This is a genomic window from Amycolatopsis sp. NPDC049252, from assembly GCF_043197175.1.
In the GTDB taxonomy this organism is placed as follows: Bacteria; Actinomycetota; Actinomycetes; order Mycobacteriales; family Pseudonocardiaceae; genus Amycolatopsis.
Genome location: NZ_JBICSQ010000067.1, coordinates 1 through 47,965 on the forward strand (window position 1 = coordinate 1; position 47,965 = coordinate 47,965).

Below are 47,965 nucleotides of genomic sequence, written 5' to 3' on the forward strand. Positions count from 1 at the left end.
GAGGTGCTTGACCAGGCCGAGCAGGCTGGTGCCCGAGGCGACGCCGGGTGTGCGGGCCTGTGGTTCGGGCACGCCCTCGGCCTTGGTGGTGACGGCGTCGCGGAGGTAGCGCAGAAAGCCGGTCAGCACGTCCTTCTCGGCGGCTCCGGTGGCGGGCGGTTTCGCGTCGCGTCGCGCGGTCATCGGTTCGGGTCCCGCCGGACGAGCAGCACGTGGTCGGTGACCGTCGCCGTCCGGCCGCCGGGACCGGTCGCCCGGCGCTGGGGCGAGTCGGCGCGCTCGACCGAGAACCGTGCCGGGTCGAGGTCGAGGGTGGGGCGCTGGAGATCCGCGTCGCGGTTCCACGACCACGGGGCGACCGACCCGTGGTCGACCACCAGCAGGAGCCCGCCGGGCCGCAGTGCGTCCGCGGCCCGGCGCAGCACCCGCTCGCGCGCCAACGGGAACGGCGTGTGCAGGTACTGCGCGGAAACGAGGTCGAACGTGCCGTCCGGGAACGCCTCGGCCAGGTCGATCCGGAGGGGTGTGACCGGCAGACCACGCGCCCTCTCGCGCAGCGACTCGATCGCCGTTGCGGCCAGGTCGGCGGCGGTGACCTGCCAGCCCCGCCGGGCCAGCCAGAGCGCGTCACCGCCGGTGCCGCAGCCCAGGTCGAGCGCGGCGCCGGCGGGCAGCGGGCCGGCGACCTCGGCCAGCAGCGGGTTCACCCGCTCGGCGGGCGGGTTGCGGTAGTGCTCGTCCCAGAACCGGTTGTTCATGCCTTCACCGTGACCCGGCCGGGCCACGCGGAGCACGAAAACTTGCCATTCCGGCAAGATGGCGGTCATGGCCGACATCGACGACGAGGTGCTGGACGCGGTCGGGCCCCGGCTGCGGGCCCTGCGCAAGCAGCGGGGATTCACCCTCGCCGAACTGGCGACGACGACGAGGATCTCGGAGAGCACGTTGTCACGGCTGGAAAGCGGCGGGCGTCGTCCCACGCTGGAGCTGCTCCTGCCGTTGAGCCGCACCTACGACGTGCCGCTGGACGACCTCGTCGGCGCGCCCCGCACCGGCGACCCGCGGATCCACCTGCGGCCGATCCACCGGTACGGCATGACGTTCCTGCCGCTCACCCGCCGGGCCGGTGGCCTGCAGGCGTTCAAGATGCTCATCCCGGGCCGCGCCGAACCGGCCGAGCCGACCCCGCAGACCCACGGCGGCTACGAATGGGTCTACGTCCTCACCGGACGACTGCGCCTGCTGATCGGCGACCGCGACCTGGTCCTCCCCGCGGGTGAAGCGGCCGAGTTCGACACGGCGTTGCCGCACTGGCTCGGCCCGGCCGACGGCCGAGCCGTGGAGACTTTGGTCCTTTTCGGACCGCAGGGCGAACGGGCGCACGTCCGGCGGTAGTCATTTCTCCCAGAGCGAGCGCAACGGATGGACCACCGCGGGGTGAACGTTGACCGCACGGCCCGGCCTTCGTCGAGGACGTCGGTGAGCCGCGCTCGCAGCCGGGTCAGCGTCTCGTCGACGGGCGCGCGCAGCTGCGGGTCGGCGACGATGCCGGGGTCATGGGTGAGCCGGCCGATGGGGCAGCCCTTGAGCACCTCGCGCTCGCGGCGCAGGTAGGCGGTGATCCGCTCGAGGGCGGTGCCAGGGGTGCTCAGCTGGGCGTCGGCCGCGGCCAGCAGCTCGTCGGCACTGCGCTCGATGGCGGCCAGCGCCAGCGCCCGCTTCCCCGCGAAGTGGTGGTACCTGCTGCCCTGCCCGGCACCCGCGCGCTGCTGGATGGCCTTGGGGCGGGACTGTGCATACCAGTAGGTACAGCGAGCAAGACGCCTCAGCGCGGGGTGGCCACGCGGAGGTCGAGGACCTTCAACGCCTGCCGGCACCAGCGGACGTTCTCCCGCTCGAACGACAGGCCGCGCATCAGCGTCAGGTACGGCCCGACCCGCTCGGCTTCGGCCAGGTAGTCGTCTTCGAAGCGGCCGTCCAGCAGGCGCGCGCGGAGCTTCTCGTAGCGGGCGACCTTCGCCTCCGCGGCGGTCGCCCGCTCCTCGAGCGCGGTCCGGACGGCGGCCTGGTCACCGGCGTCCACGGCCTGGACCTGCACGAGGAGTTCGTCGCGGATCGTGCCCGGGCGGGGCGGTTCGACCGTGAACGCGTGCAGCGCTTGGCGGCCGGCTTCGGTGAGTGAGAAGAGCCGCTTGTCCGGGCGCCGTTCCTGGTGGACGAGCCGGGCGTGCACCAGGCCGTCGGCCGCCATCCGGTCCAGCTCCCGGTAGAGCTGCTGCGGGGTGGCCATCCAGAAGTTCGCGACGGACGCGTCGAACACCTTCGCGAGGTCGTAACCCGACGCTTCACCCTCGAGCAGCGCCGCCATCAGCGCGTTGCGCAGCGCCACCGTTCGTTCCTCTCTTTACTCAACGAGTTGAGTACTTCAGGCCTCCATGGCCTCACGCTGGATCCGCTCGAACTGGGCGGCCATCGCGGCGGACAGCGCCTGGGCGGCCGACAGCGGGCGGACCATCACCGTGAACTCGTCGATCAGGCCGTTGTCGTCCAGGTGCAGGAAGTCGCAGCCCTCGACGCGGGTGTCGCCGATCCGCGCCTCGAAGACGAGCGCGTGGTCCCGCCCGTCACCGCCGGCGAGCTCCCGCACGTACCGGAAGTCCTCGAAGACCCGCAGCACCCCGCGCAGGATCGCGGACGTGATCGCCTTGCCGGGGTAGGGCCGGAACGCCACCGGGCTCCGGAACACCACGTTCTCCGCCAGCGCGGCCGCCATGGCCTCGGGGTCCCGCGCCTCGACGGCTTTCCGGAAGCTGGTCATGGCCCACCTTGCATAGTCAACTAGTTGAGTATTCAAAGCGTACCGGACGACCTCGCTAGGGTGGGACGATGCCCGCCTTCGAGATCGACGCCCTGGTGTTCGACGTGCTCGGCACCCTCGTCGACGAACCCGCCGGAATCCGGGCCGCCGTCGGTGACCTCGCCCCGTCGCTCGCCGACGACCTGGTCCGGCGCTGGCTGGACCACGTCGAGCAGGAGCAACGCCGCATCGCCGACGGCGACCGGCCCTACGCCGACAGCGAGGTTCTCGACCGCGAAGCCGCTCAGCTCGTCGCCGACGCCGCCGGAACCGGCGACGCCGCCGCGCTCGTGGCGGCGGCCCGCCGTCCGCCCGCGTGGCCGGACACCGTCGCCGGGCTGGCCCGGCTCGCCGGACGGTTCCCGCTGATCGGCCTCTCCAACGCGAGCCGGACCGGGTTGCTGCGGCTCAACGCCCACGCCGGATTGCGCTGGCACCAGGCGCTTTCCGCGGCGGACGCGCAGGCCTACAAACCGGACCCGTCGGTGTACGGCCTCGCGGTCGCCGCGTCCGGCGGGCCGCCGGAGCGGCTGCTGATGGTCGCGGCCCACGCGTGGGACCTCCGCGGCGCGCGAGACGTCGGCCTGCGCACCGCCTACGTCGCCCGGCCGGTGGGGGACCCGCCGCTGCCCTCGGACGGGTTCGACCTGTACGCCGAAGGGCTTGACGACCTGGCCGACCAGCTGGGCGTGCCGAGTCGGCTTGCCGACGGCTAGGTCCGGGCCACCCGTTCGATCACCGAGACGAGGTCGGCGAGGTCGGCGTCGAACTCGGCGTCCCAGTCGACCTGGGGGTCGAGCAGCGGGCCGAGGCGGTGGTGGGCGGGGAGCTCGTCCGGCCCGAGCAGCGCGCGGCGTGAGCGCATGTCCCGGTTGCCGTCGGAGAACCGGCCCTGGGTCTCGGAGATGACGAACCCCAGCACGAAGGTGGACAGCAGCCGCTCGAGGCGGGCGACCTGGGCGTCGGGAACGCCCGCGTCCAGCAGGGCCTGGTAGATCCGGTCGACGGCGACGACGGCGTCCTCGGTGACGGACGGCCGGGTGAACAGCAGCGTCACCACCGCGGGGTGTTCCTTGGCGAGGACCCGCACGCCGCCGGCGAGCACCCCGAGCCGTTCGAGCGGGGGCGCGGCCGGATCGGGGTCCGGGAGGAGACCGAGCAGGCGGCCGACGATGGCGTCGAGCAGGTCGTCCTTGCCGCGGAAGTACCCGTAGAGCGCCATCGGCGTGAGGTCGAGCCGGGCGGCGAGCGCGCGCATGGACACCGCGTCGAGCCCCTTCTCCCGGGCCAGGGCCATCGCCGCGTCCACGATCTCGTCTCGCCGGGCGGTTTTCATCTTGCGCACCGGGGCAGTCTACGGTGTAGATTCACGGTCTACACCGTAGACTGGAGGCTGGGGATGCTGGAAGCGACCGATCTGGTGAAGCGCTACGGCGAGACCCGCGCGCTGTCGGGGTTCACGCTGCGCGCCGAACCCGGCGAGGTGGTCGGCCTGGTCGGCCACAACGGCGCCGGCAAGTCGACGTTCGCCCGGCTGGTGGCCGGCCTCGCCGCGCCGGACGCCGGCGAGGTGCGGATCGCCGGGCGCACCCCGAAGGCGGCCCGCGCCCTGCTCGGCTTCGCGCCGCAGGAACCGGCGCTGTACCCGAGCGTCACCGTCGCCGAGACGCTCCGGCTGTTCGGCGGCCTGGCCGGACTGCGCCGCCGCGCGCTGACCGAAGCGATCGACCGGATCGCCGAGGCGTTGCTGCTGACGGCGTTCCTCCACCGGCGCGTCGGCGTGCTGTCCGGCGGCCAGCAACGGCGGACGCAGGCCGCGACGGCGATGCTGCACCGGCCGCGCCTGCTGCTGCTCGACGAGCCCACCGCGGGCGTCGACCCGCAGACCCGCGCGGCGCTGCTCGCCGCCGTGCGGGCCGCGGCCGGCGACGGCGCGGCGGTCGTCTACACCACCCACTACCTGCCCGAGCTCGCCGAGCTGGGCGCGACCCTCGCCGTCGCGAAGGGCGGCCGGGTGATCGCCCGCGGCACGGCGGCGGACCTGCTCGGCGGCCTGCCCGGCGAGATCCTGCTCAGCACCGACGACGGCGAGATCCGGGTCCCCGCCGCCGATCCCGGGGCGGAGCTGGCGGGCGTGCTGGCGACGACGTCCGCGCACGTCCGCGACGTCGAGCTGCGCCGGCCGACCCTGGACGACCTCTACCGGGCGGTGGCGCATGAGTAGGTTTTCGGTGCTGGTGCGCCACAACGCGGTGCTGCGGCTGCGCGATCCCGGCCACCTGATCAGCTACGCGGTGATGCCGATGGTGCTGATGCTGGTGTTCAAGCCGCTGTTCGCCGCGTCGGTCGCCGACGGTCCGACCCAGGCCGTGCTCGGCCTGCTCGTGATGTTCACCGTGCTCGCACTGTCCATTGTGGGCACGTCGATGCTGTCGGAGCGGACCTGGAACACGTGGGACCGGCTGCGCGCCACCCCGGCGACGGCCGGGGATCTGCTGGCGGGCAAGGCGGTCCCGGTGTTCGCCGTGCTGGTGCTGCAGCAGGCCGTGCTGCTGGTGTTCGGCCACTACGTCGTGGGCATGCCCGCGCCGGTGTCCCCGGTGCTGCTCGGGTTCGCGGTGCTCGTCTGGAGCCTGACGCTGCTGGCCGTCGGCACCGCGGTGTCGACGCTCGTGCGCAGTCACGGCGAGCTGTCGGCGGTCTGCGACGTCGGCTCGCTGGTGGTTTCCTCGCTCGGCGGCGCGCTGATCCCCGCCGAAATGCTGCCGGCCTGGGCGCACGCGATCGCCCCGGTTTCGCCCGGCTACTGGGCGATGACGATGCTGCGCGGCGCCGTCGAAGGCCAGTCCGGCGACGTCTTCCGCGGGGCCGCGGTCCTCGGCGCGCTCGCCGTGGTGGCGGGGATCGTCGCCGTGGTGCGGCTGGACCGCGGCCTGAGCCGGCTGCGCGGGTGAGTGGTCTGCCGCGGCTTGTCGTGAGTGTTTAGGAGGGTTCTAACCCTTCTAAACACTCACGACCACTGCGCGCGGCGACGGCCGCCAAGGTCGTGTACTGCAAGGTGAACTCGCCGCCGATCCGGTCGATGGCCGCGCCGACGTCGGCCAGCAGCTCCGCCAGCTTGTCCGTGGGGAGCCGGGTGAGGCCGCCGGTGGTGGGCAGCAGGTCGAGCCAGGCGTCGCGGGTGTACGTGTGCTCCCAGTCGAACCGCCACTGTTCCGGCTCGCCGAGCCCGTCCGTCTGGCGCATCCCGTCGGCGGCCGCGGCGAACATCGTCCGGTAGATGTCCAGCGCCGTCCGGTCCGCGGTCGGCACGCTCATCGGCGAATCGGGCGCCACCCGCCGGAAGGCCGCCGCGTACGCCTCCGCGACGCCGGGTGGCATGGCGTAGACGTGCCCGAACACCGCCAGGAGGCCGCCCGGCCGCAGGACTTCCGCGGCCTTCGCGGGGCCGCGCACGGGGTCGACCCAGTGCCACGCCTGGCCGGCGACGACCGCGTCGAACGTCCGGCCGGCCGGGTCCCACTCTTCGAAGGTCGAGACCTCGACGTCGACGCCGCTCTCGCGGGCGAAGCCGGCCATCCGCGCGTCGGGGTCGACGCCGAGCACGTGGCAGCCCGCCGCCTGGAACTGCCGCGCCTCGATGCCGGTGCCGCAGCCGACGTCCAGCAGGTCGCGGCCGGGGCTCGCGGCGAGGATCCGCTCCACCAGCGCGGCGGGGTACGGCGGCCGGGCGCGGTCGTAGCGTTCGGGATCGACCCCGAACGACTCCGCGATCCGCCGGGCCTGATGCGGCGCGGTTCCGGCAGAATGGTGCTGTTCCGACGAGGAAGTGGGCATGCGCCCACCATAGTGGGCAAGCGCCCACACGGGCAAGGAGGAAAGCCGCGTGCCGACCGGGGTGCACATCCGCGACGCGCGGCGGCAGCTGTTCGAGGCCGCCGAGCGCGTCCTGCTCCGGGACGGGCCGAGCGCGCTGACCAGCCGTTCGGTCACCACCGAGGCCGACTGCGCGAAAGGCGTGCTGCACCGGCACTTCGCCGACTTCGACGAGTTCCTCGCCGAACTGGTGCGGGAACGCATCACTCGGGTCGGCGACCTGGCCGCCACGCTGCGCGCCGCGGCCGGGACGGGCTCGGTCCAGGGCAACCTCGCCGCCGCTTTGACCGACGTGCTCGACCCGACCGCGCTGGCGATGGTCAGCCTGGTCTTCTTCCGCGACGAGGTCCGCGCCCGGCTGCGGGGCCACGGCGTGCCGGTGCTCGCCGAGGCCCGGGAGATGTTCGCCGCCTACCTCGCGGAGGAACGCGCGCTCGGCCGGATCGCCGCCGACGCCGACGTCGACAACGTCGCCCTTTCGCTGATCGGGGCCGGGCACCTGCTGTTCGCGGGCCGGCGTGGCGGCCCGCCGCCCGCCGAGGAGGTCGACCGGCTGGTGGCCACGGTCATCGCCGACGTCGTCCAGCGGCGCCTGCTGTAGGCAGCGGACTGGACATCCGGAGGAACTGCTGCCGCAGCGGGCCGGTGACGTACGGCCGGATCGCCCCGACGAACTGCTGGGTGTGCGGCTGCGTGAGGTGCTTCTCCAGGTCGGCCTTCGACCGGAACATCTCGTAGATCACGAAGGTGTCCTGGTCGGCCCGGTCCCGGTGGACGTGGAATTCGAGCGCGCCCTCCTCCGCGCGCAGGGGCTCGACCAGTGCGAGGATCAGCGCTTCGACCTGGTCCGCGCACCCCGGTTTGGCGGTGGCGAAGCCGAGGTGGGTGTAGGGGCCGGTCTCGTCGGCGTCCGGCTCGGGCAGCACGGTCATCGGCCTTCTCCGTTCACCGGGAACCACTGGCCGAACCAGGAAACGAGGGACGCCGGATCGGTACCGGCGGCGGCGAGGTAACCGTCCGGCCGGATCACCAGGACGCCGGGCTTCGCGGCGAGGTCCGCCGCGATCCGCGTGTCACCGCCGAGCAGCCCGGGTTGCGCCGTGGCGATCCGGCCGTGGTGCCGGGTGAAAACCCGGTGCCAGGGAAGGAGAACGTCGACGCCCGACCGGGTGCTGAGCACGGTCAGCTTGGTCAGGTCGAGCAGGTCGTGGAGCCGCCGGGTTTCGCCGTCGATGACGACGTCGACATCCGGCACCCGGTCGCCGGCGCGCAGCGTGCCCAGCCGTCCGGCCCGGGCGGCGATCGGGCTCTTGCGGTAGTTCGCCGTGGTCTCCCCGAGGACGGCGGTCGCCTTGTCCTGCACGAAATCCCGGCCGAGTGCGAGCGGGGCCATCGTCGTGACCAGCCGGTGCACCACGGGGTTGGTGGAGTTCCACACCTTCGTGGCGGTCTCGGTCGCGCGAACCAGCTTGGTGATCACCGGGACCCGGTCGGCCTGGTAGGTGTCGAGCAGCGCCGGCGTGGCCAGGCCCCGCTGCACCATGGCGAGCTTCCACGCCAGGTTGATCATGTCCTGGATGCCGGTGTTCATCCCCTGCCCGCCCGCGGGGCTGTGGACGTGCGCGGCGTCGCCGCCGAGGAACACCCGGCCCGCCCGCAGCGCCGGGACGTGCCGGCTGTTGATCCGGAACCGGGACCGCCAAAGCGGGTCGCGCAGGCGCGCGGGCAGGGGAGTGACGTGGTCCCAGATGTCCTGCAGCGCGGCCAGGTCCGGGACGTCGTCGTCGGCGCCGGGACCGGGATCGGTGGCGATGAACCGGAACCGGCCCCCGGCCATCGGGAAGACGGCCACGAACCCGTCGCGGGCGAGGAAGATCGAGAGCTCGTCCGCCGGGACGTCGCCGTCGATGTGCAGGTCGGCCAGCAGGTACCGCTGCGCCAGCGCGCGACCCTTGAACGGCAGGCCGAGGCCGTGCCGGACGCCGCTGTGCGCGCCGTCGGCGCCGATCAGGTACGCGGCGTGCACCGTCTCGTGGCCGCCGTCGCGGTCCTTCAGCACCGCGCGGACGCCGTGGGCGTCGTGGTCGAAGGAGAGCAGCTCGACGCCGCGTTCGACGTCCACGCCGTACGCCTGGACCTGCCGCGCCAGCAGTTCTTCGGTCTCGGACTGGGGGAGCAGCAGGATGTGGTTGAACCGGCCGGGGACGCGGTCCAGCTCGACGGTGGCCAGCTTCCGGCCGCGCCCGTAGATCGCGGTGCCCGACGCGCGCTGCCCCCGGCGGAGCATCTCGTCGCCGACGCCGCGAGGGCGCAGCAGTTCGAGGGTCCGCGCCTGGATGGCCAGCGCCTTCGAGGTCGTCGACGGCGCCGGTGCCTGGTCGACGATCCGGACGCGCACGCCGAGGCGCGCGAGTTCCATCGCCGCCGTCAGCCCGGTCGGGCCGGCGCCGACGACGAGCACGGGACGTTCCTGGTCCATGGTGATCCCTCTCCTCAAGTCACCGAGCGTTGACTTATCGAGGGTAAGACCGTCCGGGCAGACAAGTCAACGGCGGGTGACTTATGCTCGGGTCATGGCACCAGGACGAAGCCGCAACGCCGACGCCACGCGGGCCGGGATCCTGTCCGCGGCGCGGGACCGGTTCGCGGCGGACGGGTACGAGCGCACCACGCTGCGCACGGTCGCGGCGGACGTCGGCGTCGACCCGGCCATGGTGATCCGCTACTTCGGCAGCAAGCAGGGCCTGTTCACCGCCGCCGCCGACTTCTCGCTGGACCTGCCCGACCTCGACGGCGTCGCGCCGGAGGACCTCGGCGCCGAGATCCTGCCGCGGTTCCTGGCGGTCTGGGACCACGACAGCACGTTCCTCGCGCTGCTGCGCGTGGCCATGACGAGTCCCGAGGCCGCGGACAAGCTGCGCGAGCTGTTCGCCGCCCAGGTCGCGCCGGCGTTCGCCAAGGCCACCCCGGACCACGCGCACGAGCGCGCGGCCCTGCTGGGCTCGTTCCTCCTGGGTCTCGCCACGACGCGCTACGTGCTGGCGACGCCGGGCATCGCCTCGATGTCACCCGAACGGCTCGCCGGCTGGGCGGCGCCGGTGATCCGCGAGGTCCTCACCGGCCCGGCTCCCGGCTGACCGGCCCGGGTTCCACGCAACGGCCGACACGCCGTCCGCAACGGCCGACACGCCGCGGCCGCGGCATCCTGCCGCGCTGGGAGGCGTGTTGGCCGGTTCCGCTGGCGTGCCGGGGTGTCGGCCCGGCTTGCCGGGGGTCAGGGGAGTCGTTCACGCCGCTCGCGCCGATCGGCGGCGCCCGGGACCGTGTGCGGCCTCGTGCGAGCGGCTGCCCGCTGAAGTGGGCGAGGTCGTTGCGGTCGGGGAGGGAACGCTATACGGTTGCCCGAGAACTAGAACAGGTTACAGTTTCTGGGTGGCGGGCCGGACCGAGGAGCGGACATGGCGAACAGAGCGCCGCGCGGCGACGAAGCCGACTACGTGGTCGTCGGGTCGGGCAGTTCGGGGGCCGCGATCGCGGGCCGGCTGGCGGAATCGGGCGCCAGCGTGATCGTGCTCGAAGCGGGCAAGACCGACGAGAAGCTCATGATCAAGAAGCCGGGGCTCGTCGGGCCCATGCACGCGGTGCCCCAGCTCAAGAAACCGTTCGACTGGGGCCTGTACTCGGTGCCGCAGAAACACGTTCTCGATCGCCGGATGCCGGTGCCGCGCGGCAAGGTCGTCGGCGGCTCCAGCTCGATCAACGGCATGGTCTACGTCCGCGGCAACCGCGCCAACTTCGACTCCTGGGCCGCCGAGGGCAACACCGGCTGGGACGCCGACAGCGTGAACGCCGCGTACAAGCGGATGGAGGACTTCGAGGACGGCGAGAACGCGTTCCGGGGCGCGGGCGGGCCGATCCGGGTCACCCGCAACAAGATCCCGCAGGAAGGCGCCCTGCAGTTCCTCCAGGCCACCGCCGACACCATCGGCTGCAAGATCCTCGACGACTACAACGCCGAGTCGCAGGAGGGGGTCAGCCGGATGCAGCAGAACGCCGCCGACGGCCTCCGCTACAGCGCCTCGCGCGGCTACCTCCACCACCTCGCGCCCCCGACGCTCCAGCTGCAGACCGGGGTTCTGGCCAAGAAGGTCGTCATCGAGAACGGCCGCGCGGCCGGCGTCGAGGTCGTCGACGCCGACGGCACGCAGCGCACCGTCCGCGCCGGCAAGGAGGTCATCCTCTCCGCCGGGTTCGTCGGGTCCGCGCAGCTGCTCATGCTCTCCGGGGTGGGCCACGCCGAGCACCTGCGGGAGCACGGCATCGACGTGGTCGCGGACCTGCCGGTCGGCGACAACCTGCACGACCACATGTTCCACGCGCTGACCTTCCACGTGACGTCAAGCAAGAACACCGGCCGGCCGTCGTACTTCGCGCGCGGGCTCGTCAAGGAGCTGCTCCGGCCCGGCACCACCTTCCTGGCGAACTCGGTCTTCGAGGCGGTCGCGTTCCTCAAGACGTCCCAGGCCGGCAAGATCCCCGACCTCCAGCTGCACCTCCTGCCGTGGGCGTACGTCTCGCCCAACCAGGACGCGCCGATCCGGCACGACGTCGACACGCGCACCGCGCTCACCGTGCTCACGACGTTGATCTACCCGAAGAGCCGCGGCACGCTGCGGCTCGCCTCGGGGGACCCGAAGGCCGCTCCGCTCATCGACTTCCAGTACCTGGCCGACCCTGCCGACCTCGAGGTGCTCGGCGAGGGTTCGGAGATGGCCCGCGAGATCTTCGCCTCGGGCGCGTTCAACGGCGCGGTCAAGGAGGAGATCCACCCGGGCAAGGACCTGAAGGGCCAGGCGCTGCGCGACGCGATCCTCAACCGCGCGACGTCGGTCTACCACGGGGTCGGCACCTGCCGGATGGGCGTCGACGAGCTCGCGGTCGTGCGCCCCGACCTCAAGGTCCGCGGCGTCGACGGCCTGCGGGTCTGCGACGCCTCGATCATGCCGTCGATCACCGGCGGCAACACCAACGCGCCCGCCATCATGATCGGCGAGATGGGCGCGCGACTCGTCCTTTCAGGCCACTGACCGGGAGCGGACCATGACCCTCACCCCGCTCGAGCTCACCCGCCCGGCGTCGGTCACCGACGCGTTCCTGCGGCGGCTCGTCGCCCGGGTGCCGGGCTCGTCCGGCGCGACCTGGAAGCTCACCGAGGTCTACACCGGAGACACCCTCGCCGAGCTGCCGCAGTCCACGCCGGCCGACATCGAGCAGGCGTTCGCCGTCGCCCGCGAGGCGCAGCGGCAGTGGGCCGCCACCCCGCTCAAGCAGCGGCTGGCCGTGTTCAAGCGCGCGCACACGCTCTTCGTCGACCGCGCGCGGTCCGTCGCCGACCTCATCCAGGCCGAGAGCGGCAAGAACCGGCGGATGGCCATCGAGGAGACCTGCGACCCGGCGATGGTGATGAGCCACTACCTGCGGCGGGCCGCGAAGCTGCTGGCGCCCACCCGGCGCGGCGGGCCGGTGCCGCTGCTGACGACCTCGACCGAGATCCGGCAGCCCAAGGGCGTCGTCGGCATCATCGCGCCGTGGAACTTCCCGTTCGCCACCGGCATCTCCGACGCGATCCCGGCGCTGATGGCCGGCAACGCGGTCGTGCTGAAGCCCGACAACAAGACGGCGCTCTCGCCGCTCTACGGCATCGAGCTGCTGGAGGAGGCAGGGCTGCCGAAGGGTCTGTTCCAGGTGGTGTGCGGTGAGGGCCCGGACGTCGGCCCCACGCTCATCGACCACGCCGACTACGTGATGTTCACCGGCTCCACGGCCACCGGCCGGGTGATCGGCGAACGGGCCGGCCGCAACCTCATCGGCTGCTGCCTCGAACTCGGCGGCAAGAACCCGATGATCGTGCTCGAGGACGCCGACCTCGCGGAAGCCGCGCAGGGCGCGGTCTTCGGCGCGTTCGGCAACACCGGCCAGATCTGCATGCACATCGAGCGGATCTACCTGCCCGAGTCCCGCTACGACGAGTTCGCCAAGGCGTTCGTGGCCAAAGCGACGGCCCTCGACGTCCGCGCCGCCTACGACTTCGGCCCCGACATGGGTTCGCTCGTCTCCGTCGACCACATGCACCGCGTGAAGGCCCACGTCGACGACGCCGTCGCGAAAGGCGCCACCGTGCTCTGCGGCGGCAAGCCGCGACCCGACCTCGGCCCGGCGTTCTTCGAGCCGACGATCCTCGAAGGCGTCACGAAGGACATGCTCTGCGGCGTCACCGAAACCTTCGGACCCGTTGTCGCGCTGCACAAGTACGGCACCGTCGACGAGGCGGTGGCGCTGGCCAACGACACCGACTACGGCCTCAACGCCTCGGTCTGGGGCCGCGATCTCGACGCCGCGCGCGCCGTGGCCGCCCGCCTCGAATCCGGCAACGTCAACATCAACGACATCCTCGCGACCGCGTACGCGGCGAAGGGCACGCCCTCGGGCGGGGTCAAGAGCTCCGGGGTCGGCGCCCGCCACGGTGACCAGGGGCTGCTCAAGTACACCGACGTGCAGAACATGGCCCTGCTCAAGAAGCAGGTCATGGGCCCGCGGCCCGGCCAGAGCTACGAAAAGTACGTCGAGGGCATGCTTTCCGGGCTCAAGATGATGCGGAAGTTCCGCATCCGCTAGGCCAGGCGGCAGAGCAGCGCGTCCGGGGTCCGGCTGGAGCCGATGCGGCCGGTGTAGGCGACACCGGCGACGTACTCGCCCGGCGCGCACTGGCCCTTGTAGTTGCCCGACGCGAAGTCACCACCGAGGTCGCCGGACGGCCGGTTGTCACCCCGGTCGAACCAGACCGTGCGGCCGGTGCGGCCGAGCGGGGTCGCGGACTTGCCGCACAGCACGGCGGACACCGCGGCGCCGCGCACGCTGTAGCCGACCACGGCGGAATCGGGTGGGCACTGCGCCTTCGTGTACCCCGACGCCCAGTCCGTGTCCACATAGGACTCGTCGCGGACCACGGTGTACCCGGCGGGAGCCGGGAGCGTGCCGGTGCACAGGCCGCGGCCGCCGGTGTGCGCGAGCCCGGTGAGGCGCTGGCCGTCGGGACAGGCGCCCTTGCGCGCGCCCGGGTCCCAGTCCGGCTGCGCGCGGACCGCGCGGGACTCCTGGAAGTCGCCGTAGTCGAGGTTGAGCATCGACCAGTGCTCGGCCGCCGGGATCGGCCCGGTCCGGGACGGCGCGGCCATCAGCCGCTGCCACGCGGGACCGCGCCAGTCCGTGCCGTCGAGGACGTCGATGCGGCGGCCCGCGCTGTCGTACGCCAGCAGGGACCAGCCGTCACCCACACCGTTGGTCTGGAAGCCGACCGCGGGCCAGTAGGCGAAGTCGGTGTCGGTCTCGGCGAGGTAGTTCACGAAGTTCTCGAACCACGCGCGGGACGCCGGGTCGGTCGTGGTGCGGCCCTCACCGAACTCGCTGATCCACAGCGGCGCGGTGTAGTGCTTGCCGGTGTCCTGCTCGACGAAGAACGCCTGCCGGTACAGGGTGTCGCGCAGGTCCTGCGGCGAGAGGTCGCGGTAACGCGGGTCGTGGGTCTCGCCGACGCCGGTCGCGCCGGAGTGGTTCGGGCCGGTGTAGCCGTAGAAGTGCGCGGCGTAGACCAGCTTCCCCGAGTCCACGAGCGTGTGCGACAGCGTGCGGGCGGGCTCCAGCGTGGGCCGGCCGTGCGCGAAGCCGTCGATCGGCAGGCCGGTCCAGTTGATGCCCTCGACGATGATCAGCAGGTCCCGGTTCGCCTCGGTCAGGATGCGGTCGGCCACCTGCTGGCTTGCCCGCTGCCAGTCCTTGTCGTTGCCCCAGCCCCAGTTCGGGTCGTCGAAGGTGTTCCGGCGGACCTCGTTGTACAGGTCGGCGCCGACGACCCGCTTGTTCGCGGCGTACCGGCGGGCCATGAAGAGCCAGTCGTCCTGCCACTGCTGCTCGGTCTGCGCGGTGTTCCAGCGCTCGTTGCCGTCGAGGCCGCAGCACCAGCGCGACGTCGTGGTGTGGTTGTTGAGGATCACGGCGAACCCGCGCGCGGTCAGCCGCTCGACGACCCGGTCGTAGACCTGCAGCGGTGTCATCCCGTGCAGATCCGGGTTGGCCGGCAGATCCGGCACCGGCGTGGAATCGTGGATCATCGCGTTCGAGAACTGCAACCGGACGCTGTTCAGGCCCAGCTGCGCCAGCCCGTCGATGACGGTGTCGATCGACGCGCGGTCCAGTCCCAGCGGGGTCTGGTAGGCGATCTCACCCGCGTGGTGGTTCGCCGGATCGGTGATATCACCCGATCCGGTCCACGTGCCGCTCGCGCCGTGCCAGTTCGCGGCCTTCAGCTTGAAGCGGTTGCCGGCCGCGTCGACGATGTAGCGCCCGCGGGTGCTGAGCGGACCGGCCCACGGCGCCGGGTCCGCCCGGGCCGGATCCGGCGCCAGCAGCGAAACCGGGACGACGAGACCGGCGGTCAGCAGCACGGTGAGCAGCGCACCCATGATCCTCACGCGCGGAGGCTAACCGGCGATCCGAACCGCTGTATACGGTCAGGCGGGTACAGAAGGCGCACTCCCGGGCAGACCTGGTGGGCGTGTCGCGGCGGTGTGCTCCAACCGGGCGAACGGCGCGTGTCAGACTGCCCAGCGATGTACACCCCAGCCGATCTCGCCGACCTGCTCGAGTGCGAGCACCGCAGCGTCCTGAACCAGGCGCTGGCCGCGGACCTGCCGGGAGCGCCACGGCCCGGCGCCGGACCCGAGCAGCCGGACCGGCTCGCTCGCGGTGCCGCCGCGGCGATGCTCGCCCGGTTCCGCGGCGAGGGCCGCCCGGTCGTCGAGATCGACGTCCGGGACCCGGCCGCCGCGAAGGCGACGGAAGCGGCGTTGCGATCGGGTGCCCCGGTCATCCACCGGGCCGTCCTCGACGACGGCGAGTTCTCGGGGTGCGCGGACTTCCTGGTGCGGGACGACGAGGGCCGCTACGAGGTGTACGACGCGAAACCGGCCCGGCTCGCGAAGCCCGCGGCCGTGGTGCAGCTGACCGCGTACGCCGACGCCCTGCGCCGGGCCGGGTGGCCCACCGGCCCGCACCTGCACCTGCGGCTGGCCGACGGCGGCACCCGGACGTTGCGGGTCGCGGACTTCCGGCCGCTGGTCGACCGGCTGCGGGCCCGCCTGCGCGGCCGGCCGCCGGCCCTGCCCGTGCAGCTCTGGGCGGACGAACGCCCGGCCTGCGCCGGCTGCGGGTTCGCCCAGCACTGCACGACGGCCAGGGAGGCCGACCGCGACCTCTCGCTCGTCGCCGGGATGCGCGGCGACCAGCGCCGCAAGCTCACCGCCGCCGGGCTGGGCTCGATCGACGCGCTCGCCGCGGCCGGGCCGGCCGACCGGCCGCGGGACCTGTCCGTCACGGCGTTCGCGGCCCTGCGGGCCCAGGCCGCGCTCCAGGTCCGGCAGGACACCACCGGCGACATCTCCTACGAGATCGTCGACCCCGGCGCGCTGGCCGACCTGCCGGCGCCCGCGCCCGGCGACGTCTTCCTCGACCTGGCCGGCGATCCGCACGCGCTGTCGGGCGAGGGGCTGGAGTACCTCTTCGGCGCGGTCACCACGGACGGCGGCCAGGAGTTCACGCCGTTCTGGGCGCACAGCCGCGCCCAGGAGAAGCGGGCCTTCGAGGAGTTCGTCGACTTCGCCGCGGCCCGCGTCGCCGAGCACCCCGGTTCGCACGTCTACCACTACGCGCCGTACGAGGTCACCGCGATCAAACGCCTCGCGGCGGTGCACGGCACCCGCGAGGAGGCCGTCGACCAGCTGCTGCGCGGCGGGGCGGTCGTCGACCTGCACGCGGTGGTGCGCAAGGCGTTGCGCGTGTCGCAGCGGTCGTACTCGATCCGTTACCTCGAAGCGCTCTACATGCCCGGCGCGCGCGAGGGCGGGAAGACCGCCGTGTCGGACGTCGAGGCGTACGAGGAGTACCTGACGCTGTCCGGCGAGCCGGAACGCGCCGAGGAGGTGCTGCGCGGGATCGCCGACACGACCGAGTACGACTGCGTCTCGACGCTGCGGCTGTTCGAGTTCCTGCACCAGGTCCGCACCGAGGCCGGGATCGACCTCCCGGAGCCGGTCGAGGAGTCCGCCGAGGACGCGCTGCTCCGCCAGGCCGAGGAGGACGTCGCCGCCGAGCGGCGCGCCGAACGTGCCGCGCAGCTGGCCGCCCTGGTCGACCCGCTGCTCGACGGGCTGCCGGACGACCCGGGCGACTTCACCCCCGACGAGCGGGCCCGCGCTCTGCTGGCGGCGTCGGTCGGCTACCACCGCCGCGAGACCAACCCCGCGTGGTGGGAGTACTTCCGCCAGCTGGCCGCCCCGCTCGGCGACCTCGAGGTCGACACCGCCTGCGCGGTGCCCGTTTCGCTGGAGGCGGGGGAGTGGGTGCCGCCCGCCGGGCGCGTCCGCAAGGCGAAGCGGACGCTGCAGCTCACGTGCGACCCGGACCGGCCGCACCCGTTCGCCCCCGGTGACGAGGTGCGGCTGCGCTACGGCGACACCGCCCGTGACGCCAAGGTCGTCGCCGCGTCGGCCGTGGAGCTGACCCTGGAGGAGAGCTGCGCGCCGGACGCCACCACCGGCGACCGCCCGGCCGCCGTGCTGCCCGGCAGCCCGGTGCGGCCGTCACCCAAGGACGAGGCCGTCGCCGACCTCGCCCGCCTGGTCGTCGACGCGCTCCCGGTGCTGCCGCGGCACCCCGGCGTCGACCTGCTCCGCCGGATGCCGCCGCGGCTGCTCGGTGGCGCCACGCTGCCGGAGCCGGGGGACGACCTGGTCGCCGCGGTGATCGAGGCCGTCGACGAGCTCGACGGGTCGGCGCTCGCCGTGCAGGGCCCGCCGGGCGCGGGCAAGACCTACCTCGCCGGGAAGCTGATCGCCCACCTCGTGCGCGCCGGGCGGACCGTCGCGGTCACCTCGAACAGCCACAAGGCCGTGGAAAACGTGCTCGGCGCGGCGATGAAGAGCGCGCCGGAACTGCCGTGTGCCAAGCGGGCCAAGAAGACGCCGGACCCGGAAGCGCCGTGGGAGCAGCCGAAGAGCAACCCCGCGCTGGTGAACTGGCGCCTGGAACACGACCACGGGCACCTGGTCGGCGGGACGGCGTGGACGTTCGCCAACGCCGCGATCCGCGAGGAGCCCTTCGACCTGCTGATCATCGACGAGGCCGGCCAGTTCGCCCTCGCCGACGCGCTCGCGGTGTCGATGTGCGCCAAGAACGTCCTGCTGCTGGGCGATCCGCAGCAGCTGCCGCAGGTGGTGCAGGGCACGCACCCGGCGGGCGCGGAGGCGTCGGCGCTGGGGCACCTGATCGGCGAGGCCGACATCATGCCGCCGTCGCTGGGCTACTTCCTCGACGAGACCCGGCGGATGCACCCGGCCGTGTGCGAGCCGGTGTCGAACCTGTCCTACGCCGGCCGCTTGCACGCGCACCCCTCGGCGGCGGAACGCGCCATCGAGGGGGTCGACGCGGGCCTGTACCTGGCCGAGGTCGACCACCACGGCAACACCACCCGCTCGGTCGAGGAGGCCGCGGCCGTCACGGCGATCGTCGCCGGCCTGCACGGTCGCTTGTGGACGGACCACGGGACGTCCCGGCCGCTGAGCGACGCCGACATCGTCGTGGTGGCGCCGTACAACCTGCAGGCGCGCACGGTGACGCGGGCCCTGGAGGAGGCCGGGTTCCCCGGTGTCCGGGTCGGTACGGTCGACCGGTTCCAGGGCCAGGAAGCGCCCGTGGTGATCACGACGATGACGTCGTCGTCGGCGGTCGACCTGCCGCGCGGGCTGGACTTCCTGCTCTCCCGCAACCGGCTCAACGTCGCCCTCTCACGAGCGCAGGCCCTGGCGATCCTGGTGTGCTCGCCGAGGCTCGTCGAGGCCGACATCCGGACGGTGGACCAGATGCGGCTGGTCGCGGGCATGATCGGCCTGATGACCGGCGCCGGCCCCTGGCCGCTCACGCCAGCAGGTGGAACGCCCCGCGGATGACCGACTGCGCTTCGGCCGTCAAGGGGAGCGTGTCCAGTGTGGACTCCGGGGCGGAGACCATCAGGCTGACGGCGCTCGCGCGTCCGCCGGCGGTCCGCGCGAGGTAGTGCAGCGTCACCACACCGGGCTCGCTGCCACCCTTGTACCAGACGGACGGGAACGCGGCGGCGTCCAGATCGAGCCCGTCGTCGTTGCGCGACAGGGCGTTCCCGATCTCGGGCTGGTCGAGCCGGAGCAGCCCGGCGTAGGCGCGGCAGATGTCCGACGGGGACGCGAACCACTCGATCTCGTCGATGTCGAGGGGCGCAGGCCAGCTCTGTCCGGTGGGGGCCTTGATCCGGAAGAACTCCTTCGTGGTGCGGAACGGGATGTTCGCCTCGGGCCGGTCGTGGCCGAACAAGGACAGCTGACGCTCCACGGCTTCCCGGCCGAGCCGGTGGATGAGGTGGTCGGTGGCGGTGTTGTCGCTGATCGCGATCATCAGCCCGGCGAACTCGGACAGCGGGAACGCCGTGCCCGCCGGGTGGTTCTGCATGGTGCCGGACGGCAGGCTCTTCCACTCGTCGCGGATCGCCAGGGGTTCGTCCCAGGACGCGCGTCCCTCGGCGACGGCTTGGGCGAGCGCGCCCAGGACGTACAGCTTGAACGCCGAGCCGATGGGCCGTTGTGTGTCGGCGGCGAGGCCGTGCACGATCCGGCACCCGCCGTCGACTTCCGCCGCGGCGAAGGACACGCGCTTGCCCAGGGCCGCCAGCCGCGTGTCGATCTCGTCCCAGGAGGCCGGCTGGGGTTCGTCGGGAGTCAGCTGCAGGTCGCTGACCAGGCCCGCGGCGTCCACCTGCACAGTCAGGCGGAAGTCGCCGGCCGGGCCGCGGACCGGCACCCGGTTCCCGTCGGTGCGTTCCGCGCGGATCGTGAGCGGTCCGACCGCGGCCAGCGCCGCGTTGATCCCGGCCGGACCACCACTGCCGTCCACAAGGGACGGTGCGATGCGTGCGCGGATCTCGTCGTCCGGCAGCGGCGCGCGCGCCGACGCGGCCACCAGCCATTCCAGCGGTGTCATGGTGCCCCCAACGTTCTCATGTTTTGCGAACGGTAGCACGACATGAGAACGTTCAGGAGTGGACACCTTGGAACTGCTGGCCCATCCGGTGCGGCTGCGGATCGTGCACGCGGTGCGCGGGCGGGAACTCACCACCGCGCAGCTGTGCGCCCGGATCCCGGACGCGTCGAAGGCCATGGTCTACCGGCACGTCGAACTGCTCGCGGCGCACGGCGTGCTGGAGGTCGCCGGCGAACGCCGGGTGCGCGGCGCGGTGGAACGCCGCTACCGGCTGCACCAGGGCCGGGCGACCGTCGACGTCGAGGAGGTCGCGGCTCTGTCGCCGGAGGACCACCGGCGGGTGTTCGCCACGTCGATGGCCGTCCTCATCGCCGAGTTCGGCGCGTACCTCGACCGCGAGAACGCGGATCCGGTGGCGGATCTCGTCAGCTACCGGCAGCACGCCGTGTGGCTCAGCCGCGACGAGCTGGAGGAGCTGATCGGCGAGCTGCGGCGGGTGATCTACCCGCTGCTGGCCAACGAACCGGCGCCCAGCCGCGCGCAGTACCTGCTCAGCCCGGTCCTCATCCCGGTGGCGGACCCGGCCGCCGCGACGGACCGATGAGCACGGCCGATACGGATGTATGGTTTACCGTACGAGCATGGCCCAGTTCGACGCGCGGATCCCGGCTCGGCAGTCCGATCTGAGCACCTACGCCCGCATTCGCAACGCCGCCCTGGCGGGCTTCGCGGCTCGCGGTGTCGCCTCGACGTCGATCCGCGACGTGGCCGCGGCCGCGGGGGTGTCCCCGGGGCTGGTGCAGCACCACTTCGGGACCAAGGTCCGGCTGCGCGAGGCGGTCGACGAGTACCTCCTCGACGTCATGGCCGAGTTCTCCCGGGAGCTGGCCGAGCGGAGCGAGAGTGCCGGGGCGTGGCCGGGGCTCGGCGACGCCACGACCGCGTGGGTCCGCGACAACGCGGTGGCGCTGCGCTACCTCGCCCGAGCGATGATCGACGGCGACCCCGCGGCGGCCCGGGGGTTCGACGCCCTGGTCGAGATCACGCGCACCAGCTGGCTCGCGCCACTCGACCGCGCCGGGGCCCTGCGCCCGGACGCGGACCGGGACTGGGCGGCGATCCACGCGGCGGTGTTCACCCTCGCGAGCGTCCTGTTCGAGCCGGCGATCAGCCGGCAGCTTCCGGAGCCGTTCTCCACGCCCGCACAGCTGGACCGCTGGAACGTCGCGACGGTCGACCTCTACCGCAACGGCCTGGCCCGCCGAGAAGACGCTTAGCTCCACATGTTGTCCGGTGGTAGCAGGAACGCGCCCAATGTGGCGTTGGGTGCGTCAGACGCACCCAGCGCCACATTGGGTGCATCGCAGTGCGGTCCGGCACCCCGGAACCCCGCAGCCGCACCGATCCCGGTTCGCGGGCCGGTGGCCGGAACGCACCCCAGGCCGCCTCGGGGCGCACCACCGAGCCGCTGCCGACGAACACCGCGCGCGACATCGGCAGGCGGTGACCCTGTACGGGCTCACTTGCCGGCGTTGCGGACCCCGGCCTCGGCAAAGGCGAGCACCTCGTCGACCAATCCCGACAGCTCGCTGGCCGCCGACTGGGCCTTCGCCTGGCCCTCCCGCGTCACGTAGATCTCGCGCAGGCCCGCGACCACCGTGACCGCCGCGAGCCGGGGGACCAGCGCGTCCGCCGGCAGCCCGATGTCCTCGCCGATTCCCGTCGCCACCAGGAGTTCCAGGTCGCGGTAGCCGGCTCGGGCGTGGCCGCGCAGGTCGTCGTCCTCCATCAGGAGCTGGGCGCGCAGGGCTCGCCGCCGCCACAGCTGGGCGGGGTCCTCCTGCTCCAGGTCGCTTGCGTCGAGCTCGCGCATGGTCGTGTGCATCCAGTCCCGGAGAGCGGCGAAGGTGTCCGACTTCCGCTCGCGCAGGTACCGGTCCAGCGACTCCGGGGCGAACGGGTCGTCGGCGAAGAGCAGGTCTTCCTTGGCCGGGAAGTGGAGTGTGACCGTGCGGGTCGCCACGTCCGCGCTCGCCGCGATCTGCGCGATCGTCGTCTCCCGGTAGCCCTGGCTCACGAACAGCTCCAAGGCCGCTTCCTGGATGGCGGCCCGGGTCAGGGCCTTCTTGCGCTCACGGCGGCTGTCTCCGGCGATCATGACCGGGACACTACCATTCGCACTATAAATGCAGTCCGTGCTACTGTTGCGTCATGATGCAGCGAAACGAGAAGAAAACCTGGCTGATCACGGGAACGTCGAAGGGCTTCGGCCGCGAGTGGGCCGAAGCGGCGCTCGAGCGGGGCGATCGGGTCGCGGCCACCGCGCGTGCCGTCGAAAGCCTGCGCCCCCTGGTCGAGCGTTACGGCGACGCCGTGCTGCCGCTGCGGCTGGACGTCACCGACCGCGCCGCCGCGGCCGAAGCCGTGGAAGCGACGGTGGCGAAGTTCGGGAGCCTGGACATCCTCGTCAACAACGCCGGCTACGGGCACTTCGGCATGGTCGAGGAACTCACCGAAGAGGAGGTCCGCGCGGAGCTCGACACGAACTTCTTCGGCACGCTCTGGCTGACCCAGGCCGCCCTGCCGGTCATGCGCCGGCAGGGGCACGGCCGGATCATCCAGGTCACCAGCGAGGGCGGCGTCCGCGCGTTCCCCGGCATCGGCGCCTACCACGCGTCGAAGTGGGCGGTCGAAGGGCTTTCGGAGTCCCTGCGGCAGGAGGTCGCGGCGTTCGGGATCGACGTCGTCTGCCTCGAGCCCGGCCCGTACCGCACGGACTTCGGCACCGGCAGCAACCGGACCAGCGCCCCGAACCCGGACTACGACGACGTCCGCGAAGCGGGCCGGATCGAGTGGGACCTGGGTGATCCCCGGGCGACCCGCGGGCCGCTGCTGGAGCTGGCCGACACCGGCAAGCCGCCGCACCGGGTGTTCTTCGGCAAGTCGTTCGCCGCGGTCGAGGCCGAGTACCGCGAGCGGCTGGCGACCTGGCGCGAGTGGGAGCCGCTGGCCCAGGCCGCGTTCGGCTGACGGACCGGCCGCGTCCGTGGTTGGCTGGGTGCATGGACGAGGCCGCCGCGCTGGCGCTGATCGCACGGGCCCGGGAGGAGACCGCGCGGCTGGCGGCGTCCCTCGCGCGGCAGCGCGACGGGATCGTCGAGGCGTCGGAGTTCACCAGCAACGACGACGAGCACGATCCCGAAGGCGTCACGATCGCGTTCGAGCGGGCCCAGGTCCAGGCGCTCCTGCGGCAGGCCCAGGACGACCTGGCGGACCTCGACCGCGCCGTCGAGCGGGTGCGCGCGGGCACCTACGAAACCTGCGAACGCTGCGGCGGGCCGATCGGCCATGAGCGGCTCGCCGCCCTGCCGGCGACGCGGATCTGCATCGGCTGCGCGAACAAGGCGCGCTGAGCTGATCGAGTGTCTTCTTCGCCGTGATCCGGACAGGAACGACGCCGTTTCTTGTTTCTCCGCCGGGATGGTTGTAGACAGTCCCTCGGCTGATTGAAACGTTTTTATGGCGTCAGGAGACGTTCATGCGCCGGCTGGGAACCTCAACGAAGAGACGGGTCGTCGTCGTCGCCCTCGCGCTCGCCGCGACGGTCGCGCCCGCCACGACCGCGGGTGCGGAGCCCGCGCACGGCGGCCCGCTGCCGCCGACGTCGCTGCGGGCCGACGGCCAGACGTCGAACGTCCTGGCCGCCGGTCCACAGCCGACGTTCGCGTGGACGGTGAACGACACCGGACGCGCGGAAACCCAGACGGCGTACGAAATCCGCGTCGACGGCCCCCGGTCCCACTGGGACTCCGGGCGGGTCGTGTCGGGCAATTCGGTCGACGTCGCCTATACCGGGCCCGCGCTGGACAGCGACCGCACCTACCAGTGGGCGGTGCGCACCTGGAACGGCGAGGCCCGGCCGTCGTCGTGGTCGGCGCCGGCGAAGTTCGACACGGGCCTGCTCCGGCCGGCCGACTGGACCGCGTGGTGGCTGCAGGCCGACGACGGCGCGCTCGTCCGCGGCACCTTCGACGTCACCAAGCCCGTCGCCCGCGCCCGGTTGTACGTCGGCGCGCAGGGGGTCGCCGAGCCGCACCTCAACGGCGCCCGCGTCCAGCCCGACCGGGCGCTCGACGCCGCGGTGACCGACTACGCCGCCCGCGTGCTCTACCGCGACCTCGACGTCACGAACCTGGTCAAGCCCGGTCGCAACGCGCTCGCGTTCATGGCCGGGAAGGGCCAGTACAGCGGCCGCCCGGCCCTCGTCGCGCAGCTGAACGTCACCTACACCGACGGTTCGACCGCGCGCTTCGGCACCGGCCCCGACTGGAAGACCCAGGCGGGTCCGGTCACCGGTGACGACTTCTACTACGGCGAGACCTACGACGCCCGCAAGGAGATCGCGGGCTGGGACACCACCGGGTTCGACGCGAGCGCCTGGCCCGCCGCGCGCGCCATCGCCCCGGCGTCCCACCGCCAGAGCCTGGCGCAGGGCAAGCCGGTCACCGCCCTCGACACGACCAGCTGCTGCGGCTGGTCCCCGGCGGCGGCGGCCGACGGGATCGACGGCTCCAGCGACTCCTCGGAGGGCTACCACTCCGCCATCGAAGCCACCGCCGACGCCGCGAAGTGGGTGCAGGTCGACCTCGGCTCGGCGCAGAAGATCGGCTCGGTGGCGCTGTTCCCGGCGCGCCCGACCAACGACCCCGCGGGCGACTTCGTCGGCGCCGGCTTCCCGGTGCGCTACCGGGTCCAGGTCAGCGACGACCCGGCGTTCGCCACCGCGACCACCGTCGCCGACCGCACGGACGCCGACCAGCCCAACCCGGGCACCGCGGCCGTCACCCTGCCCGCCGACGTCACCGGCCGGTACGTCCGGGTGACCGCGACGAAGCTCGCCTGCACCGGCACGAGCTGCACCTTCCGGCTGGCCGAGATCGGTGTCTACGGCCCGCGGCCGGCGGTGGTCGACAGCGGGGTCACGCAGCTGCTGCCCGACACCACCCCGCCGTCCCGGATCGTCGCGAACCACGATCCGGTCAAGGAAACCCGGCCCGCACCGGGGGTGCGCGTCTACGACTTCGGCCAGAACCGCACCGGCCAGGCGACGCTGCGGGCCGCGCAGCCGGCCGGCACGACGGCGTCGCTGAAGAAGGGCGAGATCCTGGACGCGAACGGCCGCGTCTCGACCGCGAACATCAGCTTCGACGGCTCCGAGCCGCCGCGGCAGACCGACCACTACACGTTCCGCGGCACCGGCACCGAGACGTACCTGCCGCACTTCAACTACGCGGGCTTCCGCTACGCCGAGCTGACCGGCGTGCCCGACGACGCCGTCGTCACCGTGACCGCGCAGGAGATCCACACCGATGTCGCTTCGACGGGCCGGTTCGGCACCTCGGACCCGGGGCTCGACCAGATCCAGGCCGCCGTCACGCAGACGCAGCTGAACAACCTCGAGTCGATCCAGATGGACTGCCCGACCCGGGAACGCCACGGCTGGCTCGGCGACGCCGCCGACTCCGACCAGGAGGCGATGGCCAACTTCGACATGCAGGCGTTCTACACGAAGTGGCTGGGCGACATGGTGACCAGCCGCAACGCCGACGGCAGCCTGCCCTCGGTCGCGCCGGTCAACGGCCGCACGGACTGGCTCACCGATCCCGCGTGGGGCACCGCGTACCCGCAGATCATCTGGGACTCCTACACGCAGTACGGGAACACGCAGCTGCTCGCCACGCACTACGACGACGTCAAGGCGTGGGTCGGCTACCTCGGCACCATCAGCGACGCCGACCACGTCGTCGTCAACCCGCCGACGTCCTGGGGTGACGACTGGCTTTCGACGGTCAGCACGCCGCACGGGTACTTCCAGACCGGCTTCTCCCACCTCGACGCGCAGCTCCTCGCGAAGATGGCCGGAGCCCTCGGCAAGCAGGCCGACGCCGCGAAGTACACCGCACTGGCCGGGCAGATCGCGACGGGCTTCCTCAAGCGGTTCTACTCCGCCGACACCGGTGTCTTCGGCACCGGGACGCAGCTGTCCTACGCCCTGCCGCTCGTGTTCGGCCTCGTTCCGGCGGGCCGGGAGCAGTCCACAGTGGACCGGCTGGTCGCCGACATCGCCGCGCACCAGAACCACGTCACGACCGGGTTCGTCGGCACCACCCTGGTGTTCCAGGCGCTCGGCAAGTACCAGCGCAACGACGTCGCGCTCGCCATCGCGCAGCGCACCGACTACCCGAGCTTCGGCTACATGGTGAACCAGGGCCCGGGAACCATCTGGGAGAAGTGGGACAACTCCTCGGCGCCGGACGGCACGTCGTCGAAGGACCACATCGGACTCGGCGGCGCGATCGGCCAGTGGTTCCAGCAGCAACTGGCCGGGATCCAGCCCGGCACGCCCGGCTGGCGCGAGTTCACCCTCGCTCCGGCCGTGGCCGGGAACCTCACCCACGTGACGGCGCAGCAGCAGACCGTGCGGGGGACCGTGGTGAGTTCGTGGCAGCGTGACGGCAGCACGGTGACCTACCACGCCACGGTTCCGGTCGGCGCGAAGGCGACGATCCGGCTCCCGCTGCTGGGTGGCAAGCAGTCGTCGGTGCGCGAGAGCGGGCGGACGATCTTCGCCGACGGCCGCGCCGCCCAGTCCGACCCCGGCCTGACGGTCGGCCGGGCCGACGACGAGACGCTCACCCTGACCGCCGGTTCGGGCGACTACACGTTCACCGTGACGCCGCCGCGCACGCCGTTCACCCGGCTCGCGCTCACCGCGGGCACCCCCGCCGCCATCACCGCGGGCGGCAGCGGTGACGTCCCGGTGGTCGTCGAAGGACGGTCCACTGTGACTTCAGCGGCCGGTCAGGCAGCACTCGGCGCGCAGGTCCCGGCGGGCTGGACCGTGACGGCGACCCCGGCCGGGATCCCGTTGACGCCGGCCACTTCCGAGACGCCGGCGACCGTGCGGATCACCGTGCCCGCCGGGGCCAAGAGCGGGCTGTACCCGGTGACGCTGACCGTGAAAGCGCCTCGCGGGGGAGAAGCGAAGACGACCGTGAACGTGCCCGTGTTCGGCAGCTGGGCGAGTGGCACCACGGCGTCGGCGTCGAGCGAACACGCGCCGAACGTCGTCAACGGTGCCACCCGCACGTACGTCGCGTCGAACGCGATCGACCACGATTTCGCGACGTTCTGGAACGACGACACCGACAGCCGGTACCCCGACACCCTGACCGTCACGGCGCCCGCCGCGACCACGCTGACCGGCGTCGGCTTCGTGTCCCACCCGGACGGTGTCCCGACCGACTTCACCGTGCAGACCTGGGACGGCGCCCAGTGGGCCGACCAGGTCCACGTCACCGGCAACACGGCCGTCTACCGGTGGATCCCGTTCCCGGCGCCGGTGACCACGACCCAGGTGCGGATCGCCGTCGCGGCCGCGCAGAGCAGTTTCTCGAGGATCGCGGAGGTGACGCCGTGATACGGCGTGGAGCAGCCCTGATCGCGGCCGTGCTGATCACGGGCACGACGGTCCCCGCGGCCGCGGAGGCCGCACCCGCTTCGCCTTCCGCTTGTCCCTGGGTGGGGTCCCACGCACCGGTGGACAAGCGGGTGGCGCAGGTGCTCGGGCAGATGACGCTCGACGAGAAGATCACGATGGTGCACGGCACCGCCGCCGGCGGCTACACCGGCCGCGTCGCGGGCGACGACCGGCTGTGCGTCCCGTCGCTGAAGATGGAGGACGGCCCGCTGGGGGTGAACCTGGGCAACACCACCCAGCTGCCCGCCGCGTCCGCCGTGGCCGCGTCGTTCGACGCGGGGCTGGCGAAGACCTACGGGTCGGTGATCGGCGCCGAGGACAGGACGAAGGGGGTCGACGTCGACCTCGGCCCGACCATCAACATCGTGCGTGACCCGCGCTGGGGCCGGGCGTTCGAGTCCTACAGCGAGGACCCGTACCTGGCCGGGCAGATGGGCGCGGCCGACATCGGCGGCGTCCAGTCCCAGGGCGTGCTGGCGCAGGTGAAGCACTGGGCCGTCTACAACCAGGAGGAGAACCGCAACACCACCGCCGACAACGCGGTGATCGACGACCGGACCGTGCACGAGATCTACACCAGCGCGTTCGGGAACGTCGTCGCGAAGGCCAAGCCGTCGTCGGCGATGTGCTCCTACTCCTCGATCAACGGCACCTACGCCTGCGAGAACCCTTACCTCAACGAGATCCTGAAGCAGGAATTCGGGTTCGACGGCTTCATCACGTCCGATTGGGGTGCCACGCACAGCGCGGCGCCCTCGGCGAACGCCGGGATGGACATGGAGATGCCCGGCCAGGACTTCTTCGGCGCCACGCTGAAGACGGCCGTCCAAAGTGGACAGGTACCGCAGTCCCGGCTGGACGACATGGTCACCCGCATCCTGCGTGAGGAGTTCCGCTTCGGGCTGTTCGACCACCCGTCGGCCGACACCCCGGACGCGGCGGCGTCGACCGCGGGGCACTTGGCGGTGGCGAAGAAGGCCGCCGAGGACGGCACGGTCCTGCTGAAGAACGACGGCTTGCTGCCCTTGGACGCGCGCAAGCTGCACTCGGTCGCGGTGATCGGCGACGGCGCGGGCAAGAACACGCTCAGCTCCGGCGGCGGCAGCGCGCACATCGCCGGCACGGGCACGGTCACGCCGTTCGACGGGATCAAGGCGCGCGCGGGCTCCGGCATCGACGTCGAGTACGCGCAGGGCAACCTCGGCACCGGCAGCGCGCTGCCCCCGATCGAGACCAGTGCGCTCAAGCCGCCGTCGGGGACCGGCACCGGGTTGCAGGGCGACTACTACGCGAACACCGACTCGTCCGGGACACCGGTGGTGACCCGCACCGACCCGCAGGTCGCGTTCACCTTCAGCGGGGCACCCGCGCCCGGCGTGCCCGCGACGAACTTCTCGGCCAAGTGGACCGGTACGCTCACCGCGCCCGCGACCGGCACGTACACCCTGGGCCTGACCAGCGACGACGGCAGCCGGCTGCTCGTCAACGGGCAGCAGTTGATCGACAACTGGGGTGACCACGGTGCGCAGACCAAGACCGCGCAGGTCCCGCTGACCGCGGGCCAGGCGGTGCAGGTGGAGGTCGACTACTACCAGGCCGGCGGAGACGCCTCGGTGAGCCTCGGCTGGCTGCCGCCGGGGGAGGACCTCGCCGGGCAGGCGGCCGCGCTCGCCGCGAAGTCCGACGTCGCGGTCGTCTACGCCAACGACTACGAGTCCGAAGGTGGCGACCTGGGCAATATCGACCTGCCGGCCGACCAGAACAAGCTGATCGACGCCGTCGCGGCGGCCAACCCGAACACGGTCGTCGTGCTCAACACCGGCTCCGCGGTGACGATGCCGTGGCTGGCGAAGGTCAAGGGCGTCTTCGAGGCGTGGTATCCGGGCCAGGAAGCCGGCAACGCGATCGCGTCGCTGCTCTTCGGCGACGTCGCCCCGTCGGGCAAGCTGCCGGTGACGTTCCCGACGTCGCTCGACCAGGTTCCGGCGTCCACACCACAGCAGTGGCCGGGTGTCGACGGCAAGGTCCAGTACTCCGAGGGCCTCGACGTCGGCTACCGCTGGTACGACCGGAAGAACCTGACTCCGTTGTACCCCTTCGGGTTCGGGCTCTCGTACACGACCTTCCGGTTCTCGAACCTGAAGGTGGACGGCGACACCCTGCGTGAGAACGGCCGGATCTCGGTCAGCGCCGACGTCACCAACACCGGTGCGCGGCGCGGCGCCGAGGTCGCCCAGCTGTACCTGAACGACCCGGCGTCCACCGGCGAGCCGGTCAACCAGCTCAAGGGCTTCCAGAAGGTCGATCTCCAGCCGCACCAGACGCAGCGGGTCCGGTTCGAGCTGACCGCGCAGGACGCGTCGTACTGGAGCACCGACGCGCACGCGTGGGAGCTGGGTGCCGGCAAGTACACCGTCCGGGTCGGCGACTCGTCCCGGAACCTCCCGCTGTCGGGCGGGTTCCGCGTCGACCACACCACCGGGCCGCGGTTCACCCAGGTGGCCGCGCCCGCGATCGCGGCGCCCGGCAAGACCCTCTCGGTGACGACCACCTTCACCAACGGCGCCACCGAAGCCGTGCACGACGCTTCGACCAGCCTGGCCGTCCCGGCGGGCTGGAAGGCGACCCCGCGGACCCCGGCCGTCGCCCGGACGGTCCGGCCGGGGGAGTCGGTACCGACGACCTGGTCGGTGACGGTCGGCGCGTCGGCGCCGCCCGGCCCGGTCTCGTTGTCCGCCGTCACCCGGTACGCGGGTGGCTCCGTCCGGGGAACGGCGAGCACGCAGGTCGCCTACCCGAACCTGGCCGCGGCGTACACGGACGTCGGCGTCACCGACGACGCGAACCCGGCGCCGGGCAACCTCGACGGCGCGGGCTTCAGCTTCTCCGCGCAGGCCTTGGACTCGGTGGGTGTCCACCCCGGCGGACCGGTGACGAGCGGCGCGGCGACGTTCACCTGGCCGGACGTCCCGGCCGGGCAGCCGGACACGGTGACCACGGCCGGCCAGAGCGTCACCCTGGCCGGCTCGGGGTCGGCGCTGAACCTGCTGACCACTGGCACGAACGGCACCCAGAGCGGCCCGGTCACCGTGACGTACACCGACGGCACGACGTCCACCTCGACCCTCACCGTCGCGGACTGGTACGCCAACCAGGCCGTGCCGGGTTGTGTGCTCGTGGTGACCACGCCGTACTGGAACCGGCCCGCGGGAAGTACGTACCCGCACGACCAGAAGGTGAGTCTCTACGCGGCTTCCGTGCCGCTGACGGCGTCGAAACAGGTCGCGTACCTGACGCTGCCGGCCAACAAGCAGCTGCACGTCTTCGCGACGGCGTTCACCGCGTGAAGCCGTAGCGCAGGACCGCCGATGTGACCCGGGTCACTCGCGGGCGAAGTTTCTGTGATCCAGGATGGGCGGGCCCGGTCTCCTGGACGTACGGGAAAGTCGTCGGCGGAGTGAGGGTGGGGACGTGATCGGTCAGAAGCGGCTGGCGCAGGTGGACGTGGCGCAGGTGGCCGCCGCGCGGGCCGGGGACCGGGCGGCGCTCGACGCCCTGGTCGCGGCCTACCTGCCGCTGGTCTACAGCATCGCCGGCCGCGCGCTCTCCTCGGACGCCGACGTCGACGACGTCGTGCAGGAGACGATGCTGCGCGTCCTGCGCGGCCTCGAGACCCTGCGCGAGCCCGCCCGGTTCCGGTCGTGGCTGGTCGCGGTGACGATCAACCAGATCCGCGAGCACCACCGCCGCCGGAGCGCGGCCCCGGCCCCGCTGGCGGAGTACGACGAGCGCCCGGACCCCGACGCCGAGTTCACCGACCTCGCCCTGGCACGGCTGCACATCGCCGAGCAGCGCCGGGAGGTCGACGAGGCGGCCCGCTGGCTCGACCCGGCGGACCGCGAGCTGCTGGCCCTGTGGACCCTCGAGCGCGCAGGGCACCTGACCCGCACGGAGGTGGCCGAGGCCCTGCGCCTGGACGCCCACCTGGTGACGGTCCGGGTGAGCAGGCTGAAGACCCGCTTGGAAGCGGTCCGGCCGTTGGTGCGCGCGCTGGCCGCCGAGCCGGGTTGCGCGGCGCTGGAGCAGGCGGCGGCGAGCTGGTCGGGCCGCCCGGGTCCGTTGTGGCGCAAGCGGTTTCTCCGGCACGTGGAGGAGTGCTCGCGCTGCCGCCGCGAGACGGACGACGCGGTGCCGGTGGAGCGGATCCTCACCGGCGCGGCGTTGCTGATCCTTCCGTTCGGGTACCTGCCGCAGCTGCTGGCCAACCTCGGCGACATGGTCTCCGGCCCGGCCGCGAGTGGCGCTTTTGGTGCCGGTGGAGGCGCCGCGGGTGGTGCTGGAGCCGGCGGGGCAGCCGGAGCTGGGGGTGGCGCGGCCGCGGGCGGTGGCGCGGCGGGCAGTGGTGCCACGGGTGCTGCGGGAGGTGGCGCCGCTGCGGCAGGTTCGGCTGCCGTCGCGGGGGCCGGTGTCCTTGCCGCCGGGGGTGCCGTCGCCGCGGGGTCCCTCGCTCGGCTCCTCGCCGCGAAACCCTTCCTCGCGGCCGCCGGCGCCGCGATCGTCTGCGCCCTCGGCGTGGCCGGGATCGTGGGCCTTTCCCAGCCCGACCAACCGATCCAGCCGCCGGCCGCGCTGGCCGGAGGTACCTCCCGGCCCCCGCTCACCGAGCCGGACGCAACCCCGACGTCCCCGCCTGCGGCGAGTACCGAAGCGACAACACCGACCGAAGAGCAATCCACTGCGCCACAACCGGAAGCTCCCGAGCCCACCTCGACCCCGCCGCGAGCAGCGACGCCCGCGGAACGTGTCCTCGCCCTGATCAACGACGAGCGCGCCGCGGCCGGGTTGCCCGCGTTGCGGATGGATCCGGCGCTGGTCACCGGCGCCGCCGCGCACAACCGGGCCATGGCCGGTGGGTGCGGTCTCTCGCACCAGTGTCCCGGCGAGGCGTCGCTCGGCGACCGTGAGCACGCCGCCGGCGCGCAGTGGAGTTCGGCCGGTGAGAACGTCGGCACCGGCGGCCCGGTCGCCGACGCGAGCGACCCGATCGCGCGGATGGCCCTCGGCCTGACCCGGAGCATGCACGACGAGAAGCCGCCGGACGACGGCCACCGCCGCAACATTCTCAGCACGTCGTTCACCCGGATCGGCATCTCCGTCACCCGCGACGCCCGCGGAACGGTGTGGCTGACCCAGGATTTCGCCGGCGGCTGACGGCGTCCGATCGCGCGACCGAACGGCGTCCTCCTGACGGAGCAACGCCACTTAGTCGTAAATTTACTCATCCATGTCAAGTTCTTGCAGATCGTCTCCCGGTTGTTGCATGCTCGTACGGCTCTGGCTCCCCTCCTGCTGGTCTCGAAGAAGAGAAGACGCCATGACACGTATGCGCCTGTCCCGGCTCGTCGCAGGTCTCCTCGCTGCGGGGCTCACCCTCACCGGGCTCGCTTCCGCGGCCGGTGCGCCACCACCCCCGGAAACGACCCAAGCCCGGCCGGCCGCACTCGCGGACGTGCCCCTGACCCGCACCGTCTCGGCCGGCAGCGCGCTGCCCGGCTTCCCCGTCGCCAACGCCGTCGACGGGAACCAGGACACCTACTGGGAGTCCGCGAACAACGCGTTCCCGCAGTGGATCCAGGCCGACCTCGGCTCGGCCAAGACGCTCTCGCGGATCGTGCTGAAACTGCCCGCGGCCTGGGAATCCCGCACCCAGACCCTGGCCGTGCGCGGCAGCACCGACGGCACCTCCTTCACCGACCTCGTCGCGTCGGCCGGCTACGCGTTCGCCCCCGGCGGCAACACCGTGACGATCCCGGTGACGGCGTCGACCCGGTACGTGCGGCTGAACATCACCGCCAACACGCAGTGGCCCGCCGCGCAGCTGTCGGAGTTCGAGCTGTACGGCGCGGACACCGGGGACACGCAGGCGCCGTCCGCGCCCGCGAACCTCGCGCTGACCGAGCCCGGCTCCGGGCAGATCCGGCTGGGCTGGTCGGCCTCGACGGACAACGTCGGTGTCACCGGCTACACCGTCTACCGCGACAACACGCCCGTCACCACGATCACCGGCACCACGTTCACCGAGACGCGGCCCGCGGGCCCGCGCGTCGAGTACTTCGTGCGGGCCAAGGACGCCGCCGGCAACGAGTCCGCCGACAGCAACCACGTGGTGCGCCAAGGCACCCAGGCCGGCCAGAACCTCGCCGCGGGCAAGCCGATCGAGGCGTCCTCGACGGTCAACGACTTCGTCGCCGCCAACGCCAACGACGGCACCACCGCCACGTACTGGGAGTCCGCCGCGGGCTACCCGAACACGCTCACGGTGAAGCTCGGCGCCGACGCCGACCTGGACTCCGTCGTCGTCAAGCTCAACCCGGACCCGGTCTGGGGCGCGCGGACGCAGAACCTCGAGGTCCTCGGCCGCGACCAGGGCTCGACCGCGTTCACCTCGCTGAAGGCCCGCGCCGACTACCGCTTCGACCCGGCGGCCAACCAGAACTCGGTGACCATCCCGGTCACCGGCCGGGTCGCGGACGTGCGGCTGCAGTTCTCCGCCAACTCCGGCGCCCCCGGCGGCCAGGTCGCCGAGTTCCAGGTGCTCGGCACCCCGGCGCCGAACCCGGACCTGGTCGTCACCGGCACGACCTGGACTCCGGCCAACCCGACCGAGACCAGCCAGCTCGCGGTTTCGGCGACCGTGCAGAACGCGGGGACCGCGAACGCGGGCGCCACGACGGTGAACGTCAGCCTCGGCGGCACTGTCGTGGGCAACGCGGCCGTCGCCGCGCTCGCCGCCGGCGCGTCCGCCACGGTCACCGTGAACGCGGGCACCCGGCCGCAGGGCACCTACAGCGTGTCCGCGACCGTCGACCCGGCCAACACGGTCGTGGAACAGAACGACAGCAACAACACCTTCACGTCACCGACGCAGCTCGTCGTCGCGCAGGCGCCCGGGCCGGACCTCGAGGTCACCGGCATCACGTCGAACCCGCCGAACCCGGCGGTCGGCGCGGCGGTGTCGTTCACCGTCGCGGTGCACAACCGCGGCACGAGCGGTTCGGGCAGCTCCGTCACCCGGCTGACCGTCGGTAGCACCACACTGGACGCCGGCACCGGCGCGATCGCGGCCGGGGCGACCGCGAACGTCGCGGTGCCGGGCACGTGGACCGCGACCAACGGCGGCGCGACGCTCACCGCGACGGCCGACGCGACGAACACCGTCGCGGAGACCAACGAGTCCAACAACGGGCTCTCGCGGGCGATCGTCGTCGGCCGCGGCGCGGCGGTGCCCTACACCGAGTACGAGGCGGAAGCCGCGCAGTACCAGGGCCAGCTGCTGACGGCCGACCCGCTGCGCACGTTCGGGCACACGAACTTCGCGACCGAGTCCTCGGGCCGCCAGTCCGTGCGGCTGGCGAGCCAGGGCCAGTACGTGGAGGTCACGTCCACGAACCAGTCGAACTCGATCGTGGTGCGCAACTCGGTGCCCGACGCCGCGGCCGGGGGTGGCCAGGACTACACGCTCAGCCTGTACGTCAACGGCGCGTTCGCCCAGAAGCTGACGCTGTCCTCGACGCACAGCTGGCTCTACGGCACCACCGACGACCCCGAGGGCCTCACCAACCGGCCCGGGGGAGACGCGCGGCGGCTGTTCGACGAGTCGCACGCGCTGCTGGCGCAGTCGTACCCGCCGGGCACGAAGTTCAAGCTGCAGCGGGACGACGGCGACAACGCGTCGTTCTACGTCATCGACCTGGTCGACCTGGAGCAGGTCGCGCTGGCGACGGCCAAGCCGGCCGAGTGCACGTCGATCACCGAGTACGGCGCCGTGCCGAACGACGGCGTCGACGACTCGACGGCGATCCAGCGCGCGGTCACCGACGACCAGAACGGCGTCATCGCCTGCGTGTGGATCCCGGAAGGGCAGTGGCGGCAGGAGAAGAAGATCCTGACCGACGACCCGAACGTGCCCAACGGCGGCGGCCAGTACAACCAGATCGGCATCTCCAACGTGACGGTCAAGGGTGCCGGCATGTGGCGCTCGCAGCTGTACTCGCTGATCCAGCCGCAGGACGCGGGCACCATCAACCACCCGCACGAGGGCAACTTCGGGTTCGACATCGACAAGAACGTCCAGATCTCCGACATCGCCATCTTCGGCTCCGGCCGGATCCGCGGCGGCGACGGCAACGCCGAGGGCGGCGTCGGCCTCAACGGCCGGTTCGGCACCGGCACGAAGATCTCGAACGTGTGGATCGAGCACGCGAACGTGGGCGTGTGGGTCGGCCGGGACTACACCAACATACCGGCCCTGTGGGGTCCGGGCGACGGCCTGGAGTTCAGCGGCATGCGGATCCGCGACACCTACGCCGACGGCATCAACTTCACCAACGGCACCAGGAACTCGCGGGTGTTCAACTCGTCGTTCCGCACCACCGGTGACGACTCGCTCGCGGTGTGGGCGAGCCAGTACGTGAAGGACACGTCGGTGGACATCGGGCACGACAACGCGTTCACCAACAACACGATCCAGCTTCCGTGGCGCGCCAACGGGATCGCGATCTACGGCGGGTACGGGAACAAGATCGAGAACAACCTCGTCTACGACACGATGAACTACCCGGGCATCATGCTGGCGACCGACCACGACCCGCTGCCCTTCTCCGGGCAGACGCTGATCGCCAACAACGCCCTGTACCGCTGCGGCGGCGTGTTCTGGGGCGAGCAGCAGAAGTTCGGCGCGATCACGTTCTTCGCGCAGAGCAAGGACATCCCGGGGGTGACGTTGCGGGACACCGAGATCCACGACTCGACCTACGACGGCATCCAGTTCAAGACGGGCGGCGGCGTGGTGACCGCGGCGGTCACGAACGTCAAGATCGACAAGTCGAACAACGGTGCGGGCATCCTCGCGATGAGCGGCGCTCGCGGCAGCGCGACCTTGACGAACGTGTCGATCACGAACTCGTCGACCGGCACCGTGGTCGTCGAGCCGGGTTCGCAGTTCGTGATCAACGGGGCGCCGATCCCGGCCGTGGTCTCTTCGGGCCGTCGCGAGACGCGGTAACACCGATGCCGGGGCGGGTGAGAGCCGCCCCGGCATCACTCGTAGCGGGGGACCACCGCGAACACTTCGAGGTCGGCGGGCGCGCCCTTCGCGCGGAACTTGCGGCGACGCCGGACGGTGAACCGGTCGCCGTCGAGGTTCGCCAGCACGTCCCCGGTGATGAGGACCTCGCCGCCGCCGGCCGCGTCCATGATCCGGGCGGCGATGTTGACGTCGACGCCGAAGTAGTCCCGGCCGACCCGGCGCGGGCGGCCGGTGTGCAGGCCGGCCCGCAGCTGGGGGCGGTAGCCGCCGAGGTCGATCGCGCTGACCGCGCCGCACGTCTCGTACGCCGCTTCGACCGCGGCCGCGGGATCGGCGAAGGCGGCCATCAAGCCGTCGCCGAGGCCTTTCACGACCCGGCCGCGGTGGCGGGCGATCGTCGCCTCGCTCGCGGTCGACACCGCGCGCAGGAGCTCGAGGGCCCGCGCGTCGCCGACGTCGAGGGCCCAGCTCGAGAAACCGACCAGGTCGGTGAACACGATCGTCGTCTCGCCGGTCTCGCTTTCGCGGCCCTGGGCGACGGCCTGCCACACCTGCACCGCGGCCAGCCCGAGCTCACGCATCGCGCTGGGCTGTTCGGCCTTCGCCTCGGCCAGCAGCCGCGCCACCCGGTCGGATGGGTGGCCCGCGGTGGTCGACAGCGCGTCGCCGAGGTCGCGGTCGCCGGGCACCAGCCGCCGCACGGCGCGGACGGACCGGACGAGGCCGGGGCGCCGGTCGGCCGCCCGCAGCAGATCGACGAACCGGGACGCTTTCCGCGTCCGGTCCGGCTGTCCGTCGTGGCTGTCCGTCACCGGCCGCATGCTACCGGGAGGTAGCCCGCCCGGCGCCCGGAACGTGACGGGCCCCGCTCAGGCGCGGTCGCCTGCGGTGTCAAGGCCGGCCGATCATCGACGGCGACCTCGGCGCCGAGCGCCTGCAGCGCGCGTCCGGCGTCCGATTCGCGGCGACCGAGGAACCGCACGGGGACACCCTGCTCCAGCCGCCGCTGAGCCAGATGGCTCCCGTGCCGCCCGCCCGCACCCGGGACGGGAATCGTGCTCCGTCCCTCGAAAGATGACGTCGACATGCCAAGTCCTGAAATGGGACTCGGTGGAGTGCCCGGCGCCACAGTGCAGGTTCCTGGCCGGCTCCCGGCATCGGGTGCCGGGTCGCAAGGGCGGGCCTGGGGTCCCGGCTCCGCCGCGCCGAGGGAGGGGAGCGCGGCGGAACCGGGGATCCGGCCCGTCCGCGAGGGGGGAGTGCCGGGCGGGCCGTGGTTCAGGCATTCCCGCCGCGGGCCGGGGGCGAAACCTGGCAAACCGGTGAACGGCCGCTCGCCCGGCGTGGAGCCGGTGCCGGCGCCCGCGGTGTCCGGGACGGTCGGGGGGAAGCCGTCCCGGGCCGTGGGTACCGGCACCGGTGGTCGACGACGACCGCGCTTGGGGCCGCCGTCTGAAGAGAAGACGCTGTTCGCTGCGTGACCGTTACGGCTGCCGCGCCACGCGGGTCAAAGTCCGAAAAAAACGATGCACACCCGATGCGCGTAAAGTCCACTGTGGACAGAAAGGGTCACGACCGCTTGCCGGTCGCCAGGTCGGCCAGCCGTGCCAGCGACTCCTTGTTGCGGGGACGCAGCAGCAAGCTTTGCACGGCCTCCGGCAGCAGCTTGGCCGGTCCGCCGACGACGTGCTCGGTCATCGTGACCAGCGTCCGCGCGCCGCCGTCGCGCGGGGTGAGCGTGAGCCCGACCGCGGCGACGCCGGTCGGCCAGGCCTTCGCCTCCAGCGACAGCGACCGGCCGGGTTCCACCGCGGCGACCTTGGTCTCGTCCTCGAGCTGCAGCGGCCAGGCTCCGACGCTGTGGTGGATCCGGCTCCCGGGCGCGGGCCAGCCCTCGTCGACGGCGCGGATGTGCGAGCTGCCCACCACCCAGCCGCCGTAGGACCAGCCGTCGGCGAGGACCGCGAAGACGGCCTCCGGCGACGCGTCGACCACTCGGCTGACCTCGGCCATGGTGTGCTCCGTTCGTTCGCGGGCTCGCCGGATACCCCGGCCCCGGCCGTTCCACGCACGACCGGACAGCGCGACCGGACAGCGCGATCGGGAGCGGGCAGCTACGGTGACGTTCATGGAGTCCTCGGAGCAGGACCCGACCCGGGCCTTGGAGCGTGGGCTCGGTGCATACGTGCGGGCCGTCGCCACCGCCGTCGGAGTTCCGGCGGAAGGTACGACGGTCGAGATCAGCGACACGGCCACGGCCTACCTCGCCCTGTCACGCCCGTGGCCGGGCCGGCCACGGCACGACGTGATGCTGTTGTGGAGTGAGAAGCGCGGCTGGACGGTCGCGGTGGAGACCGCGCCCGACGAGGACCCGGTCGTCATCGCCCGGTGGGCGGGCGACGAGCTCGTGCCCCCGCCGCGGGAGGTCACGCGGTTCGTCGACGACGCCGCGGCCGGCAGGCAAGCGGAACCGAAGAGCCGGCCGCCGTCCGGCGTCACCCGCCAGGTGCTGGCCCGGCAGCTGGGTGAATACGTGCCTGGCCGGCCGTAGACCCTCCGATCCGCCGTTGTGGGCGGCACCGCGCCTGTGCCACGGTCGAGGCTGACAACGTTGTCTCCGGGAAGGGGACCGTGCCGTGGTCCGCATCGCCCGCGTGTCGCTCGTCGTTCTCCTCGCCGCCTTGGCGGTCTTTGTGCCGGTGTCGCCCGCGACCGCGGGCACCGTCACGGACTACCCGGAGTTCCCCTACCCGGCGACCACCTACCAGGAGCCGTTCCGCGGGCAGTTCCACTTCAGCTCGCAGGCCGGGTGGATGAACGATCCCAACGGGCTCGTCTACGCCAACGGCCTCTACCACTTCTTCTACCAGCACAACCCGCACGGCCTCGAATGGGACACGATGCACTGGGGCCACGCCACCAGCCCGGATCTGGTGCACTGGACGCAGAAACCGATCGCGCTGGAGCCGGACGTGCACCCCGGCACCCTGTTCTCCGGGGGCGGGGTCGTCGACCGGGACAACACGTCGGGGCTGAAGACCGGCCCGCTCGACCCGATCATCGTGTTCACCAACACCGACGGCGTCAGCATCTACTACAGCAACGACAACGGCCGGAGCTTCCAGCCCTACGACAAGGGGCGCAAGCAGATCGAGATCCCGGAGGAGAGCCGGGACCCGAAGGTCGTCTGGGACGCCGCGCGGCACCAGTGGGTCATGGTCGTGTGGTCGAACCGGGGCGGTTACGGCGTCGACCTCTACACCTCGCCCGACGTGCTGCACTGGACGTTCGCCAGCCGGTACGCGGCGGACTGGCTCTTCGAGTGCCCCGATCTGTTCCCGATGACGCTGAACGGCACGCAGCAGTGGGTGCTGACGTCGGCGACGAGCGAGTACGTCGTCGGTTCGTTCGACGGCCGGACGTTCCGCACCGACCGGCCGCAGCCGAAGAAGATGAACCAGGGCACCACGTTCGCCGGCGGCACGTTCTACGCCGCCGAGACGTTCTCGAACGCGCCGGGCGGCCGCGTGGTGCAGATGGCCTGGCAGGGCGGCAATCGCGGCAGCAGCTGGACCGGCAACGCCACCTTCCCGGCGGAGCTGCGGCTCGTCGATGCACCCGACGGCCCCCAGATCACGCGGACGCCGGTCGCCGAGCTGGATTCGCTGCGCGCCGACAGCCGGACCTGGCAGAACCAGACCGTGAGCCCCGGGAGCACCCTCTTCGGCGGGATCCTCGCCGACACCTACGAAATCACCGCGACGTTCGACGTCGCGAGCGCGACCGCCGCGCAGTTCGGCTTCGCGCTGCACAGCCGCTCCGACGGCAGTGCCGACCGGACCGTCGGCTACGACCGTGCGGCGGGCACGCTCTACGGGAAGCCGCTGGCACCCACCAACGGCGAGGTCACGATGCGCCTGCTGGTCGACCGCGGCCAGCTCGAGGTCTTCGGCGGCGACGGGCGGTTCTCCGTCGCCGACAACGTGAACTTCGATTCCGCCGCGGTCAGCCAGGGCATCCGGCTGTTCGCCACCGGGGGACAGGTGCGGCTGAAGAACGCGAAGTTCACCCGGCTCAGCACCAGCTGGGGCACGGCGCAGCCGACGCTGGAGAGCGACCTCGCCGGCCCGTGGCACGCGGCCGGCGGCTCGTGGACCGACACCAGCGGCGGCAAGCAGGCCCAGGCCACCGGCGACGCCTTCTACCTCGGCGCGAGCACCGCGGGCGACGCCGTCTACCAGGGTGACGTCCGGCTGGACACCGCACAGGCGGCCGGGCTGACCTTCCGGGCGGCCGACGACGGCGCCGGCTATACCGCGAACATCGACACCAGCGGCGTGGTCAAGCTGTGGCGGCCCGGCCGCGACATCGCGACGTACGCCACGCCCATCGCCGCCGGCAGCACCCACCACCTGGAGGTGCGCACGACCGGCTCCCGCATCCAGGTCCTGCTCGACCACGGCACCACGCCGGTCATCGACGCGACCGACGACGTCTACCCGTCGGGCCGGTTCGGCGCGAACGCCTACCACGGCACGGCGACCGTGCAGAACCTGAACACCGGCCCCGGCGGTCTCGACGCGTTCACCTCCGGCGCCTGGACCGCCCGGGGCGGCACCTGGACGACCACCCCGGACGGCCTGCGCGGCCGCTCACCCGACGACGGCTTCTACCTGAGCGACCGCACCGGAACCGACTTCACCTACGACGGCGACGTCTCGGTCACCAACGGCACAGCGGCCGGCCTGACCTTCCGCGCGGCCGCCGACGGCACCGGCTACACCGCGAACGTCGACAGCAGCGGGGTGGTGAAGCTGTGGCGGCCCGGCCGCGACATCGCGACGTACGCGACCCCGATCGTCGAGGGCCGCACCTACCACCTGACCGTGCGGACGACGGGCGCCCGGATCCAGGTCTGGCTGGACCACGCCGCCGCGCCGGTCATCGACGCCACCGACAGCACCTACCCCTCGGGGCGGTTCGGCGTGAACGGCTACGCGGGGAACACGCTCACCCAGCACCTCGCGATCAGCTGAGTCACCAGCCGAGTTCTGTGCCGGCATCGGTGGACCGTCCCGCCGACGCCGGCTCTGCCGGACGACGGCTGTCCGCATTCAGGACTGGCTCGACCATGGCGTAGCTCCGATCATCGACGCCACCTACCCCTCGGGGCGGTTCGGCGTGAACGGCTACGCCGGGAACACGCTCACCCAGCACCTCGCGATCAGCTGAGTCACCAGCCCAGCTCGGTGTCGTCCTCCTGGAAGGTGCCCGTCGGGCCGTCCTCGCCGATGACGGCCATCCGGACGATCGTCCGGGCGCTGACCTCGACCGGGCGGCCGTGGCTGTTCTCGATGCCGCCGAGCAGGGTCGCGGTGTACCCCGGCTCGACGGCGTTGAACTTCACCTCGGGCACCGCCCGCGCGTACTGGACCGTGAGCATCGAGACGGCCGCCTTGCTCGCGCCGTAGACGATCGCCGAGACCTGCGACGCGGGCCGCGAGGGGTCGTGGTTGGCCGAAAACGAGCCGAGGGCGCTGGAGATGTTGACGACGACCGGGTTGGCGGACTTCCGCAGCAGCGGCAGCGCGGCCTCGGTGACGCGGATGATCCCGACCGCGTTCGTGTCGAACACCGCCAGCGCCTCCGGCCCGTTCAGGGCGAGCAGGGCGATGCCCGCGTTGTTGACGAGCACGTCGAGGCCGCCCTCGAGCTGGTCGAAGGCCGCGGTGACGGACGCGTCGTCGGTGACGTCGAGCTGGACGAACCGGGCGCCGACCTCCTCCGCGGCGGCGCGGCCGCGGTCGACGTCGCGGGCGCCGAGGTAGACGGTGTGCCCGGCGGCGACGAGCTGGCGGGCGGTTTCCTTGCCGAGGCCGCGGTTGGCCCCGGTGATCAATGTCGTGGTCATGGGCCGAGCTTGCGCCGCTCCACAAAGGCTAGGCAGTCGTGCCGTTTTCGTAGGACCACCAGGGCCAGGACAACGGAACCGGGGTCGCGCACACTGGAGGTGTGGAGACGTGGGAGTTCGGCCGGATGGTGCGCCGGTGCCGCGACCGCGTCGCGCCCGAGACGGCCGGGGTGCCGGTGGGCCGGCGCCGCCGCGCGGCCGGCCTGCGCCGCGAAGAGCTGGCCGGTCTCGCGGGGATCTCCGCCGACTACCTGACCCGGCTGGAGCAGGGGCGGGCGACCGCGCCGTCCGTGCAGGTCGTCGAGGCGCTGGCCCGCGCCCTGCGGCTGGCCGATGGCGAGCGTGACCTGCTGTTCCGCCTGGCCGGGCACGCCGCGCCCGGGCTCGACCTCGTCCCGTCGCGGATCACCCCGAGCGTTCAGCGCCTGCTCGACCGGCTGGCCGGCACGCCGGTCGCGGTCTACGACGCCACCTGGAGGCTCATCGTCGCCAACGCCCCCTACGACGCGTTGATGGGGGACACGACGACCTGGCACGGGATCGAGCGCAACGCCGTCTGGCGCCACCTCGCCGGCCCCGGCACGCGCGCCGTCCACACCCCGGAGGAGCACGCCGGCTTCGTCGCGCAGCTGGTCGCCGACCTGCGGCTCAACGCGGCCCGCTACCCCGCCGACCGGAGCGTCACCCGGCTCGTGGAGGAGCTGTCGCGGAGCCCGCGGTTCGTCGAGCTCTGGGAGGCCGGCGCACCCGACCCGGCGCAGGAGACGTCGAGGCACAAGATCGTCGACCACCCGCTGGTCGGCCGGATCACCCTCGACTGCGACACGCTCGTCGTGGCCGCCGACGATCTGCGCATCATGGTCTACACGGCCGAACCGGGCACGGAGGACGCCGAGCGCCTCGGCCTCGCGATCGTCCTCGGCACGCAGACGCTCGTCTGACGAGCCGTTGACCTGGGCTTCACCCGGAGTTCTCCCGCGACGGTAGTGATTGCCCCGGCGGGCGGGCGATACTGGCGCGGTTGCCGACCACCACACCCCCGGAGCTCACATGACGGACGTCAACCGCAGGCGGTTCTTGCAGCTGACCGGCGGCACCGCTGCCCTTTCGGTCCTTTCGGGCAGCATCGCCCGCGCGGCGGAGATCCCCGCGAACCACCGCACCGGCAGCCTGCGCGACGTCGAGCACATCGTGGTCCTCATGCAGGAGAACCGGTCGTTCGACCACTACTTCGGCACGATGCGCGGTGTGCGCGGCTTCGGCGACCCACGGCCGGCGACGCTGCAATCGGGCAAACCCGTCTGGGCGCAGCCGGACGGCGGCCGCGACATCCTGCCCTTCCACCCCGACGCGGACAACCTGGGCCTGAAGTTCATCCAGGACCTCCCGCACAGCTGGAACGACACGCACGCGGCGTGGAACCAGGGCAGGTACGACAAGTGGGTGCCCGCCAAGGGCTCGACCACCATGGCCTACCTGACGCGCGAGGACATCCCGTTCCACTACGCGCTGGCCGACGCGTTCACGATCTGCGACAGCTACCACTGCTCGTTCATGGGCTCGACCGACCCGAACCGCTACTACATGTGGACGGGCTACACCGGCAACGACGGCACCGGCGGCGGGCCGGTGCTGGGCAACGACGAAAAGGGTTACTCCTGGACGACCTACCCCGAGCGGCTGGAGAAGGCCGGGGTGTCGTGGAAGATCTACCAGGACGTCGGCGACGGCCTCGACGCCGCCGGGGGCTGGGGCTGGATCGACGACGCCTACCGCGGCAACTACGGTGACAACTCGTTGCTGTACTTCGACTCCTACCGCAACGCCAAGCCCGGCGACCCGCTGTACGACAAGGCCCGCACCGGCACGAACGCGAAGGCCGGCGACGGTTACTTCGACGTGCTGCGCGCCGACGTCAAGGCCGGGAAGCTGCCGCGGGTTTCGTGGATCACCGCGCCGGAGGCGTTCTGCGAACACCCGAACTGGCCGGTGAACTACGGCGCCTGGTACCTCGCGCAGGTGCTCGACGCGCTGACCGCGAACCCGGAGGTCTGGAGCAAGACCGCCCTGTTCGTCACCTACGACGAGAACGACGGCTTCTTCGACCACGTGCTCCCGCCGTACGCGACGGCCGGTCAGTCCACTGTGGACACGACCGGGGAGATCTTCGCGGGCTCGGCGTCGAACCCGACCGGCCCGTACGGTCTCGGCCAGCGCGTGCCGATGATGGTGGTGTCGCCGTGGAGCAAGGGTGGCTGGGTGTGCTCGGAGACGTTCGACCACACGTCGATCATCCGGTTCATCGAACGGCGCTTCGGGGTGGCCGAACCGAACATCACGCCGTGGCGGCGGTCGGTCTGCGGCGACCTGACCTCGGCGTTCGACTTCGCGCGCACCGACGCCCACGTGCCGCGGCTGCCGGACACGGCCGCCTACGAGCCGCCGGACCGTGAGCGGCACCCGGACTACGTGCCCGCGGTGCCCGCGAAGGGCGTGCTGCCGAAGCAGGAACGCGGGCTGCGCCCGGCGCGGGCCCTGCCGTACGCCCTGGCCGCCGACGCGCGGGTGCACGGTGACCAGCTGACGCTGACCTTCGCCAACCACGGCCGGGCGGGCGCGGCGTTCGTCGTGACGTCGCCGTCGGCCGACCCGCGGACGTACACCGTCGGCGCGGGACGTTCCCTGTCCGGCGCGGTGCCCGCGTCCGGCGGGTACGACTTCACCGCCCACGGCCCCAACAGCTTCCTGCGGCAGTTCCGGGGCGCCACGGCCGGGCCCGAGGTGAGCCTGCGCGAGGACGGCGGGTGCGTCGAGCTGACCCTCGCCAACACCGGGCCGGCCACGGTGCGGCTGACGATCACCGACGCCTACGGGCGGCGGTCGGCGACCCGGCAGCTGCGGCCGGGCGCGCGGGTCGTGGAGAAGGTGGACACCGGGCGGAGCAACAACTGGTACGACGTCTCCGTGACCTCGGACAAGGACCCGAAGTTCCTGCGCCGCCTGGCCGGTCACGTGGAGAACGGCCGGCCGAGCACCAGCGACCCGGCGATCCTCACGCGGTGAGCCGATAGGGCTGTCCCGTCGGACAGGATGCCGGTCATGCCTTGACGGGTATGACCGGCGTCACGTACCTTCCGCCGTGTCTTGAATCGTTTCAATGCACGGTCGGGGGATCAACGGTGATCGAAAACGACCCGGTACCCACTACGGCGATCAGCGGCGACTTCCGGCTTTCCCGGCGGCGGATGCTCGCGCTCGCTTCGGCCGCGGCCGTCGCCGGGACGGCCGGTGGCTGGGAGTTCGCTTACGCCGCGCCGGAAACCACCGCCGCGGCGGGCCGTTTCGCCGACCCGCGCCCGGATTCCCGGCCGACCGTGCTGTGGTTCTGGAACGGCACCGTCACCACGGCGCTGGTGGCCGACGGACTGGCGGACCTGCGGGACAAGGGCGTCCACGAGGTCCTCGTCTTCCCGTTCGACACGGCCGCGCTGCAACCGGCGTTCTTCACCGAAGGCTGGTTCGCGATCATCGAGTTCACCCTGCGCGAGGCGCAGCGCCACGGCATGCACCTGTGGCTGTTCAACGACGACTACTTCCCGAGCGGCCGCGCCGGCGGCCTGGTCGTCGACGGCGGCAAGGTCGGCAGCCGCGTTTACCAGCCACGGCCCGACCTGCGGCTCAAGGGCGTGGGACACCAGGTCCTGACCGTCGAGGGCGGCGCGCCGGTGCCGCTGCTCAGCCGGGGGCTGTCCGTGTCGGGCGGCCGGCTGCTGGTCGACGCCGCGGCCCGCGACGGCGTCACGTTGCTGCGCGACGGCGCCGGGTGGCAGGACTACGACGTCGTGGCGAAGGTCCGCGTCGAGAGCGCCACCGCCGGGCTCATGGTGCGCAGCGCCGACGAGGGCAACGGCGTCCTGGCCGACCTGCGCAGCGACGGCGCCGTCGACGTCTGGCAGCAGACCGGCGGCGCGTTCACCCAGACCCGCGGCGGCACGCCGGTCCCGGGGTTCGACCCGGCCGCGGACCACGAGCTGGCGGTGCGGGTCCGGGGGACGACCCTGACCGTGACGCTGGACGGCGTCGCGCAGCCCGCGGTCGAGGGCCTGAAGTACCCGACCGGCCGGGTCGGGGTGCGTGCGGTGGCGAGCCAGCGCTCGTCGTGGGACAGCCTGACCGTGCGCGACGCGAGCGGCGGCATCCTGTACACGGAGACGTTCGACAGTGTCGCCGCGCTCGACGGCTTCGCCCTGCCCGCGACCGGCGTGCCGCTGATCGCCGCGGCGGCGCGGCCGGCCTCCTCGGCGGACCCGGCCACGCTGGTGGACCTGACCACCCAGGCCCGGGCGGGCGGGACGTGGACGCCGCCTGCCGGGACCTGGCGGCTGGACCTGTTCACCGTCCGCGACCTGAGCACGCCCACCGGTACCGGCCGCGCCTACCTGGACCTGCTCGACGACGAGGCGGTGCGGCTGTTCGTCGACGCCGTGCCCGGGGAGTACGTGCGCCGGTTCCCGTGGGCGCCGGGCGCGGTGCTGCGCGGGTTCGCCGACGACGAGCCCTATCTCGCCTCGGCCGACGGACCGTTCAACACGGTCCCGTGGTCGCCCACGCTGGACGCGGAGCTGCACGCGCTCGGGACGTCGCCGGGCATCGCGCTGACCGCGGTGCACGACGCCGGCCTCGGCAACGCCGGCCTGCGGCTGCGCGGGGTGTTCTGGCGCGCGGTGAGCAACCGGTTCGCCGCCGCGTACTACCGGACCCAGGGCAAGTGGCTGGCCGCCCACGGCCTGCGGCTGATCTCCAACCCGCTGTGGGACGAGTACGGCCCGGGCGAGCAGCTGCGCAGCTCCGGCAACCTGAACACGAACAACCAGTGGGCGCAGGTGCCGGGCACCGACCTGATCTTCGACCATTACCAGCGCGGTTACCACCGCACGCTGTCGCGCTGGCCGGCCAGCACCGCGCACCAGCTCGGGCTGGAGCGCGTCTACCTGGAGGCGATGGGCGGCACCGGCTGGCCGGTCACGCCGTCGTTCGTGCGTGAGGTGGTCGGGGCGTTCGCCGTGCGCGGGGTGAACCACACGCTGCTGCACGCGCGGTTCAGCGACGAGAACCAGATCGTCTACCCGCCGCCGTTCCAGCCGGCCAACCCGTGGTGGGCGGTGTCCGCGCCGCTGAACGACTGGATCGGCCGGCTGATGGAGGCGTGCCGCGCGCCCGCCCGCGCCCGCACCGCGCTGATCCAGCCGCAACGCGCGGTCGAGTCCACACAGGACACTCCGGCGATGGCCGAGCTCGACACGGCGTTCCTGACCACCGCCCACGCGCTGGAGGACGTCCAGGTCGACTTCGACTTCCTCGACGAAGGCGCGCTCGACGCCGACCCCGCGCTGGTGGCGCACGCGCGGCCGGCCGGGCCGAAGCTGGTCGTGGGGCAGCAGGCGTACGGCATCGTCGTGGTGCCCCGGACGCCGGTGCTCGCGGTCGGGTCGGTGCGGACGCTCATCCGGTTCGTCCGGGGTGGGGGCACGGTGGTCGTCGTCGGCGAGCCGCCGGCCCGCGAGGCCGGGG

Annotated in this window: 36 protein-coding genes and 1 pseudogene; 22 read left to right on the top strand and 15 right to left on the bottom strand. The window is 72.3% G+C overall.

Translation table 11 applies throughout. The features are described 5' to 3' along the window. Positions 1-183: DUF664 domain-containing protein (locus ACGFMK_RS38420; protein WP_392774000.1), on the bottom strand; the 183-nt coding region annotated here is incomplete at its 3' end. Further along, the gene (locus ACGFMK_RS38425; protein ID WP_392774002.1) at positions 180-758 is read right to left on the bottom strand and encodes a class I SAM-dependent methyltransferase; all 579 of its coding nucleotides are present in this window, start codon (positions 756-758) and stop codon (positions 180-182) included. The genes ACGFMK_RS38425 and ACGFMK_RS38420, both read right to left, overlap by 4 nt. Positions 759-825: 67 nt before the next feature. Between ACGFMK_RS38425 and ACGFMK_RS38430 the strand changes: the two genes are divergently transcribed. Next, positions 826-1,395, top strand: a complete 570-nt coding sequence (locus ACGFMK_RS38430; RefSeq protein WP_392774004.1) for a helix-turn-helix domain-containing protein — start codon at positions 826-828, stop codon at positions 1,393-1,395. A 59-nt stretch (positions 1,396-1,454) separates the two neighbouring features. On the opposite strand, the pseudogene ACGFMK_RS38435 reads toward ACGFMK_RS38430, so the two are convergent. The 3 genes and pseudogenes from ACGFMK_RS38435 to ACGFMK_RS38445 all read right to left on the bottom strand — a co-directional run. Then, a pseudogene (locus ACGFMK_RS38435) lies at positions 1,455-1,829 on the bottom strand (TetR/AcrR family transcriptional regulator); the annotation flags it as partial. After that, the gene (locus ACGFMK_RS38440) at positions 1,826-2,389 is read right to left on the bottom strand and encodes a PadR family transcriptional regulator (RefSeq protein ID WP_392774006.1); all 564 of its coding nucleotides are present in this window, start codon (positions 2,387-2,389) and stop codon (positions 1,826-1,828) included. The pseudogene ACGFMK_RS38435 and the gene ACGFMK_RS38440, both read right to left, overlap by 4 nt. A 36-nt stretch (positions 2,390-2,425) precedes the next feature. Continuing rightward, positions 2,426-2,818, bottom strand: a complete 393-nt coding sequence (locus ACGFMK_RS38445; protein ID WP_392774008.1) for a nuclear transport factor 2 family protein — start codon at positions 2,816-2,818, stop codon at positions 2,426-2,428. Positions 2,819-2,886: 68 nt separating this feature from the next. Here ACGFMK_RS38445 and ACGFMK_RS38450 point away from each other — a divergent pair, with 68 nt between their 5' ends. Continuing rightward, on the top strand, positions 2,887-3,573 hold the full coding sequence (locus ACGFMK_RS38450) for a haloacid dehalogenase type II (protein ID WP_392774009.1): 687 nt from the start codon (positions 2,887-2,889) through the stop codon (positions 3,571-3,573). Here ACGFMK_RS38450 and ACGFMK_RS38455 read toward each other — a convergent pair. Continuing rightward, on the bottom strand, positions 3,570-4,193 hold the full coding sequence (locus ACGFMK_RS38455; protein WP_392774058.1) for a TetR/AcrR family transcriptional regulator: 624 nt from the start codon (positions 4,191-4,193) through the stop codon (positions 3,570-3,572). The two genes, ACGFMK_RS38450 and ACGFMK_RS38455, sit on opposite strands and share 4 nt — an antisense overlap. Before the next feature lie 63 nt (positions 4,194-4,256). Between ACGFMK_RS38455 and ACGFMK_RS38460 the strand changes: the two genes are divergently transcribed. Next, a complete protein-coding gene (locus ACGFMK_RS38460) occupies positions 4,257-5,081 on the top strand; it encodes an ABC transporter ATP-binding protein (protein WP_392774011.1) in 825 nt (274 codons plus the stop codon). Further along, positions 5,074-5,811, top strand: a complete 738-nt coding sequence (locus ACGFMK_RS38465; protein ID WP_392774013.1) for an ABC transporter permease — start codon at positions 5,074-5,076, stop codon at positions 5,809-5,811. The genes ACGFMK_RS38460 and ACGFMK_RS38465 overlap by 8 nt, the downstream gene beginning before the upstream one ends. A 28-nt stretch (positions 5,812-5,839) precedes the next feature. On the opposite strand, the gene ACGFMK_RS38470 is transcribed toward ACGFMK_RS38465, so the two are convergent. After that, on the bottom strand, positions 5,840-6,631 hold the full coding sequence (locus ACGFMK_RS38470; RefSeq protein WP_392774060.1) for a class I SAM-dependent methyltransferase: 792 nt from the start codon (positions 6,629-6,631) through the stop codon (positions 5,840-5,842). A 112-nt stretch (positions 6,632-6,743) separates the two neighbouring features. On the opposite strand from ACGFMK_RS38470, the gene ACGFMK_RS38475 reads away from it, so the two are divergent. Then, positions 6,744-7,334: a TetR/AcrR family transcriptional regulator gene (locus tag ACGFMK_RS38475; RefSeq protein WP_392774015.1), complete on the top strand. Its 591-nt coding sequence runs from the start codon at positions 6,744-6,746 to the stop codon at positions 7,332-7,334. On the opposite strand, the gene ACGFMK_RS38480 is transcribed toward ACGFMK_RS38475, so the two are convergent. After that, entirely contained in the window at positions 7,300-7,665 is a 366-nt protein-coding gene (locus ACGFMK_RS38480) for a putative quinol monooxygenase (protein WP_392774017.1), read from the bottom strand. The genes ACGFMK_RS38475 and ACGFMK_RS38480 overlap by 35 nt on opposite strands. Continuing rightward, on the bottom strand, positions 7,662-9,212 hold the full coding sequence (locus ACGFMK_RS38485) for an FAD-dependent oxidoreductase (protein WP_392774019.1): 1,551 nt from the start codon (positions 9,210-9,212) through the stop codon (positions 7,662-7,664). The genes ACGFMK_RS38480 and ACGFMK_RS38485 overlap by 4 nt, the downstream gene beginning before the upstream one ends. Before the next feature lie 94 nt (positions 9,213-9,306). Between ACGFMK_RS38485 and ACGFMK_RS38490 the strand changes: the two genes are divergently transcribed. From ACGFMK_RS38490 to ACGFMK_RS38500, 3 genes are all read left to right on the top strand, one after another. Further along, a complete protein-coding gene (locus ACGFMK_RS38490; RefSeq protein WP_392774021.1) occupies positions 9,307-9,870 on the top strand; it encodes a TetR/AcrR family transcriptional regulator in 564 nt (187 codons plus the stop codon). 321 nt (positions 9,871-10,191) lie between these two features. Beyond that, positions 10,192-11,820, top strand: a complete 1,629-nt coding sequence (locus ACGFMK_RS38495) for a GMC family oxidoreductase (RefSeq protein WP_392774022.1) — start codon at positions 10,192-10,194, stop codon at positions 11,818-11,820. A 13-nt stretch (positions 11,821-11,833) separates the two neighbouring features. Next, positions 11,834-13,408 carry a succinic semialdehyde dehydrogenase gene (locus ACGFMK_RS38500; RefSeq protein WP_392774024.1) on the top strand — a complete coding sequence of 525 codons (1,575 nt, stop codon included), beginning with the start codon at positions 11,834-11,836 and terminating at the stop codon, positions 13,406-13,408. On the opposite strand, the gene ACGFMK_RS38505 is transcribed toward ACGFMK_RS38500, so the two are convergent. Further along, positions 13,405-15,252 (bottom strand): glycoside hydrolase family 5 protein, encoded by a 1,848-nt coding sequence (locus ACGFMK_RS38505; protein WP_392774062.1) that lies wholly within the window; start codon positions 15,250-15,252, stop codon positions 13,405-13,407. The two genes, ACGFMK_RS38500 and ACGFMK_RS38505, sit on opposite strands and share 4 nt — an antisense overlap. Positions 15,253-15,399: 147 nt before the next feature. Between ACGFMK_RS38505 and ACGFMK_RS38510 the strand changes: the two genes are divergently transcribed. Next, complete coding sequence (locus ACGFMK_RS38510; protein ID WP_392774026.1) at positions 15,400-18,792, top strand: TM0106 family RecB-like putative nuclease; 3,393 nt, start codon at positions 15,400-15,402, stop codon at positions 18,790-18,792. Here the strand turns inward: ACGFMK_RS38510 and ACGFMK_RS38515 are convergent. Beyond that, entirely contained in the window at positions 18,761-19,855 is a 1,095-nt protein-coding gene (locus ACGFMK_RS38515; RefSeq protein ID WP_392774028.1) for a serine hydrolase, read from the bottom strand. The two genes, ACGFMK_RS38510 and ACGFMK_RS38515, sit on opposite strands and share 32 nt — an antisense overlap. Positions 19,856-19,913: 58 nt before the next feature. On the opposite strand from ACGFMK_RS38515, the gene ACGFMK_RS38520 reads away from it, so the two are divergent. Both ACGFMK_RS38520 and ACGFMK_RS38525 read left to right on the top strand, forming a co-directional pair. Further along, positions 19,914-20,459: a helix-turn-helix domain-containing protein gene (locus ACGFMK_RS38520; protein WP_392774030.1), complete on the top strand. Its 546-nt coding sequence runs from the start codon at positions 19,914-19,916 to the stop codon at positions 20,457-20,459. A 37-nt stretch (positions 20,460-20,496) separates the two neighbouring features. Beyond that, positions 20,497-21,132 carry a TetR/AcrR family transcriptional regulator gene (locus ACGFMK_RS38525; protein WP_392774032.1) on the top strand — a complete coding sequence of 212 codons (636 nt, stop codon included), beginning with the start codon at positions 20,497-20,499 and terminating at the stop codon, positions 21,130-21,132. Positions 21,133-21,374: 242 nt separating this feature from the next. On the opposite strand, the gene ACGFMK_RS38530 is transcribed toward ACGFMK_RS38525, so the two are convergent. Next, entirely contained in the window at positions 21,375-22,013 is a 639-nt protein-coding gene (locus tag ACGFMK_RS38530; RefSeq protein WP_392774034.1) for a TetR/AcrR family transcriptional regulator, read from the bottom strand. Between the two features lie 56 nt (positions 22,014-22,069). Here ACGFMK_RS38530 and ACGFMK_RS38535 point away from each other — a divergent pair, with 56 nt between their 5' ends. From ACGFMK_RS38535 to ACGFMK_RS38560, 6 genes are all read left to right on the top strand, one after another. Next, on the top strand, positions 22,070-22,885 hold the full coding sequence (locus ACGFMK_RS38535; RefSeq protein WP_392774064.1) for an SDR family NAD(P)-dependent oxidoreductase: 816 nt from the start codon (positions 22,070-22,072) through the stop codon (positions 22,883-22,885). 32 nt (positions 22,886-22,917) lie between these two features. After that, positions 22,918-23,268 carry a TraR/DksA family transcriptional regulator gene (locus ACGFMK_RS38540; protein ID WP_392774036.1) on the top strand — a complete coding sequence of 117 codons (351 nt, stop codon included), beginning with the start codon at positions 22,918-22,920 and terminating at the stop codon, positions 23,266-23,268. 125 nt (positions 23,269-23,393) lie between these two features. Then, complete coding sequence (locus tag ACGFMK_RS38545; RefSeq protein ID WP_392774038.1) at positions 23,394-27,335, top strand: family 78 glycoside hydrolase catalytic domain; 3,942 nt, start codon at positions 23,394-23,396, stop codon at positions 27,333-27,335. A 119-nt stretch (positions 27,336-27,454) separates the two neighbouring features. Next, positions 27,455-30,742: a glycoside hydrolase family 3 C-terminal domain-containing protein gene (locus tag ACGFMK_RS38550; protein ID WP_392774040.1), complete on the top strand. Its 3,288-nt coding sequence runs from the start codon at positions 27,455-27,457 to the stop codon at positions 30,740-30,742. A gap of 124 nt (positions 30,743-30,866) precedes the next feature. Further along, a complete protein-coding gene (locus tag ACGFMK_RS38555; protein WP_392774042.1) occupies positions 30,867-32,606 on the top strand; it encodes a sigma-70 family RNA polymerase sigma factor in 1,740 nt (579 codons plus the stop codon). Positions 32,607-32,778: 172 nt separating this feature from the next. Then, positions 32,779-36,459, top strand: a complete 3,681-nt coding sequence (locus ACGFMK_RS38560) for a CARDB domain-containing protein (RefSeq protein WP_392774066.1) — start codon at positions 32,779-32,781, stop codon at positions 36,457-36,459. Between the two features lie 35 nt (positions 36,460-36,494). Here ACGFMK_RS38560 and ACGFMK_RS38565 read toward each other — a convergent pair whose 3' ends face one another. Both ACGFMK_RS38565 and ACGFMK_RS38570 read right to left on the bottom strand, forming a co-directional pair. Next, positions 36,495-37,295: an adenylate/guanylate cyclase domain-containing protein gene (locus ACGFMK_RS38565; RefSeq protein ID WP_392774044.1), complete on the bottom strand. Its 801-nt coding sequence runs from the start codon at positions 37,293-37,295 to the stop codon at positions 36,495-36,497. 757 nt (positions 37,296-38,052) lie between these two features. Then, positions 38,053-38,496 (bottom strand): SRPBCC family protein, encoded by a 444-nt coding sequence (locus ACGFMK_RS38570; RefSeq protein WP_392774046.1) that lies wholly within the window; start codon positions 38,494-38,496, stop codon positions 38,053-38,055. Positions 38,497-38,611: 115 nt separating this feature from the next. Between ACGFMK_RS38570 and ACGFMK_RS38575 the strand changes: the two genes are divergently transcribed. Both ACGFMK_RS38575 and ACGFMK_RS38580 read left to right on the top strand, forming a co-directional pair. After that, positions 38,612-39,034, top strand: a complete 423-nt coding sequence (locus ACGFMK_RS38575; protein WP_392774048.1) for a DUF6292 family protein — start codon at positions 38,612-38,614, stop codon at positions 39,032-39,034. Positions 39,035-39,119: 85 nt separating this feature from the next. Beyond that, the gene (locus ACGFMK_RS38580) at positions 39,120-41,519 is read left to right on the top strand and encodes a glycoside hydrolase family 32 protein (protein ID WP_392774049.1); all 2,400 of its coding nucleotides are present in this window, start codon (positions 39,120-39,122) and stop codon (positions 41,517-41,519) included. A 197-nt stretch (positions 41,520-41,716) separates the two neighbouring features. Here the strand turns inward: ACGFMK_RS38580 and ACGFMK_RS38585 are convergent, their stop codons facing one another. Next, complete coding sequence (locus tag ACGFMK_RS38585) at positions 41,717-42,394, bottom strand: SDR family NAD(P)-dependent oxidoreductase (RefSeq protein ID WP_392774051.1); 678 nt, start codon at positions 42,392-42,394, stop codon at positions 41,717-41,719. A gap of 101 nt (positions 42,395-42,495) precedes the next feature. Between ACGFMK_RS38585 and ACGFMK_RS38590 the strand changes: the two genes are divergently transcribed. From ACGFMK_RS38590 to ACGFMK_RS38600, 3 genes are all read left to right on the top strand, one after another. Then, on the top strand, positions 42,496-43,335 hold the full coding sequence (locus ACGFMK_RS38590; RefSeq protein WP_392774052.1) for a helix-turn-helix transcriptional regulator: 840 nt from the start codon (positions 42,496-42,498) through the stop codon (positions 43,333-43,335). Between the two features lie 109 nt (positions 43,336-43,444). Continuing rightward, entirely contained in the window at positions 43,445-45,457 is a 2,013-nt protein-coding gene (locus tag ACGFMK_RS38595) for a phosphocholine-specific phospholipase C (RefSeq protein WP_392774054.1), read from the top strand. 116 nt (positions 45,458-45,573) lie between these two features. After that, positions 45,574-47,965, top strand: a 2,392-nt coding sequence (locus tag ACGFMK_RS38600; protein WP_392774056.1) for a glycoside hydrolase, incomplete at its 3' end; no start/stop codon positions are given.

What these genes read in the sequence shown, in the direction of transcription:
- ACGFMK_RS38425 (WP_392774002.1), bottom strand. Translation starts at nt 758, where the DNA reads ATGAACAACCGGTTCTGGGACGAGCACTACCGCAACCCGCCCGCCGAG.
- ACGFMK_RS38430 (WP_392774004.1), top strand. Translation starts at nt 826, where the DNA reads ATGGCCGACATCGACGACGAGGTGCTGGACGCGGTCGGGCCCCGGCTG.
- ACGFMK_RS38445 (WP_392774008.1), bottom strand. Translation starts at nt 2,818, where the DNA reads ATGACCAGCTTCCGGAAAGCCGTCGAGGCGCGGGACCCCGAGGCCATG.
- ACGFMK_RS38450 (WP_392774009.1), top strand. Translation starts at nt 2,887, where the DNA reads ATGCCCGCCTTCGAGATCGACGCCCTGGTGTTCGACGTGCTCGGCACC.
- ACGFMK_RS38455 (WP_392774058.1), bottom strand. Translation starts at nt 4,193, where the DNA reads ATGAAAACCGCCCGGCGAGACGAGATCGTGGACGCGGCGATGGCCCTG.
- ACGFMK_RS38460 (WP_392774011.1), top strand. Translation starts at nt 4,257, where the DNA reads ATGCTGGAAGCGACCGATCTGGTGAAGCGCTACGGCGAGACCCGCGCG.
- ACGFMK_RS38465 (WP_392774013.1), top strand. Translation starts at nt 5,074, where the DNA reads ATGAGTAGGTTTTCGGTGCTGGTGCGCCACAACGCGGTGCTGCGGCTG.
- ACGFMK_RS38480 (WP_392774017.1), bottom strand. Translation starts at nt 7,665, where the DNA reads ATGACCGTGCTGCCCGAGCCGGACGCCGACGAGACCGGCCCCTACACC.
- ACGFMK_RS38485 (WP_392774019.1), bottom strand. Translation starts at nt 9,212, where the DNA reads ATGGACCAGGAACGTCCCGTGCTCGTCGTCGGCGCCGGCCCGACCGGG.
- ACGFMK_RS38490 (WP_392774021.1), top strand. Translation starts at nt 9,307, where the DNA reads ATGGCACCAGGACGAAGCCGCAACGCCGACGCCACGCGGGCCGGGATC.
- ACGFMK_RS38495 (WP_392774022.1), top strand. Translation starts at nt 10,192, where the DNA reads ATGGCGAACAGAGCGCCGCGCGGCGACGAAGCCGACTACGTGGTCGTC.
- ACGFMK_RS38500 (WP_392774024.1), top strand. Translation starts at nt 11,834, where the DNA reads ATGACCCTCACCCCGCTCGAGCTCACCCGCCCGGCGTCGGTCACCGAC.
- ACGFMK_RS38505 (WP_392774062.1), bottom strand. Translation starts at nt 15,252, where the DNA reads ATGGGTGCGCTGCTCACCGTGCTGCTGACCGCCGGTCTCGTCGTCCCG.
- ACGFMK_RS38510 (WP_392774026.1), top strand. Translation starts at nt 15,400, where the DNA reads ATGTACACCCCAGCCGATCTCGCCGACCTGCTCGAGTGCGAGCACCGC.
- ACGFMK_RS38515 (WP_392774028.1), bottom strand. Translation starts at nt 19,855, where the DNA reads ATGACACCGCTGGAATGGCTGGTGGCCGCGTCGGCGCGCGCGCCGCTG.
- ACGFMK_RS38525 (WP_392774032.1), top strand. Translation starts at nt 20,497, where the DNA reads ATGGCCCAGTTCGACGCGCGGATCCCGGCTCGGCAGTCCGATCTGAGC.
- ACGFMK_RS38530 (WP_392774034.1), bottom strand. Translation starts at nt 22,013, where the DNA reads ATGATCGCCGGAGACAGCCGCCGTGAGCGCAAGAAGGCCCTGACCCGG.
- ACGFMK_RS38535 (WP_392774064.1), top strand. Translation starts at nt 22,070, where the DNA reads ATGCAGCGAAACGAGAAGAAAACCTGGCTGATCACGGGAACGTCGAAG.
- ACGFMK_RS38540 (WP_392774036.1), top strand. Translation starts at nt 22,918, where the DNA reads ATGGACGAGGCCGCCGCGCTGGCGCTGATCGCACGGGCCCGGGAGGAG.
- ACGFMK_RS38545 (WP_392774038.1), top strand. Translation starts at nt 23,394, where the DNA reads ATGCGCCGGCTGGGAACCTCAACGAAGAGACGGGTCGTCGTCGTCGCC.
- ACGFMK_RS38560 (WP_392774066.1), top strand. Translation starts at nt 32,779, where the DNA reads ATGCGCCTGTCCCGGCTCGTCGCAGGTCTCCTCGCTGCGGGGCTCACC.
- ACGFMK_RS38570 (WP_392774046.1), bottom strand. Translation starts at nt 38,496, where the DNA reads ATGGCCGAGGTCAGCCGAGTGGTCGACGCGTCGCCGGAGGCCGTCTTC.
- ACGFMK_RS38575 (WP_392774048.1), top strand. Translation starts at nt 38,612, where the DNA reads ATGGAGTCCTCGGAGCAGGACCCGACCCGGGCCTTGGAGCGTGGGCTC.
- ACGFMK_RS38585 (WP_392774051.1), bottom strand. Translation starts at nt 42,394, where the DNA reads ATGACCACGACATTGATCACCGGGGCCAACCGCGGCCTCGGCAAGGAA.
- ACGFMK_RS38595 (WP_392774054.1), top strand. Translation starts at nt 43,445, where the DNA reads ATGACGGACGTCAACCGCAGGCGGTTCTTGCAGCTGACCGGCGGCACC.